The organism is Pseudonocardia xinjiangensis, assembly GCF_012911925.1.
Classification (GTDB): Bacteria; Actinomycetota; Actinomycetes; order Mycobacteriales; family Pseudonocardiaceae; genus Pseudonocardia; species Pseudonocardia xinjiangensis.
In genome coordinates, this window is record NZ_JAAXKY010000004.1 from 1 (window position 1) to 56764 (window position 56764).

General features: G+C 72.3%; 54 protein-coding genes and 1 pseudogene (1 of these 55 cut by a window edge). 27 read left to right on the forward strand and 28 right to left on the reverse strand.

All coding sequences use genetic code 11. From position 1 onward, the window contains the following. From HF577_RS02485 to HF577_RS02525, 9 genes are all read left to right on the forward strand, one after another. Positions 1-906, forward strand: a 906-nt coding sequence (locus tag HF577_RS02485; RefSeq protein WP_169394060.1) for a zinc-binding dehydrogenase, incomplete at its 5' end; no start/stop codon positions are given. A 23-nt stretch (positions 907-929) separates the two neighbouring features. Then, the gene (locus HF577_RS02490) at positions 930-1901 is read left to right on the forward strand and encodes an LLM class F420-dependent oxidoreductase (protein ID WP_169394152.1); all 972 of its coding nucleotides are present in this window, start codon (positions 930-932) and stop codon (positions 1899-1901) included. Further along, on the forward strand, positions 1898-3034 hold the full coding sequence (locus HF577_RS02495) for an NDMA-dependent alcohol dehydrogenase (RefSeq protein WP_169394061.1): 1137 nt from the start codon (positions 1898-1900) through the stop codon (positions 3032-3034). The genes HF577_RS02490 and HF577_RS02495 overlap by 4 nt, the downstream gene beginning before the upstream one ends. 47 nt (positions 3035-3081) lie before the next feature. Continuing rightward, complete coding sequence (locus tag HF577_RS02500) at positions 3082-4371, forward strand: phenylacetate--CoA ligase family protein (protein ID WP_169394062.1); 1290 nt, start codon at positions 3082-3084, stop codon at positions 4369-4371. 16 nt (positions 4372-4387) lie between these two features. After that, complete coding sequence (locus HF577_RS02505) at positions 4388-4939, forward strand: UGSC family (seleno)protein (RefSeq protein WP_169394063.1); 552 nt, start codon at positions 4388-4390, stop codon at positions 4937-4939. Continuing rightward, entirely contained in the window at positions 4936-6006 is a 1071-nt protein-coding gene (locus HF577_RS02510) for a hypothetical protein (protein ID WP_169394064.1), read from the forward strand. Before HF577_RS02505 ends, HF577_RS02510 begins: the two co-directional genes overlap by 4 nt. After that, positions 6003-6872, forward strand: a complete 870-nt coding sequence (locus HF577_RS02515) for an SDR family NAD(P)-dependent oxidoreductase (RefSeq protein ID WP_312858902.1) — start codon at positions 6003-6005, stop codon at positions 6870-6872. The genes HF577_RS02510 and HF577_RS02515 overlap by 4 nt, the downstream gene beginning before the upstream one ends. Further along, positions 6872-7978: a zinc-dependent alcohol dehydrogenase gene (locus HF577_RS02520; protein ID WP_169394065.1), complete on the forward strand. Its 1107-nt coding sequence runs from the start codon at positions 6872-6874 to the stop codon at positions 7976-7978. Before HF577_RS02515 ends, HF577_RS02520 begins: the two co-directional genes overlap by 1 nt. Before the next feature lie 8 nt (positions 7979-7986). Continuing rightward, a complete protein-coding gene (locus HF577_RS02525) occupies positions 7987-8994 on the forward strand; it encodes an amidohydrolase family protein (RefSeq protein WP_169394066.1) in 1008 nt (335 codons plus the stop codon). Positions 8995-9077: 83 nt separating this feature from the next. Here HF577_RS02525 and HF577_RS02530 read toward each other — a convergent pair whose 3' ends face one another. The 3 genes from HF577_RS02530 to HF577_RS02540 all read right to left on the reverse strand — a co-directional run bounded on the left by HF577_RS02530 (position 9078) and on the right by HF577_RS02540 (position 11889). Beyond that, positions 9078-9869 carry an IclR family transcriptional regulator gene (locus HF577_RS02530; RefSeq protein WP_211173702.1) on the reverse strand — a complete coding sequence of 264 codons (792 nt, stop codon included), beginning with the start codon at positions 9867-9869 and terminating at the stop codon, positions 9078-9080. Positions 9870-9934: 65 nt separating this feature from the next. Further along, on the reverse strand, positions 9935-10606 hold the full coding sequence (locus HF577_RS02535) for a response regulator (RefSeq protein ID WP_169394067.1): 672 nt from the start codon (positions 10604-10606) through the stop codon (positions 9935-9937). Continuing rightward, complete coding sequence (locus HF577_RS02540; protein WP_246265549.1) at positions 10606-11889, reverse strand: GAF domain-containing sensor histidine kinase; 1284 nt, start codon at positions 11887-11889, stop codon at positions 10606-10608. Before HF577_RS02540 ends, HF577_RS02535 begins: the two co-directional genes overlap by 1 nt. 270 nt (positions 11890-12159) lie before the next feature. Here HF577_RS02540 and HF577_RS02545 point away from each other — a divergent pair, with 270 nt between their 5' ends. From HF577_RS02545 to HF577_RS02575, 7 genes are all read left to right on the forward strand, one after another. Continuing rightward, complete coding sequence (locus HF577_RS02545; protein ID WP_312858903.1) at positions 12160-13905, forward strand: ABC transporter substrate-binding protein; 1746 nt, start codon at positions 12160-12162, stop codon at positions 13903-13905. After that, positions 13902-14915 carry an ABC transporter permease gene (locus HF577_RS02550; protein ID WP_312858904.1) on the forward strand — a complete coding sequence of 338 codons (1014 nt, stop codon included), beginning with the start codon at positions 13902-13904 and terminating at the stop codon, positions 14913-14915. Before HF577_RS02545 ends, HF577_RS02550 begins: the two co-directional genes overlap by 4 nt. Next, the gene (locus tag HF577_RS02555; RefSeq protein WP_169394068.1) at positions 14902-15774 is read left to right on the forward strand and encodes an ABC transporter permease; all 873 of its coding nucleotides are present in this window, start codon (positions 14902-14904) and stop codon (positions 15772-15774) included. Before HF577_RS02550 ends, HF577_RS02555 begins: the two co-directional genes overlap by 14 nt. After that, positions 15771-16877, forward strand: a complete 1107-nt coding sequence (locus HF577_RS02560; protein WP_169394069.1) for an ABC transporter ATP-binding protein — start codon at positions 15771-15773, stop codon at positions 16875-16877. Before HF577_RS02555 ends, HF577_RS02560 begins: the two co-directional genes overlap by 4 nt. Next, positions 16874-17893, forward strand: coding sequence for an ABC transporter ATP-binding protein (locus tag HF577_RS02565; RefSeq protein ID WP_169394070.1), 1020 nt, complete (start codon positions 16874-16876; stop codon positions 17891-17893). The genes HF577_RS02560 and HF577_RS02565 overlap by 4 nt, the downstream gene beginning before the upstream one ends. A gap of 205 nt (positions 17894-18098) precedes the next feature. Then, entirely contained in the window at positions 18099-18374 is a 276-nt protein-coding gene (locus HF577_RS02570; RefSeq protein WP_169394071.1) for a muconolactone Delta-isomerase family protein, read from the forward strand. Positions 18375-18415: 41 nt separating this feature from the next. Next, on the forward strand, positions 18416-20098 hold the full coding sequence (locus tag HF577_RS02575; RefSeq protein ID WP_312858905.1) for an ABC transporter substrate-binding protein: 1683 nt from the start codon (positions 18416-18418) through the stop codon (positions 20096-20098). A 16-nt stretch (positions 20099-20114) separates the two neighbouring features. On the opposite strand, the gene HF577_RS02580 is transcribed toward HF577_RS02575, so the two are convergent. Then, complete coding sequence (locus HF577_RS02580; RefSeq protein WP_169394072.1) at positions 20115-23450, reverse strand: SpoIIE family protein phosphatase; 3336 nt, start codon at positions 23448-23450, stop codon at positions 20115-20117. Between the two features lie 175 nt (positions 23451-23625). Here HF577_RS02580 and HF577_RS02585 point away from each other — a divergent pair, with 175 nt between their 5' ends. Then, positions 23626-24186: a hypothetical protein gene (locus HF577_RS02585; protein ID WP_312858906.1), complete on the forward strand. Its 561-nt coding sequence runs from the start codon at positions 23626-23628 to the stop codon at positions 24184-24186. 53 nt (positions 24187-24239) lie between these two features. Here HF577_RS02585 and HF577_RS02590 read toward each other — a convergent pair whose 3' ends face one another. Then, positions 24240-24398 carry a hypothetical protein gene (locus HF577_RS02590; protein WP_169394073.1) on the reverse strand — a complete coding sequence of 53 codons (159 nt, stop codon included), beginning with the start codon at positions 24396-24398 and terminating at the stop codon, positions 24240-24242. 161 nt (positions 24399-24559) lie between these two features. Between HF577_RS02590 and HF577_RS02595 the strand changes: the two genes are divergently transcribed. Then, the gene (locus tag HF577_RS02595) at positions 24560-26419 is read left to right on the forward strand and encodes a chloride channel protein (RefSeq protein ID WP_169394074.1); all 1860 of its coding nucleotides are present in this window, start codon (positions 24560-24562) and stop codon (positions 26417-26419) included. A 205-nt stretch (positions 26420-26624) separates the two neighbouring features. Here the strand turns inward: HF577_RS02595 and HF577_RS02600 are convergent, their stop codons facing one another. The 5 genes from HF577_RS02600 to HF577_RS02620 form a co-directional block, all read right to left on the reverse strand. Continuing rightward, positions 26625-27137 (reverse strand): MarR family winged helix-turn-helix transcriptional regulator, encoded by a 513-nt coding sequence (locus tag HF577_RS02600; RefSeq protein ID WP_169394075.1) that lies wholly within the window; start codon positions 27135-27137, stop codon positions 26625-26627. A 46-nt stretch (positions 27138-27183) separates the two neighbouring features. Continuing rightward, complete coding sequence (locus tag HF577_RS02605) at positions 27184-28701, reverse strand: xylulokinase (protein WP_312858907.1); 1518 nt, start codon at positions 28699-28701, stop codon at positions 27184-27186. Beyond that, positions 28688-29470 carry an indole-3-glycerol phosphate synthase TrpC gene (gene trpC, locus HF577_RS02610; protein ID WP_169394161.1) on the reverse strand — a complete coding sequence of 261 codons (783 nt, stop codon included), beginning with the start codon at positions 29468-29470 and terminating at the stop codon, positions 28688-28690. The genes HF577_RS02605 and trpC overlap by 14 nt, the downstream gene beginning before the upstream one ends. 111 nt (positions 29471-29581) lie before the next feature. Further along, positions 29582-30421 (reverse strand): oxidoreductase, encoded by an 840-nt coding sequence (locus HF577_RS02615; RefSeq protein WP_169394076.1) that lies wholly within the window; start codon positions 30419-30421, stop codon positions 29582-29584. Positions 30422-30668: 247 nt separating this feature from the next. Beyond that, positions 30669-30995, reverse strand: coding sequence for an AMP-binding protein (locus HF577_RS02620; protein WP_211173704.1), 327 nt, complete (start codon positions 30993-30995; stop codon positions 30669-30671). 301 nt (positions 30996-31296) lie between these two features. On the opposite strand from HF577_RS02620, the gene HF577_RS37305 reads away from it, so the two are divergent. From HF577_RS37305 to HF577_RS02650, 7 genes are all read left to right on the forward strand, one after another. Next, positions 31297-31692: a hypothetical protein gene (locus HF577_RS37305; RefSeq protein ID WP_211173705.1), complete on the forward strand. Its 396-nt coding sequence runs from the start codon at positions 31297-31299 to the stop codon at positions 31690-31692. Between the two features lie 125 nt (positions 31693-31817). After that, on the forward strand, positions 31818-32744 hold the full coding sequence (locus HF577_RS02630) for a LysR family transcriptional regulator (RefSeq protein ID WP_169394078.1): 927 nt from the start codon (positions 31818-31820) through the stop codon (positions 32742-32744). Between the two features lie 111 nt (positions 32745-32855). Beyond that, positions 32856-34235: an MmgE/PrpD family protein gene (locus HF577_RS02635; protein WP_169394079.1), complete on the forward strand. Its 1380-nt coding sequence runs from the start codon at positions 32856-32858 to the stop codon at positions 34233-34235. Beyond that, positions 34232-34939, forward strand: a complete 708-nt coding sequence (locus HF577_RS02640; RefSeq protein WP_169394080.1) for an MmgE/PrpD family protein — start codon at positions 34232-34234, stop codon at positions 34937-34939. Before HF577_RS02635 ends, HF577_RS02640 begins: the two co-directional genes overlap by 4 nt. A gap of 34 nt (positions 34940-34973) precedes the next feature. Beyond that, positions 34974-35576, forward strand: coding sequence for a hypothetical protein (locus HF577_RS37865; protein ID WP_246265614.1), 603 nt, complete (start codon positions 34974-34976; stop codon positions 35574-35576). Further along, complete coding sequence (locus tag HF577_RS02645) at positions 35465-36148, forward strand: serine hydrolase (RefSeq protein WP_246265568.1); 684 nt, start codon at positions 35465-35467, stop codon at positions 36146-36148. Before HF577_RS37865 ends, HF577_RS02645 begins: the two co-directional genes overlap by 112 nt. Further along, positions 36145-37512, forward strand: a complete 1368-nt coding sequence (locus tag HF577_RS02650; protein ID WP_169394082.1) for an MFS transporter — start codon at positions 36145-36147, stop codon at positions 37510-37512. The genes HF577_RS02645 and HF577_RS02650 overlap by 4 nt, the downstream gene beginning before the upstream one ends. 8 nt (positions 37513-37520) lie before the next feature. Here HF577_RS02650 and HF577_RS02655 read toward each other — a convergent pair whose 3' ends face one another. The 5 genes and pseudogenes from HF577_RS02655 to HF577_RS02675 form a co-directional block, all read right to left on the reverse strand. After that, positions 37521-37877 carry a hypothetical protein gene (locus HF577_RS02655; RefSeq protein WP_169394083.1) on the reverse strand — a complete coding sequence of 119 codons (357 nt, stop codon included), beginning with the start codon at positions 37875-37877 and terminating at the stop codon, positions 37521-37523. 64 nt (positions 37878-37941) lie between these two features. Continuing rightward, positions 37942-38664 (reverse strand): annotated as a pseudogene (locus HF577_RS02660) (cytochrome c oxidase assembly protein); the annotation flags it as partial. 34 nt (positions 38665-38698) lie between these two features. Further along, on the reverse strand, positions 38699-39154 hold the full coding sequence (locus tag HF577_RS02665; protein WP_312858908.1) for a DUF2243 domain-containing protein: 456 nt from the start codon (positions 39152-39154) through the stop codon (positions 38699-38701). A gap of 5 nt (positions 39155-39159) precedes the next feature. Next, positions 39160-40041: a manganese catalase family protein gene (locus tag HF577_RS02670; protein WP_169394085.1), complete on the reverse strand. Its 882-nt coding sequence runs from the start codon at positions 40039-40041 to the stop codon at positions 39160-39162. A gap of 291 nt (positions 40042-40332) precedes the next feature. Continuing rightward, positions 40333-41736, reverse strand: coding sequence for a DHA2 family efflux MFS transporter permease subunit (locus HF577_RS02675; RefSeq protein ID WP_169394163.1), 1404 nt, complete (start codon positions 41734-41736; stop codon positions 40333-40335). Between the two features lie 310 nt (positions 41737-42046). On the opposite strand from HF577_RS02675, the gene HF577_RS02680 reads away from it, so the two are divergent. After that, entirely contained in the window at positions 42047-42520 is a 474-nt protein-coding gene (locus tag HF577_RS02680; protein WP_211173706.1) for a GNAT family N-acetyltransferase, read from the forward strand. 13 nt (positions 42521-42533) lie between these two features. On the opposite strand, the gene katG is transcribed toward HF577_RS02680, so the two are convergent. From katG to HF577_RS02720, 8 genes are all read right to left on the reverse strand, one after another. After that, the gene (gene katG / locus HF577_RS02685; RefSeq protein ID WP_312858913.1) at positions 42534-44711 is read right to left on the reverse strand and encodes a catalase/peroxidase HPI; all 2178 of its coding nucleotides are present in this window, start codon (positions 44709-44711) and stop codon (positions 42534-42536) included. A 162-nt stretch (positions 44712-44873) separates the two neighbouring features. Beyond that, the gene (gene pqqE, locus HF577_RS02690; protein ID WP_169394087.1) at positions 44874-46001 is read right to left on the reverse strand and encodes a pyrroloquinoline quinone biosynthesis protein PqqE; all 1128 of its coding nucleotides are present in this window, start codon (positions 45999-46001) and stop codon (positions 44874-44876) included. Beyond that, a complete protein-coding gene (gene pqqD, locus HF577_RS02695) occupies positions 45994-46326 on the reverse strand; it encodes a pyrroloquinoline quinone biosynthesis peptide chaperone PqqD (RefSeq protein ID WP_169394088.1) in 333 nt (110 codons plus the stop codon). Before pqqD ends, pqqE begins: the two co-directional genes overlap by 8 nt. A 5-nt stretch (positions 46327-46331) precedes the next feature. Beyond that, positions 46332-47036: a pyrroloquinoline-quinone synthase PqqC gene (gene pqqC / locus HF577_RS02700; RefSeq protein ID WP_169394089.1), complete on the reverse strand. Its 705-nt coding sequence runs from the start codon at positions 47034-47036 to the stop codon at positions 46332-46334. Continuing rightward, positions 47033-47929 carry a pyrroloquinoline quinone biosynthesis protein PqqB gene (gene pqqB, locus HF577_RS02705; RefSeq protein ID WP_169394090.1) on the reverse strand — a complete coding sequence of 299 codons (897 nt, stop codon included), beginning with the start codon at positions 47927-47929 and terminating at the stop codon, positions 47033-47035. The genes pqqC and pqqB overlap by 4 nt, the downstream gene beginning before the upstream one ends. A gap of 118 nt (positions 47930-48047) precedes the next feature. Further along, positions 48048-48143, reverse strand: a complete 96-nt coding sequence (gene pqqA, locus HF577_RS02710; RefSeq protein WP_312858909.1) for a pyrroloquinoline quinone precursor peptide PqqA — start codon at positions 48141-48143, stop codon at positions 48048-48050. A gap of 46 nt (positions 48144-48189) precedes the next feature. Further along, complete coding sequence (locus HF577_RS02715; RefSeq protein ID WP_169394092.1) at positions 48190-49893, reverse strand: PQQ-dependent dehydrogenase, methanol/ethanol family; 1704 nt, start codon at positions 49891-49893, stop codon at positions 48190-48192. A gap of 13 nt (positions 49894-49906) precedes the next feature. Beyond that, positions 49907-50371 carry an MSMEG_3727 family PQQ-associated protein gene (locus tag HF577_RS02720; RefSeq protein WP_169394093.1) on the reverse strand — a complete coding sequence of 155 codons (465 nt, stop codon included), beginning with the start codon at positions 50369-50371 and terminating at the stop codon, positions 49907-49909. A gap of 768 nt (positions 50372-51139) precedes the next feature. On the opposite strand from HF577_RS02720, the gene HF577_RS02725 reads away from it, so the two are divergent. Then, entirely contained in the window at positions 51140-52231 is a 1092-nt protein-coding gene (locus tag HF577_RS02725) for an LLM class flavin-dependent oxidoreductase (protein ID WP_169394094.1), read from the forward strand. A gap of 5 nt (positions 52232-52236) precedes the next feature. On the opposite strand, the gene HF577_RS02730 is transcribed toward HF577_RS02725, so the two are convergent. The 5 genes in view from HF577_RS02730 to HF577_RS02750 are tightly spaced (at most 57 nt apart) and all read right to left on the reverse strand, a layout consistent with a single transcriptional unit that may run on beyond the window. Further along, the gene (locus HF577_RS02730; RefSeq protein ID WP_169394095.1) at positions 52237-53235 is read right to left on the reverse strand and encodes an LLM class flavin-dependent oxidoreductase; all 999 of its coding nucleotides are present in this window, start codon (positions 53233-53235) and stop codon (positions 52237-52239) included. Between the two features lie 57 nt (positions 53236-53292). Then, a complete protein-coding gene (locus tag HF577_RS02735; protein WP_169394096.1) occupies positions 53293-54546 on the reverse strand; it encodes an MFS transporter in 1254 nt (417 codons plus the stop codon). Between the two features lies 1 nt (position 54547). Continuing rightward, complete coding sequence (locus HF577_RS02740; protein WP_169394097.1) at positions 54548-55531, reverse strand: ABC transporter substrate-binding protein; 984 nt, start codon at positions 55529-55531, stop codon at positions 54548-54550. An 8-nt stretch (positions 55532-55539) separates the two neighbouring features. After that, positions 55540-56322: a GntR family transcriptional regulator gene (locus HF577_RS02745; RefSeq protein ID WP_169394098.1), complete on the reverse strand. Its 783-nt coding sequence runs from the start codon at positions 56320-56322 to the stop codon at positions 55540-55542. 4 nt (positions 56323-56326) lie between these two features. After that, positions 56327-56764: the 3' portion of a creatininase family protein gene (locus HF577_RS02750; RefSeq protein ID WP_211173707.1), read on the reverse strand. 399 nt of this gene lie beyond the right edge of the window; the window shows 438 of its 837 coding nt (coding positions 400-837); the start codon falls outside the window, past its right edge — the gene reads right to left on this strand; it ends in the stop codon at positions 56327-56329.

The window sequence follows — 56764 nt, forward strand, 5'->3', positions numbered from 1 at the left end:
GTCGAGGCGGTGGGGGAGGGGGTCACGCGCGTCGCGGTCGGCGACCACGTCGTGTGCGCCTTCATCCCGGCCTGCGGCACGTGCCGCTACTGCTCCACGGGCCGCCAGAACCTCTGTGACGCCGGGAAGAACGCCTCCACCGGCGAGTTCCCCGACGGGACCTTCCGGTTCCACCTCGACGGCGAGGACCTCGGCGGGATGTGCGTGCTGGGCACGTTCTCCCAGCACCTGGTCGTCTCGGAGTTCTCCTGCATCCCGATCCCCGACGACATCCCCTTCGACATCGCGGCGCTGGTGGGCTGCGGCGTGCCGACCGGCTGGGGGTCCGCGGTGCACGCGGCGGGCGTCCGGGCGGGCGAGACCGTGGTCATCTACGGCGCGGGTGGCGTGGGCAGCAACGCCGTGCAGGGCGCCCGCTACGCCGGGGCGAAGAACGTGGTGGTCGTCGACCCGGTGGCGTTCAAGCGGGACATGGCGAAGGTCTTCGGCGCCACGCACACCTTCGCCGACGCCGCAGCGGCGCACGAGTTCGTCGTGGAGACCACCTGGGGCGAGCTCGCCGACCACGCGATCATCACCGTCGGCGTGCTGCACGACGAGGTGATCGACCACGCCATCCAGGTGGTCGGCAAGTGCGGCCAGGTGACGATCACCGCGGTCGGCAACGGCTCGATCGACCACCACCCCGGCCCGCTCATCGGCTACCAGCGGCGCGTGCAGGGCGCGATCTTCGGCGGCTGCAACCCGCTCTTCGACGTCCCGCGGCTGCTCGGCCTCTACCGCTCCGGTGACCTCAAGCTCGACGAGCTGATCACCCGCCGGTACCGGCTCGAGGAGGTCAACCAGGGCTACCAGGACATGCTGGACGGCAAGAACGTCCGCGGCGTGCTCCTCATCGAGCACTGAGCGCCGTGGCCGACCACGATGGCGTGCGGCTGCGCGTGCTGATGGAGCCGCGCCACGGCGCGCGCTACGAGGAGATCCTGGCGCTGGCCCTGGCCACCGAGCAGGCGGGTTTCGACGCGTTCTTCCGCTCCGACCACCTGCTCGGGGTCGACCCGGCCGATCCCACGTTCCGTCCCACCGACTGCTGGACGACCCTCGCCGGCCTGGCGCGGGAGACGTCGCGCGTGCGGCTCGGGGCGCTGGTGGGCGCGGCGACGTTCCGCGTGCCCGGCCTGCTCGCCACGATCGTCGCCTCGGTCGACGAGATGAGCGGCGGGCGGGTGGAGCTCGGGCTGGGCACCGGGTGGTTCGCCAGGGAGCACGCGGCGTTCGGCATCCCGTTCCCGCCGACGGGCGAGCGGTTCGACCGGCTGGAGGAGCAGCTGGCGGTGATCACGGGCCTGTGGCGCACCCCGACGGGCGACGACGCCGGCTTCTCGTTCGACGGCGCGCACTACCGCCTCGAGGCCAACCGCACACCGCCACGGCCGCTGCAGGACCCGCACCCGCCGATCATCATCGGCGGCGCCGGGCCGCGGCGCACCCCGGCCATCGCGGCCCGCTACGCCGACGAGTTCAACGGCGCGCTGACGTTCGGGGACCGCACCGGGGTGCAGCTCGCGGAGCGGTTCGCGGGGTTCGCGCGGGCGTGCGAGGCGGTCGGCCGCGACCCGGGCGAGGCACGGCGCTCGGCCGTGCTGCCCGTCGCGTGCGGGTCGACGCCTGCCGAGGCGCAGCGCCGCGCGGAGGTGATGGGCTCGGAGCTGATGCGCTCGACGGCCGCGATCGGGTCGCCCACGGAGGTGACGGATCTGGTCGGGGCACTGGCCGAGGCCGGGGCGGACACGGTCTACCTGCACATCTACGACATCCACGACCTGGACCACATCGCCCTGATCGGCGCCGAGGTCCTCCCGCACGTCACGAGCACACCGGAGAGGACAGGCGCCCGATGACACCGAGCAACCAGGGCAGCATCACCACCCGCGCCGCGATCGCGCGGCAGCCCCACACCGGCTGGGAGCTCACCGAGCTGACCCTCGACGCCCCGAGGTCCCACGAGGTGCGGGTCCGCTTCCACGCCGCCGGGCTCTGCCACTCCGACGACCACATCACCCACGGCGACGCCCCGGTCCGGTTCCCGATCGTCGGTGGGCACGAGGGCGCCGGCGTGGTCGAGTCGGTGGGTCCGGACGTGCGCCGGGTGCAGCCGGGCGACCGGATCATCTGCTCCTACATCCCGGCCTGCGGCGGGTGCCGGCCGTGCTCCACCGGGCACCAGAACATGTGCGTGAAGGGCCTGAACGCCAGTACCGGGATGTTCCTGGACGGCACCTTCCGGTTCCACCACGGCGAGGAGGACCTGGGCGGGTTCTGCACGGTCGGCTCGTTCTCGCAGTACGCGGTGGTGTCGGAGTGGGCCTGCATCCCGCTGCCCGACGACATCCCGTTCGAGATCGGCGCGCTGGTCGGCTGCGGGGTGCCCACCGGCTGGGGCTCCGCCGTGTACGCCGCCGGCGTGCGCGCGGGGGACACCGTGGTGATCTACGGCGCGGGCGGAGTCGGCAGCAACGCCGTGCAGGGTGCGCGCTACGCGGGTGCGAAGAACGTGGTGGTCGTGGACCCGGTGGAGTTCAAGCGGGACATGGCGAAGGTCTTCGGCGCCACCCACACCTTCGCCGACGCCCGCGAGGCGCACGACTTCGTGGTCGAGACGACCTGGGGGCAGCTCGCCGACCACGCGATCTGCACGCCCGGTGTGCTGACCAGCGAGGTGGTCGACGCCGCGGTGCAGGTGGTCGGCAAGGCCGGGAAGGTGACGATCACCGCGGTCGGCAAGCTCGGGGAACGCGCCGTCAAGGTGCACGCCGGCTTCATGATCCTCTACCAGCGTCAGGTGCGCGGGGCGCTGTTCGGAGACTGCAACCCCCTCTACGACGTGCCGAAGCTGCTGGGGCTCTACCGGAGCGGTGATCTCAAGCTCGACGAGCTGATCACCCGCCGGTACCCGCTCGACGAGCTGAACGCGGCCTACCGCGACCTGGCCGACGGCAAGAACATCCGCGGCGTCCTGATCCACGAGCGCTGACGGTCGAGCGCCGAGGTCCACGAGCCCCGAGACCCGAGAGGAGCACCGTGGTCACACCGAGCTTCACCGCGCCCGAGGACCGCGAGACCGTCACCGAACTGCTGCGTGCCCAGCTCGAAGGGCTGCCCGCCCGGTCGCCGTTCTACGCCGACCTGTTCGGTACGCACGGGGTGTCGGCCGCGGCCTTCACGTCCCTGCACGACCTGGGCAAGTTCCCGTTCACCACCAAGCAGATGCTGCGCGACTCGCAGGCCGCCGCCCCGCCGCTGGGTCACCACGCCGGGGTGGACATGACCGAGGTCATCCGCGTGCACGCCTCCACCGGCACCACCGGGCGCCCCAGCTGGGTCGGGGTCACCCGGCGGGACGCGGCCGCGTGGACGGACATGGTGGCCCGCGCCTTCCGCACGATGGGCGCCACCCGCGAGGACGTGGTGCTGCACGCCGCGGGGCTCACCCTCTTCGTCGGCGGGCTGCCGATCCGCGACGCGCTGGAGCGGATCGGCGCCACCCTGGTGCCGATCGGCACCGGCGCCTCGGAGAAGGCGGTGCTCGCACTGGAGACCCTCGGGGTCACCGCGCTGCACTCCACGCCGTCCTACGCGCGCTACCTCGCCGAGCACCTGCGGGCCCACGGCCGCGACCCGAGGGAGTTCGGCCTGCGCAAGGTCTTCGTCGGCGGCGAGCCGGGCGGGGGAGAGCCTGCGTTCCGGGCGCACGTCGAGCAGGAGTGGGGCGCGCCGGTCACGGAGGGCCTCGGCAACGCCGACATGGCGCCGGTGCTGTTCGGCGAGGCGCCGGGCAGCGGCGGGATGCGGTTCACCGGCGGCCGGCACGTGCTGGTCGAGCTGGTCGACCCGGACAGCGGGGAACCCGTCGACGCCGAGCCGGGTGCCACCGGCGAGCTCGTCTACACGTCGGTCGACCGGGAGTGCTGCCCGCTGGTGCGCTTCCGCACCCGCGACCGCGTGGTCGTCACCGGGCTCTCCGGCAGCGGGGCGCCGCTGATCCGCTGCGTCGGGCGCACCGACGACATGCTGATCGTGCTCGGGGTGAACGTCTTCCCCTCCGCCGTGCGCGACCTCGTCCAGACGCTGCATCCCCGCACCACCGGCGCCGTGCAGATCGTGCTCCCGCGGCCGGGCCCCCGGGTCGAGCCGCCGCTTCTGGTGGAGGCCGAGTGGGGCGAGGACGCGAGCGACCACGAGCAGCTGGGCCGGGACATCGAGGCGCTGGTCCGGTCCCGGCTCTCGGTCCGCGCCGCGGTGACGCTGGTCCCGCCCGGGTCGATCGAGCGCTCCCAGATGAAGTCCCGCCTGACCCGCCCGGCGACCTGACAGAAGGAGCTCACGAGTGCCGAACGCGATCCTCGACCCCACCGGCCGGGCACCCGCACCCGAGGCCACCCCGGCGGCGGCCCCGCGGGCGGCCCGGCGTCCCGACCTCACCGGAGCGCGGGTGGGCCTGCTGGAGAACACCAAGCAGAACGCCGCGCTGCTGCTGCAGGAGGTCGCGACGCTGCTCGTGGCAGAGCACGGTGCCGCCGGCGTCGTGCTGATGCGCACCAAGCAGGCCTTCGCGCTGCCCGCGCCCGCCGAGCTGGTGGCCGAGTACGCGGACGCCTGCGACGTCGTGGTCACCGGCGTCGGTGACTGCGGCTCGTGCAGCGCGTCGGCCGTCGCCGACGGCGTGCTCCTCGAGGCCGCCGGCGTGCCGGCCGCCGTGATCTGCAGCGACGCGTTCGTCGCCACCGCCGACGCGATGGCGGCGTTGCGCGGGGCGCCCGGCTACCGCTACGTCACCACCGAGCACCCGGTGGCGGTGCTGACGCCGCAGCAGGTGCAGGAGCGGGCCGAGCACGTGGTGGCCGGGGTGGTCGCACTGCTGACGGAGGCGCGCCCGTGACGGAACCGGATCCCGACGCCGCGCAGGCCGCCATCGAGCACTGCTACGACCAGGGCTGGTCCGACGGCCTGCCGCTGGTCCCGGCGTCCCGCCCGCTGGTGGACCGCTTCCTCGCCACCGTCGACCGGCCGGCCGACGAGGTGATCGGCGTGCTCCCGCAGCTCGACCGCACGGTCACCGTGGAGCTGGCGGCGATCAACGCGGCCATGGCCGGCTGCCGCCCGGAGTACTTCCCGGTGGTGCTCGCCACCTGGGAGGCACTGGTGCGCGAGCGCTCCACCGGCGGCGGGGGCTGGCAGTCCACGAGCGGGCCCGCTCCGCTGATCGTGGTGAACGGCCCGGTGCGCGACGAGCTCGGCTTCAACCGCGCGGGCGGGGCGTTCGGTCCCGGGTTCCGGGCGAACGCGACGGTCGCGCGGGCGATCGGGCTGATCGTCCGCAACGTCTACGGGATCCACCCGCACGTGCTGGAGCAGGCCACCCAGGGGCTGCCAGGGCGATGGTCGATCTGCATCGCCGAGAACGAGGAGGAGAGCCCCTGGGAGCCGCTGTCGGCCGAGGGCGGGATCCCCGCCGGCACGTCCGCGGTGTCGGCGACCCTCCTGCGCACCTGCGAGTTCGTGGACAACCGGCACACCGGCAGCGCGGAGCAGCTGCTCACCGACTTCGCCGACACGATCTCCCGCACCGGCGCCTGGATCTTCCGGCACGCCTCGGTCGGCATCGTCTTCTGCCCGGAACACGCGCAGCTGCTCGCGGGCGCCGGTTTCGGCCGCGCGCAGGTGCGCACGTGGCTCGTCGAGCACTGCGGGCGCACCGTGAGCGACCTCGCCCGCGCGGGGAAGGACGGCCTCGGCGACAACGGGGTGCGGCACGCGAGCGGGGAGCGTCCCGAGGGGTTCGACCGGCTGCTGCCCTCGGCGGACCGGGAGAACCTGCTGATCGCCGTGGCCGGGGCGCGCAATGCCGGGATCTCGATGGTCGTGCGGCTGTTCTCGGGCTGGTCCGGAGCCGCGGTCCCGGTACCGGCGCGCGCGGCGGCGGCGCTGGAGGAGGTGCGCCCGTGACGGAGGATCCGCTCGCCGACCCCTTCGCCGACGCCGGACCGCTCCTGATGGCGGGCCGGACGGCACTCGTCACCGGGGCCGGGCAGAACGGCACGCTGCCCGGCGTCGGCTACGCGACCAGCCGGGTGCTCGCCGCGCAGGGGGCCAGGGTCGCGGTGCTCGACCGGGACGAGGCCGCGGCGGTCCGCACCGTCGAGCGGATCCGCGCCGCCGGCGGCACGGCACACGCGCTGGTCGCGGACGTCACCGACGACACCGCCTGCGCCAGGGCCGTCGCCGAGGTCGTGGAGCGCTTCGGGGTGCTCGACGCGCTGGTCAACAACGTCGCCGCCGGGGACAGGGCCGGTCTGTTCGAGGTGACCCCGCAGCGGTTCGACGAGCTGGTCGCGGTCAACCTGAAGTCGGCGTGGCAGGTCACCCGGCACGCCGTGCCCGTGCTGCCGCCGGGCAGCGCGATCGTCAACATCTCCTCGGTCGGCGTGCGGATGCGCGGGCCCGGGATGGTCTACAGCGTCGCCAAGGCCGGGCTGGAGAACCTCACCGACGGCGCGGCCAGCACGCTGGGGCCGCAGGGCATCCGGGTCAACTGCGTGCAGGTCGGCGCCATCTGGGGAGCCTTCGCCGCCGCCAACATGCCCGAGGAGATGCGCGAGCCGCGCCGGCAGGGCACGGCGCTGAAGACCGAGGGCACGGCATGGGACATCGCCCACGCCGCCGTCTTCCTGCTCAGCGACCGCGCCCGGTGGATCTCCGGGCACACGCTGACCGTCGACGGCGGGCCGCCGCACCGGTTCCCGCCCGGCCCGCCGATCACCGCCGTACCGGCCGCGGCGCCCGCCGGGGCGTCCGTGGGAAGGAGCAGTTGATGGCTGACACCGTCCGCGCGGCCGTGCAGGTCGCCCCGCGCACCATCGAGATCCGCGAGTTCCCCCGGCCGGTGATCGGCCCGGACGACGGGCTGCTGCGCGTGGAGGCCAACGGCATCTGCGGCAGCGACGTCGAGTCCTACCGTGGCCACCTGCGGATGGGCGGTGGCGGCCCGACCGTGCCGGGGCACGAGCCGCTCGGGATCATCGAGGAGATCGGCGAGCGGGCCGCGCAGCGCTGGGGCGTGCAGCCGGGTGACCGGGTCGCGCTCGAGGTGATCGTGCCGTGCCGCTCCTGCCACGACTGCCTCACCGGGCGCTACCAGGCCTGCCGCAACCGCCGCTACGGCCACGGGGTCACCGGCGTGGACGTGGCGCCGAGCCTGTGGGGCGGGCTCGCCGAGCACCTGTACCTCACGCCGGGCGCCGTGCTGCACAAGGTCGACAAGACGCTGCCGGCCGAGCTCGCGGTGATGTTCAACCCCCTCGGCGCGGGCGTCCGCTGGGCGCTGCACCTCGGCGGGGTCGGGATCGGCGACACCGTGCTCGTGCTCGGTGCGGGACAGCGGGGGATCGCCTCGGTGATCGCCGCGCGCGCGGCGGGCGCGGGCACCGTCATCGTCACCGGCCTGGAGGCCGACGCCCACAAGCTCGCCCTCGCCCGCGAGTTCGGCGCCGACCACACGATCGTCGTGGACGGGGACGCGGCGCAGGACGTCGTCGAGCGGGTCCGCGAGATCACCGACGGGGCGCTGGCCGACGTCGTGCTGGAGCTGACCCCGATGGCCACCGAGCCGGTGACGCACGCGCTGCAGGCGGTCAAGCACGGCGGGCAGGTCGTGCTCGCCGGGCTCAAGGGCGGGCGCGAGGTGCCGCTGCGCACCGACCTGATCATCAACAAGGCGATCAAGGTGGTCGGGGCCTATGGCGTCGACGCCCGCGGCTACGCGGAGGCGATCGCGATCATCGAGTCCCGCCGCTTCCCGCTGGAGAAGATGCACACCCACACGTTCGGGCTCGACGACACCGCGCTGGCCATGGAGACCCTCGCTGGTGAGGTGCCGGGCGAGGCGGCGGTGCACGTCTCGGTCCACCCCAACGGTTAGGCGCGAACATGCTGGTCGACGCCCACGCCCACCTGCTGCCCCGCGACTACCCGGCCGACGCCCCGGAGTGCTTCCCGCGGATGGAGCCGATCGACGGCGACACGGCGCGCACACTGCTGTTCGGGACGATGCGCTACCGCGCCCGTGACGTGTTCTTCGACGCGGAACGGCGCGTCGCGGCGCAGGACGCGTCCGGCGTCGACATGGAGGTGGTCTCGCCGATGCCGCCGCTGCTGCGCTACGACCTGCCCGCCGCCGACGGGCTCTCGCTCGCCCGGCACGTCAACGAGTTCACCGCCACGCTGAGCGGCGCGGCCCCGGAACGGCTGGTCGGGCTCGGCATGGTGCCCCTGCAGGACCCGGACACCGCCACGGCCGAGCTGGCGGCGATCCGGGACCAGGGCCTGCGTGGCGTGGAGATCGCCTCGAACGTGCTCGGCGCCTCGATCGGCGACGAGCGGTTCGTGCCGTTCTTCGCCGAGGCGCAGCGCCTGGACCTCGCGGTGTTCGTGCACGCCATGCCCGCCCGGACCGACCGGCTCCCGGCGTCGGCGATGGGGACCTACGTCGTCGGCGTCGAGGGTGCGCTGGCCGCCGCGTCGATGATCGCGGGCGGCACCGCGGGCAAGTGCCCCGACCTGCGCATCTCCTTCAGCCACGCGGCCGGGGGGTTCCCGCTGATGCTGCCGCGCGCCCAGTACTTCTGGGGCGGGACGTGGAACGAGGAGCCGGCCGTCCCCGAACGCGCCATCGCGCACGACGACGGCCCGTCCCCGATCGAGTACGCGCGCCGCTTCTACTACGACTCGCTGGTCTTCGACCGGCGCGCGATCCGCTACCTGATCGACCTGCTCGGGCCCGACCGGCTGCTGGTCGGCTCCGACTTCCCGGCCATGCCGCGCGAGGAACCGGCGGGCGCCACGCTGCGCGGGATGGACCTGCCGGCCGACGTCCTGGCCGCGATCACCGGGGAGAACGCCCTGCGCTGGCTCGGCCTCCCCACCCCGAGGGCTTAGGCTCCCTCCCGGGTTGCAGCAAAGCCACTTTCATGCAACCTCGTTGCGTCAAAGTGGCTTTGCTGCAACCCGGCGGGGGCGGTTCAGCCGGCCAGCGACGCCGAGATCGAGCGGGACGCCTCCGCCAGCACCGCGGCCAGCTCGCGCGGGCGCGCGTCGTCGGCCTCGACGACCACGGAGATGGCGGCGGCGACCTCACCGCGGCGGCCCAGGACCGGGACCGCCACCACGATGTCGGGCACGGTGATCTGGCCGCGGGCCACGGCCACCCCGGTCCGGCGGACCTGGGCGAGGCGCCTGCGCAGCTCCGCGGGATCGACGACGGTCAGGGGGCTGAACCGGGTGAGCGGCGAGCGCAGCACCTGTTCCTGCAGCTCGCGGTGGGCGTGGGCGAGCAGGACGAGGCCGGTGCCGGTGGCGTGCATCGGCCAGCGGTCCCCGACGTGGCTGTCCACCGGCTTGCGCACCCGCGCCCGAATCGCCTCGACGTAGACGACCTCGAGCCCGTCGCGCACGCCGAGGTGCACGTTGCCGTGGGTGGTCTGGTGCAGGTCCTCGAGATACGGGAAGGCGGCGTCGCGCAGCCCGAGTCCGCGGGGGGCGAGCGCGGAGAGCTCCAGCAGCCGCAGCCCCACGGCGTAGCGGCCGGAGTCGTCGCGCTCCAGCGCTCCCCAGGCCACCAGCTCGCGGACGAGCCGGTGGGTGGTCGGCAGGGTGAGTCCGGCGCGGCGGGAGATCGCGCTGAGCGTGAGCGTCCGGTGGGCGGGCCCGAACGCGTCGAGCACGGCGAGCACGCGTCCCGCGGCGGTCACCCGGCCGCCGCCGTCCCCGGCCCCGGGGGAGCGGGTGGGTCGAGGTCCCTCCGTCACGGTCATGTCGCACCTTCCCCAGGTCGCCACTGCAGGTCGCCACTGTGGACAGACGGAGCCGCGGGGCCGCGCTACCCGCTCGGCGGCGGGATGAGTCCTTCCCGGATGGCCACCAGCGCCGCCTGCGTGCGCGAGGAGAGCTGCAGCTTGGTGAGCACGTGGCTCACGTGGGTGCGGGCGGTGCGGTCGCTGATGAACAGCTCCGCGGCGATCTGGCGGTTGGACATCCCGCGGGCCACCAGGGTGAGCACCGTGCGCTCGCGCGCGGTGAGGGAGGCCAGCCCGGACGACGGGGAGACCAGCTGCCGCGTCAGCCGGCCGGCGACGGCGGGGTCGAGGTGCACCTCGCCGCGGGCGGCCGCGCGGATCGCGGCGGCCACCTCGTCGGGGTCGGCGTCCTTGAGCAGGTACCCCGCCGCGCCCGCCTGCAGCGCGGCGTAGACGCGCTCGACCTCACCGAAGCTCGTCAGCATCACGACGCGGACGTCCGGGTAGGAGTCGAGGATCGCCCCGATCGCGCTGATCCCGTCCATCTCGGGCATCAGCACGTCCATGAGCACCACCTGCGGGAGCCGGTTCTCCGCGGCGAGGCGCCGGAGCTGGACCAGCGCGTCCCGGCCGTTGACCGCCTCCGCGACGGCCTCGATGCCGTCGGCGCTCTCCAGGTAGGCGGCGAGCCCGCGACGCACGACGGCGTGGTCGTCGACGACGAGCACCCCGATCACGCCCGCCACGGACGTCATCACCGGGCACCTCCCGGCAGCGCGACGGGGATCATGACCTCGACCCGGCAACCGGGCGCGGTGTCCCGGATCTCCATGCGCCCTCCCCACCCGCGGGCCCTGGCCTGCATCGAGACGAGGCCGAGCGCCCCCTCGCGCGGGGGACGGCCGTCGAGGCCGGTGCCGTTGTCGGTGATCTCCACGAGCAGCTGGTCGCGGACCGCGTCACCGGCGCCGCCGATCCGGATGGCCACCTGTGTCGCGTGCGCGTGCTTCACCACGTTGTGCAGCGCCTCCTGGACGATCCGGTACAGGTCCTCCTGCAGCTCGGCGGGCAGCAGGTCGAGCCGCTCGGCCACCTCGACGTCGATGCACAGTCCCGACATCGACCGCACCGAGTCGGCGTGCGCCCGCACGGCGTCGGCGAGGCCGCGCTCCACCAGCTCGACGGGGTGCAGTTGGTGGACGAGGCTGCGCAGGTCGGCCAGCGCGTTCTGCGCGAGGCCGAGCAGCTCGTCGGCGACCGCCTGCACCCGCTCGGGGCTGCTCGTGCGGCCCGAGGCCACCTGGGAGCGCAGGGCCTTGGCCTGCATCCGCATCGAGAACACCTGCTGCACCACCGAGTCGTGCAGCTCGCGGGCGAGCCGGGCGCGCTCGGCGAGCTGGGCGTCGTGCCGCGACCGGGCGAGCAGGTCGGCGGAGTCGACGGCCATCGCGGCCTGGTCCGCCATCGCGTCGAGGAACTCCAGCGCGGCACCGCCGGGGTTCTCCCCGGGCTCGTAGAAGGCGTTCAGCACCCCGACGGCCCGGCCGCGGACGACGAGCGGGACGGCCACGAAGCAGTCCCACCGCGGCGCGCCCATGATCGCGTGCAGCGGTGCCCAGCTCGGGTCGCTGAGCACCGCGGCCTTGCGGTGGGCCACCACGATGCGCCGCCTGCTGCGGAAGGCCTCCACGAACATCAGGCGGGCGCCGAGGCGGCGGCACTCCTCCAGCCGGTCGGTGAAGTCCTCGGCGTCGGTGAACCCGGCCTTGCCCACCACGCGCATGGTGCCGCCCTCGACCCGCAGGATCTGCACGGCGGCGATGTGCTCGGCCTGGACGACCTCGCGGGCGACGACGTCGAGGGTGACGCTCAGCGAGCCGGCGTCCGCCACGCTGGACGCGGCACGGGCGATGGCCGCCAGCCGGCGTTGCCCCCGCCGGTCGTCCTCCGACCGCCCGGGGTGCAGTGGCTCGCCGCACATCGGACAGCCCGCGGGTTCGAGCCCACGCTCCGCTCCGTCCGCGACTGCCTGCTGCATCACGCCGACCCCTTCGTCGAAGCGCTCGCCCGCCACTCTGATCCAGTCTCACCAGCCGGGTCGGGCGTCACAAGACTCCCGGCCCGGTTCGCCCAGGTCGGCCGGGAACGGCAGGGCGACCCGCGACGGATGTCGTAGGCGGATCACGTCCCGCGTTGCGGTGTGCCGCCGGGAGGACGACGTCGTCGTCACCTGCTCGAACTTTGTCTTTCGCCGAGTGAAAGCCGTCTGCACGAGATCCGGTCCTCCCCGGACGCTGTGTCGGATGCAGTGAGCCCCATCACTCCGATCCGGCACCTCGACGCACCCACCCCGGCGCACCCCGACCGGCGGTGGCGGCCGCCCTGCCCCGACGACGACCGGGCAGGCGCGGCCCCGAAGGACGCAACGAAGCGGGAGGTCCACGTGAGACCCAATGCGCAGCGCCTGTCCCTCCTCCTGGCCGCACTGCTGGTGCTCGCCGCCTGCGGGGGCGGGGGCGGCACGGCAGGGGGCACCGCACAGCCGGCCGGCCCGCCCCAGCGCGGCGGGGAGCTGACCGTGCTCGAGAGCTCGTCCTTCGCCGGCGGCTGGCCGTCGGGCCTCGACCCGGCGACCAACACGACGGGCGGCGCCAACATCTCGCAGATGAGCGCGATCTACGGCGGCCTGTTCCTCCTCACGGCCAACGACGACGGCTCCGATCCGCGGGTCGTGCCGAACCAGGCGGAGGGCTACGAGCTGCTCGACGGAGGGCGCACCGTCAAGATCACGCTCCGCGACGGCATCCGCTTCAGCGACGGCACGCCGTTCGACGCCCAGGCCGTGGTCTTCAACCTGCAGCGGGCCCTGGCCTCGCCGTGCTCGTGCAAGCCGACCTGGCCGCTCGCCGACGGCGGCATCACCGCGCAGGACGCGCGGACCGTCGTGCTGACGTTCACCCGCCCCTACGCCGCCGTGATCAACTCGTTCCCGGTGGCGAACACCAACTGGATCGCCTCCCCCACCGCACTGCAGAAGATGGGCGAGGAGCAGTTCCGGATCAACCCGGTGGGCGCCGGCCCGTTCACGGTGGTGTCGAACCAGCTCAGCTCGCTGCTGGTGCTGCAGCGCAACCCCACCTACTTCAAGCCCGACCGCCCCTACCTGGACAAGCTCACCTTCCAGTCCATCGGCGGCGACCAGCCCGCGTACCAGGCGCTGCTGGCCGGGCAGGCGCAGGCCTACGAGGGGCTGAGCACCACACCGCTGCTGGAGCAGGCGCAGTCCAGCGGCCGGCTGACCGTGACGGTGCAGCCCCCGACCTCGCCGTACGTGATCCAGCTCAACACGAAGACCGCCCCGTTCGACGACAAGCGGGCGCGCGAGGCGATCTACCGGGCCACGGACTTCGACTCGATATCCAAGGGGCTGTTCCGCGGGCTCTACCCCGTGAGCCAGTCGTTCACGGGCCCCGGCGGTCTCTTCCACGAGCAGGCCGTGCCCGGCTACCCGACCTACGACCCCGAGCAGGCCAAGCAGCTCGTGAGCCGGCTCGGTGGCCTGACCGTGGAGCTCGGGACGCTGAACGGCTACGTGGCCCAGCAGGTGATGACGGCGCTGCAGACCCAGTGGCAGGCCGCGGGCATCACCGTCACCACCAAGAACTACGAGCTGTCGACGCTGGTCCAGCAGTTCAACTCGGGCCAGTGGCAGTCGATGCTGCAGACAGCGGGGGCGTGGGACCCCGCGTCGGGCGTCGGTGTCGGCTTCCGGTTCGGCTCGACCTCGCCGTTCAGCGGTGTGGCCGACCCGCAGCTCGACCAGCTGCTCGACGGGGCCGCCGCCACGGTCGACCCGGCAGGCCGCCAGCAGCTCTACAACGAGGCCGGGAAGTACATCAGCGACAACGCCTACGCCCCGTTCGGGCTGGCGTTCGCCGCCGCGAACATCGCGACACCGGGGGTGTACGGACCGGGCCTCACCACGAAGATCCCGCCGATCGTGGTGAACGCCGGCGTCATCTGGGACGAGGTCTGGCGGGTGCAGCAGCAGTGACGGCGTCGGTGGACGCCGGGCGGCACCGGGCGGGGCCGGCGTTCCTCACCTCGCCCGGGATGCGGCTGGTGGGCAAGCGGCTGCTGCTGGCGGTGCCGATCGTGCTCGGGGTCAGCATCCTGACCTTCTGGGTGCTCAACCTCATCCCCGGCAGCGCGGCCCAGCAGCTGCTGGGGCCCGAAGCCACCCCGGCGCAGGTGCGGGCCCTGGAGCTGGAGCTGGGCCTCGATCGGCCCGCGGTGCTGCGGTACCTGGACTGGCTCGGCGGGGCGGTCACGGGTGACCTCGGGCAGTCCCTGGTGAGCCGCCAGCCGGTGACCGACCTGCTGGGAGAGCGGCTGGCCGTCAGCGGCGAGCTGGTGGTGCTGGCGTTCGTCATCTCGCTGGGGCTCGCCGTCCCCACCGCGCTGCTGGCCGCGCACCGGCCCAACCGGCTGTTCGACCGGATCAGCATGGTCGTGAGCATCACCGGGCTGTCGGTGGCCAACTACGTGCTCGCCCTGCTGCTGGTGCTGGTGTTCGCGGTGCAGATGGCGGTGCTGCCGGCGATCGGGTTCGTCCCGCTGTCACAGGGGCTGGGGGAGAACCTGCGGTCGATGGCGCTGCCGGCGGCGGCGATCGCGTTCCCGCTCTACTGCTTCTACACGCGATTCCTGCGCGGCGACCTCGTCGACCAGCTGCAGGGGGAGGACTACGTCACCACGGCGCGGGCCAAGGGCATCGGGCCGTGGCAGGTGCTGGTGCGCCACGCGTTCCGCAACTCCGCGTTCGGGCTGATCACCGTGGTCGGCCTGAACCTCGGAAGCCTCATCGGGGGCACCGTGATCGTCGAACAGATCTTCGCCCTCCCGGGGATCGGGCAGCTGATGCTGCAGGCGATCAACACGCGCGACTTCGTGGTGGTGCAGGCCTGCGTGGTGGTGTTCGCGGTGGTCGCGGTGCTGGCCAACCTGCTCGCCGACCTGCTCTACGCCGTACTCGACCCGAGGATCCGCTATGGCAGTCGTTGACGCCGGGCCGGCGCTCGTCGAGCCCGCCACCGCACCGGCGAGGTCGCGGGGCTGGGTGGGCTCCCTCGCCGTCGCGGTGCCTGCCGGGGCGGTCGCACTGATCGCGCTGGCCTGCTTCGTGGGCCCGCTCGTCCTGCCCGTGCCGCCGCCGATCGGGGGCAGCGTGCTGGAGTCCTACCTCCCGGCGTTCTCCCCGGGGCATCTGCTCGGCACCGATCCGAACGGCAACGACATCCTCGCGCGGATCCTGTACGGCGGCCGGTCCTCGCTGATCGTGGCGGTGACGGTGAACCTGATCGGCCTGCTGGTCGGGGGCACGCTCGGGGCGCTGTCGGGCTTCGCCGGCGGCGTGGTGGACACCGTGATCATGCGGGTGCTGGACGTGCTGATCGCGTTCCCGTCGCTCGTGCTCACCCTCGCGGTGGCACAGAGCCTCGGCCCGAGCCAGACCAACACGATCCTGGCGCTGGCGTTCTTCAGCATCCCGGCGTTCGCGCGGATCTCCCGCGCCGCCACGCTGCGGCTGCGGGAGCTGCCGTTCATGGCGGCCGCCGGGCTCTGCGGCACGCCGGGATGGCGGATCCTGCTGCGCCACGTGGCGCCGAACATCGCGCCGCAGCTGATCACGTTCGGGATGCTCGGGATGGGCATCGTGATCGTGATCGAGGGGGCGCTGAGCTTCCTCGGCCTGGGCATCCCACCACCCGCCCCGAGCTGGGGGAACATGATCGCCCAAGGCCAGCAGAGCATCTCCGCCACGCCGATGCTGGTCGTCTGGCCCTCGGCGGTCCTGTTCGTCACGGTGCTCGCCTTCAACCTGCTCGGCGAGAGCCTCCGCGCGCGATGGAGCGGCCGATGAGAGCGCACGACGACGTACTGGCGGGTGCCGGCGGGGTTCAGGAAAGCCACTTTCCTGCCCTGAGCGGACCTGAAAGTGGCTTTCCTGAACTTCCCGCCGACGGCGAGACGCTCCTCGAGGTGCGGGACCTGCGGGTGCGGTTCTCCCGCCGCGGGCGCCACGTGCACGCCGTGAACGGGCTGTCCTACCGGCTCGAGGCGGGGCGGATGCTCGCGATCATCGGCGAGTCCGGGTCCGGGAAGAGCGTCAGCTCGCGGGCGTTGATGGGCCTGCTGCCGTCCACCGCGACGGTCACGGGGTCGGCCCGCTTCGCCGGCACGGAGTTGGTGGGGATGACGGAGGCGCAGATGCGCCGCCGCCGGGGCGCCGACATCGCGATGGTGTTCCAGGACCCGACCCGCTCGCTCAACCCGACGATGCGGATCGGCACGCAGGTGGTCGAGGCGGTGCGGGCGCACGCCGACCTGGACCGGCGCGCCGCGCGGCGCCGCGCCGTCGAGCTGCTGTCACTGGTGCGGATGCCGGTGCCGGAGCAGCGGTTCGGGGAGTACCCGCACCAGCTCTCCGGGGGCATGCGGCAGCGCGTGATGATCGCGATCGCGCTCGCGGGGGAACCGCGCCTGCTGATCGCCGACGAGGCCACCACCGCGCTGGACGTGACCACGCAGGCGCAGATCATGGAGCTGCTCGTCGAGCTGCAGCACCGCCTCGGCATGGCCGTGATCCTGATCAGCCACGATCTCGGGCTGGCCGCCAGCTACGCCCAGGACGTCCTCGTCATGTACGCCGGGCGGGGGGTGGAGCACGCGGCGGCGGAGACGTTGTTCGCGCACGTCCGGATGCCCTACACCCGCGCGCTGCTGGGGGCCATCCCGCTGCTGGAGCGCGAGCCCCACACGCTGCTGCCGGTGGTGCCCGGCCAGCCGCCCGACCTGTCCGCGCTGCCCGCGGGCTGCCCCTTCGCCCCGCGTTGCGCCTCCGCCGACGAGCAGTGCGCGGTGGACCCCCCGCTCACCGAGCACGAGCCGGGCCACCGGTGGGCGTGCTGGCACCCCGTTCCCGATGCGCCCGCGCCCGATGCAGCGAGCGGAGACCGGTCATGACGGCACTCGACGAGCGCCCGGTGCCGGGCGAGACCCTGCTGCAGGCCCGCGGCATCGTGCAGGAGTTCCCGGTCCGCGGCGCGGGAGGCATCAAGGGCGGGGTCGTGCACGCCGTCTCGGACGTCTCGTTCGACGTGCGGGCGGGGGAGACGCTCGGCGTGGTGGGGGAGACCGGCTCGGGCAAGTCGACCCTCGCCCGCTCGGTGATCCAGGCGCCCCGGCCGCAGGCGGGCGAGGTGCTCTTCCGCGGGACCGACCTGATGCGGCTGGGCCGCCGGGAGCTGGTGGCGGCCCGCAGGCACATGCAGATGGTGTTCCAGGACCCCTACGGCTCGCTGAACCCGCGGTGGCGGGTGGCGGAGCTGGTCGAGGAACCCCTCGTGGGCTACGGCGTGCGCGGGTCCGCGCAGCGGGAGGCGCGCGTGCGCGACCTGCTCGACCTGGTGGGGCTCGACCCGTCGGTGTACGGCAGGCGCAGGCCGCACGAGCTGTCGGGCGGCCAGTGCCAGCGGGTGGCGATCGCCCGCGCCATCGCGCTGCACCCTGCACTGGTGATCTGCGACGAGGCGGTGTCCTCGCTCGACGTGCTGATCCAGGCGCAGGTGCTCAACCTGTTCGAGCGGCTGCGCACCGAGCTGGGCCTGTCCTACCTGTTCATCTCCCACGACCTCGCGCTGGTCAAGCAGGTGAGCGACCGCGTGGCGGTGATGCATCTCGGGCAGCTCGCCGAGCTGGGGCCCGCGGAGGCGCTGTACCGGCGGCCGTTGCACCCCTACACGGCGGCGCTGCTCGACTCGATCCCCGGGCTCGACCCCCGGACGGGACGCGCGCGCCGCCCCCGTCCGCTCGCGGGCGAGCCGCCGTCGCCGCTCGCCCCGCCCAGCGGGTGCCGGTTCCGCACGCGCTGCCCGCTCGCCGTGCAGCGGTGCGCCGAGGAGGAGCCGGTGCTGCGGGAGCACGTGCCCGACCACCGCGTGGCCTGCCATTTCCCGCTGGACATCCCTCGGGAGCCGTGAGCGCGTCGCTCCCGGACCGGGACATTCGACGTACCCGGCGTGGGCGGGCCGGTCGGCCGGATGAGGTCATCGGCCCGGTTCGGCGCAGCGCCGCCCGCCCTAGCGTGAAGACCCGCGATCCCGCTGGTCGACGTCGACGTACGCGAGGAGGACCACCCGTGCCGCACGAGAACGCGCGCATGACGGCGCCGGTCGGGGGAGCGTGATGGAGTTCCTGGTGAGCGCCCGCAGCCTGCTGCCGCGGGACTTCCCCCCGGAGCGGCGGGCCGAGATGCGGACCCTCGAACGCGCCGTCGCGGGCCGCTGGCGCGCCGAGGGCATGCTGCAGCGCCTGTGGCGGGTGCCCGGGCGCACCGACTGGATCGGCCTCTTCACCGCCGCCGACTCCACGGTGCTGCACGACGCGCTCACGACGCTTCCGATGTGGCCGTGGCTGGACGTCACCGTGCAACCGCTGGCGACCCACCCGCAGGAACGGTGACCGCGGTGCGCCGCCTCGCAGAACCGAAGAGGGGAGCACGAGTGGACATCTCGATGCGGGGCACGGGCGCCCCCGGCACCAGGGACGGCGGGATCACCGCGGCCGGCAGGCCACGGACCAGGCTGTTCGCCGTCCTCGCGGCAGGGGTCTGCGCCGTGCTGCTCGCGGCCTGCGGCGCCGGGCCGGGGATCAACGCGGCAGGCGGTGACGGGGGCGGCATCCGCACCGTGAACCCCTACGGCGGTGACTTCACGGCGGAGGGGACCCCGAAACGGGGCGGCGTGCTCGTGATGGGGACCGACCGCGAGGTCACGGGTTTCGACCCGACCGTCCAGAACACCAACCAGGCGGCGCTGGCCGTCTACGACTCGCTCCTCAAGCTCACCCCGCAGGGCACGGCGCAGCCCTACATGGCCGAGTCGATGGAGAGCCCGGACGGCGGCCGGACGTGGCGGCTGGGCCTGCGCGACGGCGTGCGGTTCTCCGACGGGACCCCGCTGGACGCCCAGGCCGTGATCGTCAACGTGCAGCGCCACATCGACAAGGCCTCCTCGCCCGGCCACCGGTTCACCGAGCCGATCACGGCGATGACCGCGGTGGACCCGCTCACCGTCGAGTTCACGCTGCGCTCACCGTTCGGCCTGTTCCCGGTGGCGTTCGCCGGGAGCTTCACCACCGGCAGCCTCGGGCAGATCATGTCGCCCGCCGCCATCGCGCGGTACGGCGACCAGATCGCGAGCCACCCGGTCGGGGCCGGCCCCTTCGTGCTGAGCGACTGGGTGCGCGACTCGCGCATGGTCCTGACGCGCAACCCGGACTACTGGCAGTCCGGCATGCCCTACCTGGACGGCCTGGAGTTCCGTCCCCTGCCCGACACCGAGAGCCGGTTCGCGTCGCTGGAGAACTCCGACGTCGACCTGATCTTCGGCGGGTACCACACCGAGCTGCTGCGTGGCCTGACGAACCCGAACCTGAGCGTCTACTACGGCTCGGGCCACGGGGCGGAGTGGCTCTACTTCAACCACGACATCGCCCCGTTCGACGACCACCGGATGCGCGAGGCGGTCGTGCGCGGGATCGACCTCGACGCGCTCGCGGCCACCCAGTTCCGCGGGCAGATGGAGCGGGCCACCGGGTACTTCGGCGACGACAGCGCCTACCAGACTCCGGAGGCCGCGGCGGCCTGGCCGACGTTCGACGTCGAGCGGGCCAAGCAGCTGGTGGCCGAGTACGTGGCCGGGGGCGGCAGCGCGACCGTGGTCTACAAGACGACCAACGCGCCCAACCGCGTGGCGTTCGCCGAGTTCCTGCAGGCGCAGATGGCCGCGATCGGGATCACGCTGCAACCGCAGTTCTTCGACCTGGCCCAGTTCTCCTCGAGCGTGGTGCAGAGCCAGGACTTCCAGCTGGCCGGCATGGTCGGTGGCCCGGCGGACGCGCCCTACCCGTCCGCGCAGAACGTGCTGCGCACCGGCGGCAACCAGAACTACGGCGGCTACTCCAACCCGGAGGTCGACGCCCTGCTCGACACGGCGGCGGCGAGCACCGACGACGCCGAGCGGACGCGGCTGTACCAGCAGGTCCAGCTGGTCACCAACCGGGACATCTCGATGGCCTACTACAGCCGCGGCTACCTGTCGACGGTCGCGAGCCGGGAGGTGAAGGGCGTCGTGCGCTACCTGACCAGGGACATGTTCTTCGCCACCACCTGGCTCGACCGCTGACGGGAGGCGCGGGCCGCTACCGCAGCGCGGTGCCGTCCGGGCCGCTCACGGGGAGTTCGGTGGCCAGCCCGGTGAGCAGCAGCACCCGGGCAGCTGCCGAACCGGGGGTCAGGAGGATCGACAACCCGGGGCCGGCAGCGGCATGTGCCTCGGCGAGCAGCGCGACCCCGGCGCTGCTGAGGTAGCCGACACCGGTGAGGTCGACGACGAGCGGGCCGCCGATCCCGGCGGAGGTGAGCAGGGCGGGACCGACGATGTCGCGGCCGGCCAGGTCCAGGTCGCCGTGGACGGCGAGCACCCGCTCCCCGGCGGGCCCCTGCCGATGCTCGACGCTCGCCCCGACGGGAGCCCGGGTCCGGGAGCGGCTCCGCGCCGCGGTGCCGCCGGGCCGGCCGTCGGGCGCAGGCGCGGCAGCAGGGAGCCGGAAGCGCGCCTCGGTGCCGTCGGGACCGCGGTCGATCACGAACCCGTCGACGAGCTCGCCGATGACCCGTAGCCCGTGCCCACGGTGCCCGTTGTCGGTCGGGACGGGGCGCCAGCGGCCGTGGTCGCGCACCCGCACGTCGACGGCACCGTCGTCGGTGCGGGTGAGTGAGTAGTCGAACTCGCCGCCGCCGTCCGGGTAGGCGTGCTCGGCGGCGTTGGCGGCGGCCTCACCGACGGCCAGTTCGAGGTCCTCGGTGCTCTCCTCGGGCAGTCCGGCGGCGGCCGCCCAGTCGCTCACCTCTCTCCGGAGCGGGCTCATGCTGGTGGCGGCCGCGGGCAGCCGTCCGCGCAGTGGGGCGGGGACGGCGCGCACGACGAGCAGTGCCACGTCGTCGGCGGGCCCCGCCTCGTCGAGCACGGTCTCGACCAGCCCCGCGGCCAGGCCGTCGGGGCCGAGGTGACCGAGCTGCGCGGCGACGTGCAGGAGGCGGTCGAGCCCCTTGTCCACCACCTCGTGGCGGCGCTCGACGAGTCCGTCGGTGTAGAGGATCACCGACGATCCGGGCGCGACGGTGGTGGCGGCCTCCTGGTAGGGCGGGCGTCCGCGCAGACCCAGCACCGCACCGGCGCCGCCGTCGAGGAACCTCGCGTCGTCGCCGTCGACGAGCAGTACCGGCGGGTGCCCGGCCATGGCCCAGCGCAGCTCGCGGGTGGACCAGTCGAACGTGAGGCAGGCGCACGTGCTGCCGGTCGCCCCGCGGAGCCTGGCGGCGAACCGGTCGAGCCGTTCGAGGGCGGCGGCGGGGGAGCACCCGTCGAGCAGGTGGGTGGCCAGTGCGCTGCGCAGCTGTCCCATGACGGCGGCCGCACCCGGGCCGTGCCCCACGACGTCGCCGACGACCAGCGCGACGCGCGTGCCACCGAGGGGGAGCAGGTCGTACCAGTCCCCGCCGGACAGTGCGTGCTCGGCCGCGGGTGTGTAGTGCGCCGCGGCGGCGAGCCGGGCCAGCGCGGGCAGCTCGCGGGGGAGCAGACTGCGCTGCAGGACGTCGGCCACCTCGTGCTCGGCCTGGTGCAGGCGGGCGCGGTCGAGCGCCTGCGCGCACTGCCCGGCCACGGTGAGCACGGGGCCACGCTGGTCCGCGCCCAGCTCCGGGGTGGCGCCCTCCTCCGCGGCGAGCCACATGCCGACCACACCGACCACCCGGTTCGACAGCAGCAGCGGCACCGCGACCGGGGAGCCGCTCCACACCGCCCGGGCGCTGCGAACGGCCGCGGCCAGTGGATCGGTGGCGTCCAGGGTGACCGGCCGCAACGCGACCGCGGCAGGCCCCCGCGCGGCGATCGGCTCCAGGCGCGGCCCTTCCCGCAGCATCAGGACCGCGGACTCCGCTCCGAGCCCGGCGGCGTGGTCGAGCACCACATCGGCGACCTCGGCGGGGGTGGTGGCCCCCGACAGGGCGGCGACGATGTCGCTGAGCTCCTCGGCGGCTCTGCGGGCCACCCGCTCGGCCTGCAGCAGGCCGGCACGGTGCAGGGCCTGGGCGCACTGCTCGACGAGGGACTCGGCGCTGGCCCGCTCCGTGGCACCGAGCGGGTGCTGCGCGGGCAGCGCCATGGCCACCACACCCAGCGACCGTCCGGCGGCGAGCAGCGGTAGGCACACCAGCCCGTCGATGCCGTGGCGCGCCAGTTCCTTCCGCAGGTGCGGGTCGTGGCCTGCCCAGGAGTCGTCCGTGTCCAGCCAGACCGAGCGGCCGGCGGCGGCTCCGGTGACCGGATCCGCGGCGTCGGGAGGCAGCTCGCTCCAGGTCCGGACGATCTCGGTGGGCCAGCCCTCCACGGCAAGGGCCTGCAGGTCGCCCGCCTCGCCCCGCCTCCACACCGCCACCGAGCGGGCGCCCAGCAACCGTCGGAGCTGGTCGACGGTGGCCACGCCGACCTGCGCGGGGGTCGCGGCGGCGGACAGGGCGGCGGTGGCCTGCTGGAGCAGCTGCAGCTGCCGGTTGGCCTCCTGCTCGCGCCGCAACAGCCGCTCCCGTTCGGCCTCGGCGCGCCGTCGCTGCGTGATGTCGCGGCCGATGGCCTGCACACGGCCGTGCCCGGCGGAGCGCATGCTCAGCTCGACCGGCACGGTGCTGCCGTCACGACGGCGCAGCTCCCACACCTCGGTGACGGACGCGCCGTCGGCCAGCGCCGTGAGCAGCCGGTTCAGCCGGGGGATGTCCTCGGGCCGCACGATGTCCTCGGCCCCCAGCATCAGGTGCTCCTCGCGGGAGTAGCCCAGCAGCGCGCAGGCCGCCGGGTTGACGTCGAGGTAGCGGCGGTCGCCGTCGGCGAGCCAGATCGCGTCGGTGGCCCGCTCGACGAGGAGCCGGAACTGTTCCTCGCTCTCCCGCACCGCCGCGATGGCGTGTGCGCGCTGCAACGACTCCCAGCACCGCCCGGCGACCGTGGTGACCAGGTCGATCTCGGCTGCCGTCCACACCCGGGGGGTCCGCTGGTGCACCGCCATCGCGGCGACGAACCGGCCCGCCTTGTGCAGCGGGACGCAGATCACCGCCACGATGCCCGTGCGGTGGTAGATGCCGCGCTGCTCGGGCAGCACGCGCGGATCGGTCTCCGCGTCGGCCAGGACGTACGGGACACCCTCACGCATGCAGCGGAGCGTGTCGGCGCTGAAGTCCGACATCGCCATCCGGCCGGTCAGCTCGGGCAGCCCGCGGGCGTAGCTGCCGGTCATCGTGAAGTGGTCCTCGTCGGCCTCGGCCTCGGCGTAGGCGCTGCGGTCGACCTGCATGTGCTCGCCGAGGAGCTGCGCGACCGTCGCCATGACCTCGTCGGGGTCCTGCAGCGGCTGCAGAGCCCGCTCCAGCTCGGCGAGGAAGCGGTCGCGCGACGCGAGCGGCCGCCCCACCTGGTCCACCGGCGGGATCGTACCGGCCGGGCGGCATCGCGCTCTGTGAAGCGAGGTCCCCCACCCCCGTGTCCGGCACGTCACCGCCGCGGCTCATGCCGTGCGGGGGATGCGGGGGCCCTACCGGAATCGCCACGGTTACCGGAATCGCCACCGGGAGTGCCGGAGCGAGGGAGGTGGCGCGGTGTCGGACGATCACGACGACCTGCGGGCGCACGCGCCCTCCGCCGCGTGGATCGTGCGGGCCGCCGAGCTGCACCGTGACCGGTGGGAGGACGAGCAGGAGCTCGCGAACGCCATCCACGGCACGGTGGTCGGCGCCGCCGTGATGGTGGCGGCGAGCCTGCACGGGTCGCTGGGCGAGATCCTCGTGACGGTCCTGGTCACCCTGCTCGTGTACTGGGTGGCCGAGCGGTACGCCCACCTGCTCGCCGCCGGCGTCCGGGGCCGGCGGACGGGGTGGAAGGAGACCCGGGCCGCGATCGCCCGCGTGGTGCGTGAGGGCTGGCCCATGGTCGAGGCGGCCTACCTGCCCCTCGTGGTCCTCGTCGTGACCTATCTGATCACCGCGCGGCTGACGGTGGCGGTGGTCGCGTCACTCGGCATGTCGACCCTGCTGCTCGTCGCACTCGGGTACCTCGCGGCCCGGCGGGCGGGTGCCACCGGCGGCGGGGCACTGGGGTGGGCAGCCCTGAGCGGGGTGCTCGGCCTCGCCACCGTGAGCCTGAAGCTGTTCCTGCACTGACGTCCGCTGTGGGCCCTGACCGAGCGGCCGGCGGCCGGATGGCGGGGGTCAGCTCAGTGCACCGACCCGCTGCGCCGACGCAGAGCACCGAAACCGGCGGTGGCCACGAAAAGGACGATTCCCACGATGGCGAGCCAGAACAGCGACTTCACGATGAATCCGACAATGACGACGATCACCCAGAGGATGAGAAGTCCGATGACGAGGCCCATGAGGAACTCCTTTGTGCGCCCGAGGTGCCGTTACTGGGCGCCTGCATGACAAGAGCCGTACCCGGCCGCCCGGTGCGCGAATCCCGAGAAAAGCGGGGCTGTGCAGTGATTGTGCTAACGCAATGATTGCGCAACCGCCGAGGTGATGGCTCCATGGGTCCATGGAGCACGGCGTCGGAGCGGGGCAGGACGGCACTGCGGGCACGCGGGGGAGACCGGCGCATCTCGGTGACTTCACCCTGACCCGGCGGGTGCTGGTGACGGTCGCCTGGGCGGTGCCCGTCGGCGCGCTCGGCGCGGTCGCGGCGTGGCTGCTCCTGCGGCTCATCGGGCTGATCACGAACCTCGTCTTCTACGGACGCGTCGAGACGGACCTCGTGGCGCCGGGAGCCGTGCCGCACCCGGCGTGGCTGATCCTCACCGCTCCGGTGGTCGGCGGCCTGGTGATCGGCCTGATGGCCCGGTTCGGGTCGGAGAAGATCCGCGGGCACGGCATGCCGGAGGCGATCGAGGCCATCGTGCTGCGCCGCAGCCGGGTGGCGCCGCGCGTCGCGGTGCTGAAGCCCGTGTCCGCCGCTGTGAGCATCGGCAGCGGCGGCCCGTTCGGCGCCGAGGGCCCGATCATCATGACCGGCGGGGCCATCGGCTCGATCGTCGCCCAGCACCTGCACCTGTCCGCTGACGAGCGCAAGGCCCTGATGGTCTCGGGTGCGGCCGCAGGAATGGCCGCGACGTTCAACGCGCCGCTGGCGTCGGTGCTCCTGGCCGTGGAGCTGCTGCTGTTCGAGTGGCGGCCCCGCAGCTTCGTGCCCGTCGTGACCGCCGTCGCGGTGGCGACGATCGTCAGGGCCCCGCTGCTGGGGGCCGGTCCGATCTTCCCGGTCACCGCCTCCGGCATGGTGGCGACGCCCGTCGTCGACCTGCTGTCCGTCGTGGCCGGGGTGATCGGCGGCCTGCTGGCGGTGGTGCTGACGGCGCTGGTCTACCTGTCCGAGGACGCGTTCGGACGGCTGCCGATCCACTGGATGTGGTGGCCGGCGATCGGTGGCCTCGTGATCGGGATCGGCGGCCTGATCCAGCCCCGGGCGCTCGGTGTCGGCTACGACGTGATCGACGAGCTGCTCACGGGCCGGGCGACGCTGACGCTCATCATCGGCGTGCTCACGGTCAAGGCCCTGATCTGGGGGCTGTCACTGGGCTCGGGCACGTCGGGCGGCGTGCTGGCCCCGATCTTCATGATCGGGGCGGCGATCGGCGCGCTGGAGGGCCACGTCTTCCCCACCTCGGCACCCGGGCTGTGGGCGGTGATCGGACTGGCCGCCGTCGTGGGTGGCGTGATGCGGAGCCCGTTGACCGGTGTGGTGTTCGCCCTCGAGCTCACCCGGGCCTGGCCCGCGCTGCTGCCGCTGCTGATCGCGTCCGCGTCCGCGTACCTCGTGTCGGCGCTGGTCCTGCGCCGCTCGGTGCTGACCGAGCGGATCGCCCGCCGTGGCTACCACGTGTCCCGCGAGTACGACGTCGATCCGCTGGAGGTCCTGTTCACCGACGAGGTGATGCACCTGCGTCCGGTCACGCTGCACCGGTCCGACCCGCTGCCGATCACCGCCGCGGTGCTGGACGCCGTGGTCCCGCGCCGCACCCCGCCCGACCAGCCGGCGGCCCGGCGCTTCCCGCTGCAGCGGCTGTTCCCCGTGCTCGACGACGAGGGCCGGCTCGTGGGCGTCGCGCCCCGGCAGGCGCTGGTCGCACCGGAGCCGGGCGCGTGCACGGTGGGCGAGGTGACCATCGGTGACCCGGTGATCGTGCGCGCCGACGACACCCTCCGCACGGTCGCCTCCCGGTTCGCCGCCGCGGCCGTGAGCGCCGCACCCGTCGTCGCCCGTGACGACCCGGACCGGCTACTCGGCCTGGTCACCGTCGAGCAACTCCTCGACGGCAGGTTGCGCGACTTCGCCGAGGAGCACCACCGGGAGCGCCCGTTGCGACTGCGGGGCCGCCGGGCCCGGGACGTCGTGGTCTGACCCGACCCTGACGCCACCCTGGCGCCTCTGCCGCGTCATGGACACATGTCGCGGCATCAGGCCGCCCTGGAACAGCGACATGTGACCACGACGCTGTCATCCTGGCCGCCCGCAGCAGGAAACGGGCGACTCGCGCGTGCGGAACGGGCGACTCGTGGGCGTGGAACGGGCGACTCGCGGGGCCGCGCGGCTGCGAGCGGCGCGGTCACTCCTCCGGCGCGTCGGCCGAGGTCGTCCAGCCCAGCGCCCACACGTCGGCCGCGGGCACCTCGCCGCCCGCGGCGGCGAACGACGCCAGCACGGGGGCCAGCGCCCGCCGCTGCTCTCCCGGCATCCGCCCGAGGATCTCGGCGATCGCGGCCCGCCGGTCGTCCATCACCCGGTCGACGAGCTCGCGGCCGGCGTCGGTGAGCTCGAGCGCGAGGTTGCGCCGGTCGTCCGGGTCGTCGCGGCGGTCGAGCAGCCCGGCGGTGACCAGGCGGTCACAGGCGCGCGTGGCGTTCGAGGGGTGCACGCCGAGCGCCCGCGCCACCGCACCGAGGTTCACCGGCCCGGTGCTGGCCACCATCACCAGCACCCGGAACTGCGGGAGCGTGATCCGGCCGTCGAGGCCGGCGATCGACCGCGCGCTCAACGCGACGAGGACGCGGGTCGCGGCCATCGCGGCCTCGACCTCGTCGGCCTGCACACCCGGTCCCTTCGTCGTCCCTCGCGCCATGCACGTCAGTGTGCCCCGGCGGCCCAGGGCCGCCGGATCCTCGTGGTCACCCTGCCGCGCGCCAGGCGCCGAGCGCTGCGTGGATCTCGGCGAGCGCCCGGTGGGAGGCCGTGTAGACCTCGTACAGCGGGCCCAACCGCTGCGAGCTCGCCGGGACCGGCTCGACGACCCGGTCGGTCCCGGCCACGGCGTCGGCCGCGGTCTCGATGTCGGGGTGGATCCCGGCGCCCACCGCGCCGAGCAGGGCGGCGCCCAGAACCGCGGTGTCGTGCACGCGCAGCCGCCGGACGGGCCGGCCGAGCACGTCGGCGTGGATCTGGACCCACAGGTCGCTGCGCGCTCCGCCCCCGGCGAGCACGACCTGCTCCAGGGGCATGTCGCACGCCTCCTCCACCCCGGTCAGCACCTGGCGTGCCGACATCGCGACGCCTTCGAGGACGGCGCGTGACATCTCCTCGCGGGTCGTGGCCGAGCCCAGCCCGAGGAAGCTGCCCCGGACCTCGGCATCCCACAGCGGGGCCCGCTCGCCCATCAGGTGCGGGGTGAAGACCACCCCGGACGACCCGGCCGACGCCGCCGCGGCCTGTGCCGCCACCGCGTCGACGGGGAGGCCGCAGGCCTCGCTCCACCAGCGCAACGCATCGCCTGCCGCCTGGGTCGGCCCGGCGTGGACGAAGATCCCGCCCCGGGGTGGGAACGTGGCGATCCCCCGGGTGGGGACGGCCCGCGTCGACGCACCTGCGGCCACCAGCGACGTGCCCACCGTGATCATGGCCCGGCCGGGCCGGGTGGTCCCAGTGCCGTAGACGTCGCCGAAGGTGTCGCTCGTCCCGACGACCACGACCGCGGGCCCGACCCCCGGTCCGGGATCGGTCACCTCACCCAGCGGGGCGGTGGGATCGGCGATGGGCGGGAGGCGCTGCTCCAGCCCGTCGACGAGGTCGACCGCCTCGGGCAGGTAGCGGGTTCCGGTGCGGTCGGCGAGCCGCACCGCGGCCCGGCCGTCGGTGCGGACCTGTCCGGTGAGCCTCGCCGCGACGAAGTCCTTCGGGCTGAGGATCCACCGGGTCCGGGCCCACTCCCGGGGAGCCTCCCGGGCGAACCAGAGGGCCCGGGCCGCGGTGAACGACGCGTCGAGCGTGATGGGCGCGCCCCAGAGCCGGACCTTCTCCTCGGGGGTGAACCGCGCGTCGAGCCCGGCGGCGATCGCGCTGCAGCGCTGGTCCTGCCAGATGATGGCGGGCGTGAGTGGTTGCAGGTTCTCGTCGACGACGACGTGGGTGTTGACCTGGCTCACGATCCCGATCGAGCGGACCGCGTGCTCCGCCGGCAGCCCGGCCACCACGGCGTCGATCCCGCGGATGCAGTGGTTCCACCAGTCCACGGGGTCCTGCTCGGCCCATCCCGGCCGGGGCCGGGAGATCGTGCTGCCGACCCGGTGCTGCCCGAGCACCGCGCCGGTGGGGGTGAACGCGGCGACCTTGACCGAGGTGGTGCCGATGTCGATACCGAGGATCACGTCCCCGGCACCGGTGCCCGGTGAGAGCAGGTCAGCCGGCCGCACTGATGAACTCGCCGACGGCGGAGCGCGGGTCGCCGGAGCGCACCAGCGCCTCGCCGACCAGCACGACGTCGGCTCCCCAGCTGCGGTACTCGGCGACGTGGGCCGCCTCGGCGACGCCCGACTCGGCCACGCGCACCGCTCCATCGGGCACGAGTGGCGCCAGCTTGGCGAACACCCCGCGGTCCACCGCCAGCGTGGTGAGGTCGCGGGCGTTGATCCCGATGACCTCGGCGCCGACCTGCGCGGCCCGTGCGAGCTCCTCCTCGGTGTGCACCTCGACCAGCGGGGTGAGCCCCAGCTCGAGAGCCACCCCCAGCAGGTCCTCGAGCAGGCCGCCCGGGAGCGAGACCACCATGAGCAGGGCGAGGTCGGCGCCCCAGGCCCGCGCCTCCCACAGCTGGTAGGGGGTGACGATGAAGTCCTTCCGCAGCACCGGGATGTCGACCGCCGCCCGTACGCCTGCCAGGTCGTCGAGCGAGCCGCCGAACCGCCGTCGTTCGGTGAGCACGCTGATCGCCGACGCGCCACCGGCGGCGTACTCGGCGGCGAGGGACGCCGGGTCCGGAATGTCGGCGAGCGCGCCCTTGCTCGGGCTGCTGCGCTTCACCTCGGCGATGATGGAAACGGCCGGCGAACGGAACGAGGGCACGGGATCCAGGGCAGGTGCCACATCCGAGACACGTGCTTTCAGGTCGGCCAGCGACACCTGCTGCTGGCGCTGTCCGAGATCTTCCAGGACACCGTCGACAATCCCGTCAAGAACGCTCACCATTCACCCCTCCCGCGCGGATTCTCCACGACGTGTCAATCCAGAGTAGTGATCCCATGAGCGGGCAGTGAGCGGGTTTCGTCACAGCGTGGAATTGCCGGAACGCGCGGTTTACCGGCTTGGCTCGAAGGCGGTGGAGAGTGCGACCTCGCGCCAGGTGTCGAGCTCGGTACGGATCGCGTCGAGCCGCGCCTCCACCCGCTCCACGCAGTCGGCGCCGAGCTGGAGCCGGACGGGTTGCTCGGGCGCCTCTGCGACGTCCACGATCACCGTGGCGGCCTTGGCCGGGTCGCCCACCTGCTGGTGGTTGCGGGAGTCCGTCGACTCGCGGACCTGCCCCGCGGTGTCGGCGTAGTCGTCGATCACGGTCCGGGCGATGTGCAGGCTGCTGCCGTCGAGGAAGTCGGTGCGGAACGTCCCCGGCTCGACGATCGTGACCTGCACCCCGAGCGGAGCCAGCTCCCGGCGCATCGCCTCGGAGATGCCCTCGACCGCGTACTTGGTGCCCCCGTAGATGCCCCAGCCCTGGCCGACGGCGATGCCGCCGACGGAGCTGAGGTTGAACACCCGCCCGGAGCGCTGCCGCCGCATGATCGGCAGTACCGCACGCGTGACGGCGAGCAGCCCGAACACGTTGGTGTCGAAGACGGCCCGGACCTCCTCGTCGCCGGCCTCCTCGACGGCGCCGAGCAGCCCCCGGCCGGCGTTGTTGACCAGCACGTCGATGCGACCGAACCGCTCCACCGCGGCCTCGGCCGCCGACCGGGCCTGCTCCTGGTCGGTGACGTCCAGGGGCGCGACCAGCAGCGCGTCACCGGCGTCGGGGAAGGCGTCGTGCACCGTCTGCGGGTTGCGGGCGGTCGCGACGGCCTGGTGCCCGCGGGCCAGCGCCTCCCGGACGATGTGGGCGCCGAAGCCCTTGGAGGCTCCGGTCACGAACCACACACTCATCGGTCCTCCTCAGGGCCACCGATAATGAACTGAACGATCAGTTCAGTTTAGCGAGACGGTCGTGACCCGGCAAGGGGCGTGGGCGCGGTGCGCCGGTCAGGAGACGGGGCGTTCCCGGCCCGGACGGTGGCAAGGAGTCGACGAACTCGGCGCTGCGGGGAACCTTGTAGCCGGCGAGGCGCTCCCAGTGGCCGAGCATCTGGCTGCCCCCGCGGGCGACGATCTGGCCGGAGACGCCGCGCGGGACCTACAGCACGCGGCGCAGGCTCGACATGTCCGCTCGTGCGGCCTCGGGGGAGTCGACGAGCATCTGGAGCATCGTGGGCACGAGCACCACATCGGTGACGCGGCGCCGCTCGACCGCCCGGGCCATCGCCGCGGCGTCGAAGCGGGACGGGAACACATGGGTGCCGCCGGAAACGGCCCATCGGGTGTTGACGGGAACGACGGCGGCGCCCGCCCAGCGGGCGGCGAGCATGAGCTCGTGGTAGGTGTCCGAATCGGCGGAGAGGGTGGCGACGCGGTCCTCGGGCTGAACGCCGAGCCCGCGCAGGACGGCGGCCAGTCGGGCCACTCGACCCGCCCCTCTGCTTCGAACCCGCCTGCTGTCCGACGACGCTACCAGGGGGTTGGCGAGGAAAGGTTCAAACAGGCCTTGTCTCGATAATGCGCACTGCTGCGGACGGGGTGCGTGCCCCGCCGTTATCTATTCAGCCCGGTCGGCTGGGGCGGCAGAAGGCATGAAAATAGCGGAAACAGCTATATGACCTTCGTCATGTCCGGCCTGTGAACCGGCCCCGAGAAAGGCTCGTGTTGTCAGTACATCGCCCGACCGGAACGCGGTGGATCCACCGGAGTAAATGAGAGGGAATGATATGCATCGTTTCTCGGTTCGACGGATTCTGGGTGCCGGAGTCGCCGGTTCCGCAGTTGCGCTGGCGCTGACTCTCGGCGGGGCCGTCCCCGGGACGGCGTCGGCCGCGCCCGCTGCCGCCGCTCACCCGGATGCCGCTTCCGCGGCGCTGGCCGGCCCGTTCAGTCTTGCTCCCGGGGAAACGCAGACGCAGATTCCCACGTTCATTCTCGGCAAGAAGACCCACGTGGTTGTCAACTGCACGGTCGCGGGGAACATCGAGCTGCATGCCGGCGGCTCGCTGGCCGAGACCGACCAGTGCAACGTGGGGAACAACGAGTTCGACCGCAACTTCGCGGGTGTCTTCCTGGCCGTGAAGAACGACACCTCCGGGAACCTCACCGTGACGACGCACTAGGCGCGCCCGTCCCCTCTCGTGGTCTATGGCGAGAGGGGACGAAGCGTTCGTGGCGGGGCACCGCCCTCGAACCCGACCGCGGCGCGGACATCGAGAATCTCGTGGCGGAGTCCGATACTTCGACGGTGGACGAGTCGCGCATCAGCGAGATCACCTTCGCGGATCTGGAGATGTTCCTGAGCTTCGCCGAACGGGAGCACTTCGGGCGTACGGCCGCGGACCTGGGTGTCAGTGTCGCCACCGTCCAACGCGGCGTCCGCGGCCTCGAGCAGAAGCTCGGCGTCGCGCTGATCGAGCAGGCGGGCCGTCAGGTCCGGATGCTGAACGCGGGACACGTGCTCGTCCGGGAGGCGCACGCGGTGCTGCGGGCCCGTCTGGAGGCCGTGGACACCACGCGGGCCGAGTCCGGGCAACCGCAGCGGCTCCTGCGGATCGCGCACACCTACTCCCTCGGGCTCGGCTTCGTCCCCCGGGTGCTGGCCGAGCTCCTGCAGCAACAGGCCGGCCTGCGGTTCCTCTGCCGGCAGAGCTCGGCGACGGACGTGGTGTCGGCGCTGCTGCGGGGCGACGCCGACGTCGGGTTCACCTCGATCTCACCGACGGAGACCGACATCGTGGTGGAGCCGCTCTTCACCGAGTCGCTGCTCCTGGCGGTCCCGGTCGGCGATCCGCTCGCCGAGCGGACCGAGGTGTCGTTGCACGAGGTGCGCGACCGGATGTTCATCGCGATGGAGATCGGGGCCAGCAGCCGCACCCACATGATCAACGCGTGTGCCCGGGCGGGGTTCGTGCCCCGGATCACGATCCAGGGCAGCGACCTGTTCGTCGTCGAGTCGATGGTGGGGGCCGGGATCGGCGTCTCGGTGGTGCCCGCGGGGATGAACGACCACCACCACCCCCAGGTCGCCCGGCTCCGGATCCACGATCCCGCTTCGGTCGAACGCACCGTCTTCCTCGCCTACCAGCGGGCGACGGCGCTGCACGCGAGCGTCGGCGCGCTCGCCCGCATCGCGCGGGAGCACGGTCGCCGGCCTCCCGGGCCACTGCGCTGACTGTGAGGAGGTAGTACCCGGGCTGTCCCTGACCGTCCATTGCGCTGAGTGCAACGGTTCCGGCCGGGGATGGCGTTGTTCCCCGGTCCCACCGTTCCTAGCGTCGGCCGCATGTCTCCCGCAGTGACCGTCGGTACGCCGACATCGGAGTTCTGTGCACAACTCCTGACCGCGGGTGCGACGCCGTTGCCGCCTCGGGTCGCCCGGGCGGCCCGGCGCAGCTTGCTGAACGTTCTCGGCACCGCCGTCGGCGCGGCCCGGACCCCGGCGATCGACGTGCTGCTGGCCACGGCCCGGGAGCAGGACGGCGCGGGGGCGGTGGCCGTCGTCGGCCGGGCCGAGACCGTGGACTGGTACTGGGGTGCGCTGCTCGCGGGCACCGCGGCCCATCTCGACGACTTCGACGACACCCACCTCGCCACGGTGATCCACCCCGGCGCCGCGGTCCTCGCGACGCTGCTGTCGCTGGCACCGGAGCTCGAGGTGGACGGGGAGCGCTACCTCACCGCGTTCGCGCTGGGCTGCGAGTCGCAGCTGCGCATCGGGAACGCCGTGTCCCCCAGCCACTACGACCGGGGCTGGCACATCACCGGCACCTGTGGCGTCTTCGGCACTGCCGTGGCCGCGTCGCTGCTGCTGGGGCTGACCGCCGAGCAGATGGAGCACGCGCTCGCGATCGTGTCGACGATGGTTCTCGGGCACCGGGAGGGGTTCGGCTCCATGACCAAGCCCTTCCACCCGGGCAAGGCGGCCGTCAACGGCGTGCTGGCCGCCCGGCTGGCCGCCGCCGGCGTGCGCGGGATCGACGACCCCCTCGGCGACGGGGGAGTGCTCCCGGTGTTCGCCGACGTCGTCGACCGCCGCGAGCTCGGCGGCAGCTTCGAACGGGACTGGGAGCTGGAGCGCAACGCCTTCAAGCCCTACCCGTGCGGGATCGTGGCGCACCCGACGATCGACGCGGCCGTGGCGGCGTCCGGCCAGATGGACGACCCCGCCGCGATCGAGTCGGTGGAGATCACCTGCCACCCGCTGGTGCCGGAGCTGATGGGGCACCGGCAGCCACGCGACGGGTTGCAGGCCCGCTTCAGCGCCTACCACGCCGCCGCCGTCGGCCTGCTCGACGGCCAGGTCGGACTGGTGCAGTTCGGCGACGACCGTGCCGTGGCTCCCGACGTGGAGCGGCTACGCGGCCTCATCACCCTGCTCCCCACCGCCGACTGCGCGCGCGACGAAGCGACGATCCGGATCGAGCGTGCCGGTCGCGATGCGGTCACCGTCCACATCCCCCATGCCCGGGGAAGCCTCGACCGGCCACTGACCGACGACGAGCTCTTCGACAAGGTCGACCGGCTCGCCGGACCGGTTCTCGGGCCGGGAGCAGCACGCCGGATCAGCGCTGCCGTCGAGGCGCTGGCCGACGCCCCGGGGTTCGACGAGCTGGTGGCCGCGATCCGGCCGACCAGCACCACTGAAGGAGAGGCGAACCGTTGATCACCACCTCCGAGGTCGTGGACTTCGTCCGGGACACCACCCCGCCGCCCACGGCGCTCGACCGGGCCCTCGTGGAGCTCGGCCGGTTCCGCCGCGCTGCCCGCCGCGGCGCCGACACCCCGCTGGTCGCAACACTGAAGCAGGTCGCGGTGCGTCCGGGCAGCCTGCTCTGGAGCGCGTGGATCGACGGCACCGCCGCGGCGGCCGTCGACGGGCGACCGGCGTGGGTCGCGGTGTGTGCCGCGGCCAACGCGCTGGCCGTCGACGACGGCGGGGCCATCGAGGCCGTCGCCATCGGCTACGAGGTCGCCGACCGGGTCCGCGCGGATCTCGGCGTCGCGCACACCGAGGCCGGCTGGTCCGTGCAGTGCACGGCAGGGGCCATCGGCGCCGCGGCCGCGGCGGGCCGGGCACTCGGGCTGGACGTGGGACACGTCCACCACCTGATCGGTCTCTGTGCGACGCAGGCAGCGGGCCTCGCCGCCGCAGCCGACACCGACACCGGTCCGCTGCAGATCGGGAAGGCCGCGAGCAACGCGGTGGAGGCCGCGTTGCTGAGCCGCAACGGGTTCACCTCCGCCGCCCAGCCGCTCGAGGGCCGCCGCGGCCTCTTCGCGCTGATGTCCGTCCCGCCCGCTGCGGCGGAACGCAACGGAACGGCGGCGGACGCCCGGTTGGGTGCGGCGTGGAGCAGCCCGGGCTGAGCCCCGCCTGCCGGGGACGACGAGGTTCCACACGATGACGGAGGGACGGCGGGTGAGCGTCGACGGGGTCGCACAGCGACGGCGAAACGCCCTCGGCCTCTGCACCAAGGAGCTGTGCTCGGCGCTGTTCGTGTCGGGACGCGCCGCTCCTGACGTCCTCGACCACGACCTGACCGTGCTGTGCACCACGTTCGCCGGGGGTGTCCTCGACCCGGCCGAGATCTCGTTCGACGTCGACCACCGGCGGGGGGCGGTGGTCGGCACGCTCCCGGACGGCAGCAGCAGGCGTGCGGTCGCCTCCGGGGACAAGGGAGCGGCGCTCGTCGAGGACCGCAGGCACGACCTTCCCGGCCGCCCGCTGTGGGCCGGTGACCTGAGCCCGCGGGAGTGGCCGCACGGCGACGGCTTCCGCCCGGACCCGCGCCACGCGCCGCTCCACGACGGGGTGCGGGCCCATCTCACGACCACCGGCGCCCCTCCCGGGCGGACATCCGCCTGCTCGACCTGCTGGGGCTGCAGAGCGGTCTGTCGACGGGGCGCCGGGAGGACGGGTCGGACGAGATGCTCACCGACGCCGACGACTACTTCGCGCCGTACTTCCGGCCGGTCTCCGTGGCCGCGATGGTGTCCGGCGTAGGCAGCGCGTGGTCGGCGGGGAAGACGTTCTCCTACAAGAGCATCGACCACCTCGCGGTGTCGCTCGCCCTGCGCGAGACCGTCGGTGCCGACGTGCACGCCGTCCTCAGCGCCACCGTGCTGCCCGCGCTCGGGCTGCGGCACTCCGTGCTGGAGACCGACGCCGAGGGGGTCCCGCTGCTGTGCGGGGCCTGGTACACGACGCCGGGTGACCTGGCGCGGATCGGCGCGCTGCTGCTCGGCCGCGGAGAGCTCGGCGGGAGACGGGTGCTGCCCGAGGCGTGGATCGACACGATGCTCACCGAGTCGGACGCCTCCTGCGCAGGACCCACCGAAGGGCCGTCGGCCCTGCGTCACCCCTACGGCGCCTCGGTGTGGCTCAACCGTGACGGGCACGTCCCCGCCGCGCCCCGCGAGATGTCCTACGCGCTCGGCAGCCTGGGACAGGCGGTGTTCGTCCTGCCGGAGCACGACCTCGTGATCGCCCGGACCGGTCTCGAACCCACCCCGGACCACGGCGCCCTGATCACCGCGGTGCTCACCGCGCTGCCCCTCTGCGAGGTGTCCCGATGACCGTGACAGCGAGGCTCGACCGGCTTCCGTGGTCGGGCTACCAGCGTCGGGTGGCCGGCGTGCTGGCCCTCTGCTTCGCCTTCGAGCTCGCCGACATCAACACCTTCGCCTACGCCGCGCCCGCTCTGCGTAGCTCCCTCGGCATCAGCGTCCGCGAGGTCTCGGTCATCACCTCCGCCGGGTTCTTCGGGATGTTCCTCGGCGCCGCGGTCGGGGGACGGCTGGCCGAACGGTTCGGCCGTCGCCGGTCGCTGCAGGTCTCCGTGGCGTGGTTCTCGGTCTTCTCGCTGCTGAACGCGGCCGCGTTCGACGCTGCCACGCTGTTCCTGACGCGGATCGCCACCGGCATCGGGCTGGGGGCGATGACGGTCATCGCGATCACCTACCTGGCCGAGCTGGCACCGGCCGCGCAGCGCGGCAGGCTCCAGTCGATCACGCTCGCCGTCGGCCTGCTGGGCATCCCGGCGATGTCGTTCTTCGCCCGCGGGGTCATCGGTCTCGGCCCGGACGCCTGGCGGCTGGTGTTCGTCTTCGGCGGGCTCGGGCTGCTGCCGTTCCTGCTGATCACGCGGCTGCCGGAGTCGCCTCCGTGGTTGCTCGCGCACGGGCGCGCCGCCGAGGCGGAGCGGGTGGTCGAGGCGATCGAGACCGAGGTGGGGCGGCGGCACACCCTGGCTCCGGTGGTCGAACCGGAGCCGGCCGGACCCACCGGCCGGGCGAGCGTGCGCGCCCTGTTCCGGGGAGCGCTCGCCAGGCGGACGATCATGCTGATGCTGGTGTGGACGTTCCTCACCCTCAGCTACTACGGGTTCGCCTCCTTCGCGCCGACCCTCCTGCAGGACCACGGGTTCACCGTCACCGCCAGCGTCGGGTACTCGGCCTTCACCACACTCGGCGCGGTGCCCGGCGCGCTGCTGGCCTGGCCGGTCGCCGACCGCTTCGGCCTGCGCGGACCGGTGGCCCTGTTCGGCCTCGTGTTCGCGGCCTGCGGCCTCGCCTACGGCCTGACCTTCCAGCCCGCGGCGATCATCGTGTTCGGCATCCTCGTCGCGGCGCTGAACCAGACGCTGGTGGCGCTGATGTACTCCTACACGCCCCGGCTGTTCCCGATCGACGTCCGCGCCACGGGCACCGGGTTCTGCTACGGCGTCGGCCGGGTGCTGAACGCGCTGGGGCCCCTGGTCGTGGGGCAGATCTATCTCTCGTTCGGTTACGTGCCGGTCTTCGTCTTCATCGGGGCCTGCGGCGCGATGATCACGGTCTCGGTCCTGCTGCTGGCGCCCACCAAGCGCCGCATCGAGGCCTACGGCGACACCGACGCCCGGCTGCCTGCCGGGCCCGCCCACCCGGCCACGGCGACCTGAGCCCGGCGCTACTCGGACAGGCCCGGCAGGTCGAGCACGTGCCCCCGGGTCCATGTCGACCCGCAGCGCGGGCACCGGTAGTCGCCGTGGAGCCGCCCCTCGGCCACCACGGCAGCGTGCGGCGCGGGCGTCGGAAGCTGCCCGCAGCACTCCACACAGGCGTCGGCATAGGGCAGAGCAGCAGCCATCGCACCCACCAGGTCGAGCCACCGCTCCTGCCCCAGTGCGCCGTCCTCACGGCGGATCGCCCGCTCCAGCGCGTCGAGTGCCCTGCTCGCCTCGACGTACTCGGGGAGCTGGGCGATCGACGCGTGGTCGAAACAGGTGACGCCCGTGGGGTTGTCGGCGGTGATGCGCGGGGTCATGAAGCTAGGCCTCCAGGCAGGAACGACGGGTGCATCTGGTCTTTCCGTTGCTGTGCCCGTGGCGTTACTGTCTGTCGCCGACTGGTTCATCCAGAGCAGCAGTCTGCGCCGGATGCCCGCACCCCCGGGAGCGCTCCCGGCCGTCCCTGGCCAGCCATTCCCGGCCGAGCAGGACGAAGAGAGCGATCTCGATCGGAGCCCCCGCGTAGTACATGACCTGGGCCGCGGTCATCGCCTGATCAGCAGCGACACCCGCGGGAGGGTCGGCGTACACGAGCTTGGCGAGAACGTTGTGCGCCGCGACGGCGAGCACGAGCACCGCGGCCCGGACGGCGAGCCCGGCCCGGTGGGGGGCAGGGTCCGGGCCGACGAGCGAGAAGGTGACCAGGAGGCCGGCGAGCAGCACGTGCGCGTGCACGACCAGGTGCAGGAGCGGCTGCTGCATGCTCGCCTCGTACAGACCGGTCCGGTAGAGCACGTACAGGCCCCCGACCGAGAGCGTCGCCGCGACGACGGGGTGGGTCAGCACCACGAACGGGCGGGACCGGAGCAGCCGCGTGAGCGTGCGCGCCCACTCTGCCGGGAGGGCCCGCAACGCCAGTGTCACCGGCGCGGCCGACACGATCAGCAGCGGGGCCGCCATACCCGACAGCACGTGCCCGACCATGTGGAAACGGAAGTCGGTGGCCGCCCGGTCCGCGAGCGGGCCGGCCAGCGGGGCCGTCGCGACGGCCACCCCGATCAGGAACAGCACGGTCCGGCCGACCGGCCACTGCCTGCCGCGCCGCCCAGCCCGACGGTCGTGTGGCCGTGATGGCCCGTCATGCGCCGGCCGCCGCGCCGCGCGCCGTCCGCTGTGTCGTGACGATCAGGACGAGGCCGATGACGAGCAGGATCGCGGCGACGACGTTCCAGGTCAGGTCGTAGGGGACGAGGTCGACCGCGTAGCGGATCTGGTGCAGTCCGAGGACCTTGTGCTGGACGAGACCGTCGTAGAGCTGGAAGAACCCGGCGCCCGTCAGCAGCCCGGCCCAGAAGCGCCGTGACCAGAACGCCCGGTCACGGCGCAACGAGCTGACGAGCACGAGGCCGGCGACGGTGGCGAACCAGCTGAACGCGTGGAACAGGCCGTCCGACACGAGCCCGACCTCGGGGGTCGCCCGGTCGTAGAAGTGGTGCCAGTGCAGGATCTGGTGGAACACCACCTCGTCGACGAACGCGACCAGCCCGAGGCCGAGCAGGAGCCCGGCGGCGAGGTTACGGCCCGGCCGGGCCACCCTGGTCACTCCTTGTTGAGCTTGTCCTGCACCATGCCCGCGGTCTTCTCGATGCTGTTCGGCAGTTCGGTCGTGCCGTAGAACCGCGAGTCGGCGTGGGTGGGTGGCGGCATCGGGGCCGTGGTGGTCGGCCCGTCGTGGTAGGTGAACTCGCCCTTGCCGTCGGGGCTCGGTCCGCTGGCCCAGCTGCCCTCGGCGGCGGTCTTGCCGTCGCTGAAGTTCAGGTACTGGTAGGAGACCTGCTGGTACTCCTTGCTCTGCGGGAAGTTGCTCGGTGTGGGCATGAGCTCGTAGCCCTCCTCCTGCAGTTCCCGCGCGGCCGCAGCCCACTGGTTCTGGTGCATCGTGTCGCGCGCGATGAGGAAGGACAGCAGGTCGCGCACGCCGTGGTCGTCGGTCATGTGGTACATCCGGGCGGCCTGGGTGCGGCCCTGCATCTCGGCATTGGCGTTGGCGGTGAAGTCGGCCAGGAGGTTGCCGCTGGCCGTGATGTAGGAGCCCTGCCACGGGTTGCCGTTGCTGTCGACCGGCCGCGCGCCCGCGCCCGCCACGATCGCGTGCTGGACGTCCATGCCGCCCACGATGGCCGCCACGGTCGGGTCGTCCTGCAGTGCCTTGCCGGTGACTCCGACCGGGGCCTTCTCGAGCAGCTGCGCGATCATCGTCGCGAGCATCTCCACGTGCCCGATCTCCTCGGCCGCAATACCGAACACGAGGTCGCGGTACTTTCCGGGGATGTGCATGTTCCAGCCCTGGAACATGTACTGCAACGCGACGGTGATCTCCCCGTACTGGCCGCCGAGGAGCTCCTGCAGCTTGCGGGCGAACACGGCGTCGGGCTGGTCAGGGGTGGCTTTGAACTGCAGTTCCTGGCGATGGAAGAACATCGTGCTCCCTCTGGGGATGGCTCGGACCACACTCGTACGGGCCGTGGGTGCCCGGCCGTGGCGCGGCAAAACAGGCATTGGGGAAGAGATCTGGGATCCCTCGATCGGTCGTACCGATCGAGGTTCATGACCTCGTCCGTTCCCAGGCGGCCCCGAGGTGGTCCTTCAGCTGGATTTCCTCCGGGGTGCATCGTCAGCGCGGAGCCACGCTCGCGGGCGTGAAGCGGGCCGGACCGCGACGACCGAGGGGTGTCAGTGCGCCCTGATCCCGCTGTGGTCCCTCGCCCGTGATCAGGATGCGGCCGAGGTGGCCGGTGTGGGGGGCGGTTCCATGGCCGACGAGGGCCGCCCCACCAGGAACGACAGGCCGACCACGACGATCGAGATGACCGCTGCGACAAGGAACGCCGCGTGGGTGCCGACGGCGTCGATCGCTCCGGTCGGATCCGCGGACCCGAGCGTCATCACGGTGATGAACAAAGCCGTGCCGGCTGCGCCGGCCACCTGCTGCAGGGTGGTGACGATCGCGCTGCCGTGGGAGTAGAGCTCGCCGGGCAGCGATCCCAACGCGTCGGTCATGAGGGGGGTGAACATCAGCGACAGTCCGACCGTGAGCACCACGTGGATGGCGATGATCATCCACAGCTGCGATTCCGCGCCGAGCGTGGTGAACAGCCACAGGGCGACGCACAGCACCATCGCGCCCGGTACGACGAGCGGGCGTGCGCCGAACCGGTCGAAGAGCCGCCCGACCACCGGTCCCAGCAGCCCCATGACCAGGCCGCCCGGAAGCAGCGCCAGACCGGTGGCGAGAGTGGTGGCCCCGAGCACGCCCTGCAGGTAGAGCGGCAGCAGGATGAGCGCGCCGAACAGCGCCATCATGCTGATCATGACGAGGATGATCGCCACGACGAACGGGCGGTGGGAGAAGGGGCGCAGGTCGAGCAGGGCCCGGTTGTCAGCTTGCAGCCGGAGCTGGCGCGCCACGAAGACGACCAGCGCGATCGCCCCGATCACGATCGGGATCGCCGGCGTGAGCCTCGCTTCGCCGCGCATGGCGTCGCCGATGCTGCTGAACCCGTAGAGCAGGCCGCTGAACGCCACGGCCGAGATCAGGGCCGAAGCCACGTCGAGGGGCACCCGGCGGGTGTCGGCCGGAATCCGCAAGAGGGCGGCGCCGATGGCAAGGGCGATCGCCGCGATGGGGAGCACGATCCAGAACATCCAGCGCCACCCGAGCGCGCCCAGGATCAACCCGGACACAGTAGGACCGATCGCCGGGGCGACCGCGATGACGATCGTGATGGTGCCCATCGTGCGGCCTCGTCGATCGGCCGGCACCAGTCTCATCACCGTGGTGATCAGCAACGGCACCATGACGGCGGTGCCCGTGGCCTGCACGACCCGGCCGATCAGGAGCACCGGGAAACCTGGGGCGAGCGCTGCGATCAGGATGCCCGTGGTGAACAGCGACATCGCCGCGAGGTAGATCGACCGCGGCGGGAATCGCTGCAGCAGGTATCCGGTGGTCGGGATGACCACGGCCATCGTGAGGAGGAAGCCGCTGGTGAGCCACTGCGCGGTGCTCGCGCCGATCTCGAGGTCGGCCATGAGCGCCGGCAGCGCCACGCTCATGATCGTCTCGTTGAGGATCATGGCGAACGCCGATCCCACCAGCAGTGCGATCACGACCATGGCGCCCGGCGGCGGATCGGCGGACTCCGCTGTCGACAGCGCCGTCGCGTCCGTGGACGCGGCCGCTCCGCCCGTCGAGCCATGTTCTTCGGCAGTCACACTTTCTCCGTTCACGTCGGTTCCCCCCGGCCGCCCGCATCCCCTGGTGGCGGTACCGCTGAGAATAGAACTGTCAGCGATCGGACCGTCGCGGTGTGTACCTGGTTCGGGGAGTCGGCGCGCCAAGCCCTGCAGCAGCACAACGTAGAGTTCGCGGCACCCGCAGTCATCTCGATAACGCACTCCGCTGCCGGATACGGGAGGTCGCGGCATGACGTCCTCAGGCGTGCACCTGCGGGAGATCACCGACGACAACCGCGACATCGTCTGCGCGCTGCGGGTCCGAGGTGACCAGGAGCAGTTCGTCGCCTCGGTGGCCACCTCGCTCGACGACGCGGCCGACGAGCCCGAGGAGAATCCCTGGTACCGGGCCGCATATTGCGATGGCGAGCCGGTCGGCTTCGTGATGCTCTCGTGGAACGTTCCGGACGATCGTTCCGGAGTCGGGAAGTACTACCTGTGGCGGCTGCTCATCGACGAGCGCCACCAGGGGCGCGGGATCGGCCAGGAGGTGCTGACGCAGATCGTCGACCTGGTTCGAGCCGACGGCGCCACCGAGCTGTACACCAGTTACGAGCCGGGCGAGGGCGAACCGTGGCCCTTCTACCAGCGGTTCGGTTTCGAGCCCACGGGCGAGGTCGACGACGGCGAGATCGTCCTGCGGCTCACGCTGTCCGCTCGGTGAGCGCGGGGGTGGATCAGGTGAGGTCGTACCGGTCGAGGTTCATGACCTTGTCCCACGCGGCCACGAAGTCCGTGACGAACTTCTCCCGCGCGTCGTCGCACGCGTAGACCTCCGCGACGGCCCGCAGCTCGGAGTTCGAGCCGAAGACGAGGTCGACGCGACTGCCGGTCCACCTGATCTCGCCGGTGGCGCGGTCGCGGCCCTCGAAGGTCTCCGCGGCCTTGGACGTCGGCGTCCATTCCGTGCCCATGTCGAGCAGGTTCACGAAGAAGTCGTTGGTCAGCGTCCCGGGAGCCGAGGTGAAGACGCCCAGCGGGGACCGCGCGGAGTTCGCGCCCAGCACCCGCAGGCCACCCACGAGGACGGTCATCTCGGGCGCGCTCAGGGTCAGCAGGTTCGCGCGGTCGACCAGCAGGTACTCCGCGGGTAGCCGGTTGCCCTTTCCGCGGTGGTTGCGGAACCCGTCCGCGTCCGGCTCGAGCGCGGAGAAGGACTCCACGTCGGTCTGCTCCTGCGAGCAGTCCATGCGTCCCGGGGTGAACGGGACCCGGACGTCGTGGCCTGCGGCCTCGGTCGCCTGCTCGACGGCGGCGCACCCGCCGAGCACGATCAGGTCGGCGAGCGAGATCTTCGGGCCCCCGGTCCGGGCGCCGTTGAACTCCTCCTGGATCCCTTCCAGAGTGCGCAGCACCTGCGCCAGCTCGTCGGGGTCGTTGACCTGCCAGCCCCGCTGCGGCTCGAGGCGGATGCGTGCCCCGTTCGCCCCACCGCGCTTGTCGCTGCCGCGGAACGTCGAGGCCGACGCCCACGCGGTGGAGACGAGCTGGGCGACCGTCAGCCCGGAGGCGAGGATCCGGCTCTTGAGTACGGCGATGTCCTCGTCCCCGACCAGCTCGTGGTCCACGGCGGGGATCGGGTCCTGCCAGATCAGCTGCTCCCGGGGGACCAGCGGACCGAGGTAGCGCTGGATCGGCCCCATGTCGAGGTGCGTCAGCTTGAACCAGACCCGGGCGAACGCGTCCGCCAGCTGGTCCGGGTTCTCCAGGAAGCGCCGCGCGATCGGTTCGTAGACCGGGTCGAACCGCAGCGCGAGGTCCGTGGTCAGGACCGTCGGGGCGTGTGTCGTCGACGGGTCGTGGGCGTCGGGCACGGTGCCGGCCCCGCCGCCGTCCCTCGGAATCCACTGCCACAGACCGGCGGGGCTCAGCTCCACGTCCCACTCGAAGCCGAAGAGGGTCTCGAGGAAGCTGTTGTCCCACGTCGTCGGGGTGGGTGTCCACGTGCCGTCGAGCCCGCTGGTGATGGTGGCGGCGCCCGTCCCGGTGCCGTACGTGCACTTCCACCCCAGGCCCTGCTCCTCGATGCCGGCGCCCTCGGGTTCGGGGCCGAGGTAGCGCTCCGGGTCGGCCGCGCCGTGGGTCTTGCCGAACGTGTGGCCGCCCGCGATGAGCGCGACGGTCTCCTCGTCGTTCATCCCCATGCGCCGGAACGTCTGGCGGATGTCCCGGGCCGACGTGTAGGGGTCGGGGACCGTGTTCGGGCCCTCCGGGTTGACGTAGATGAGGCCCATCTGGGCGGCGGCCAGCGGCTTCGCCAGATCCCGGACGCCGGTGTGGCGCTCGTCGCCGAGCCAGGCGCGCTCGGGGCCCCAGTAGACGTCCTCGTCGGGCTCCCAGACGTCCGCCCGGCCGCCGGCGAAGCCGAAGGTCGTGAAGCCCATCGACTCCAGGGCGCGGTTGCCCGCGAAGACCATCAGGTCGGCCCACGAGATCTTGCGGCCGTACTTCTGCTTCACCGGCCACAGCAGCCGGCGCGCCTTGTCGAGGTTGCGGTTGTCGGGCCAGCTGTTCAGCGGCGCGAAGCGCTGCATGCCGGCGCCCGCGCCGCCCCGCCCGTCGTGGCTGCGGTAGGTCCCGGCGCAGTGCCACACCATCCGGATCACGAGCGGCCCGTAGTGGCCGAAGTCGGCGGGCCACCACTCCTGCGAGGTCGTCAGCACCTCGTCGATGTCGCCGGCGAGGGCATCGAGGTCAAGGGTCCGGAACTCTGTGGCGTAGTCGAAGTCCTCGCCCAAGGGGTTGGCCGCGGCCGGGTGCTTCCGGAGGATCCTCAGATCGAGCTGGTCGGGCCACCAGCCACGGTTGCTCCCGCTCCCGGGCGGCCGACCGTCAGCAGCGGCCGAGGCGTGGATGCCGAGGCCCACGCTCTTGTCGTATGTCTTGTACACGTCTGCCATGGTGGAGAACCGCCCTTGGTCCATCCCTGACACCGACGGCATGCGCGCGGCGGCTGCGTCGGTCGTCCTGTCTCGTCAGTCGTTCCCCGGGTGGGTCACTGACCGGCATTCACCACCCTAAATACCCTGCGGCGCCGCGTCATGTCGTTCACGGTCTCCTCCACGAACCCCGTGCGGGCGCGGGACCAGCGGAAGGTCCCCGGCCCGCGAGTCCGCGTTGGCGGCCTCGACGGCCCGGGCGACCAGGTCGTGGTCGGGCGAGAGGTGGCAGACCGGGTCGGTACGGGCGGCGTCGCCGGTGAGCTGGAAGGCCTGGCAGCGGCACCCGCCGAAGTCCAGCTCCCGCCGGTCGCAGCTGCGGCAGGGATCCGGCATCCAGTCCGTTCCCCGGAACGCGGTCATCACCGGCGACTCGGCCCAGATCCGCTCCAGCGGGTCCTCGCGCACGTTGGCCCGCGGCAACGGCAGGGACTGGGCAGCAGGACAGGGCAGCACGTCGCCGTTCGGCGTCACGGTCAGCTGCCGGGAGGCCCAGCCGCCCATGCAGGGCTTCGGGTAGCGGCTGTAGTAGTCGGGGATGACGTAGATGACGTCCATGAGGTCGCGCAACCGGTCGCGGGCGGCCCGCACGACGAGCTCGGCCGCTTCGAGCTGCTCCCGGCTCGGCAGCAGCGCGTCGCGGTTGCGCCAGGCCCAGCCGTAGTACTGGGTGTTGGCCAGCTCCACCCGGTCGGCGCCCATCTCCTCGGCCAGCCGCAGCACGTCGGCGACGCGGTCGATGTTCTGCCGGTGCAGCACCACGTTCATGGTGAGCGGCCAGCCCAGCTCCTTGACCACGCCCATGGCCTCGATCTTGCGCCGGAAGGACGGGGTGCCGGCGATCCGGTCGGACACCGCCGGCTCGTCGGCCTGGATGCTGACCTGCACGTGGTCCAGGCCGGCGGCCAGCAGCTGCTCGGCCTTCTGCCTCGAGAGGCCGAGTGCGCTGGTCACGAGGTTGGAGTAGAGGCCCAGATCATGGGCGGTTGCCACGATCTCCACCAGGTCGCGCCGCAGCAGCGGTTCGCCGCCGGACAGGTGGCACTGCAGGACCCCCAGGTCACGGGCCTCCACCAGCACCCGTCGCCACTCGTCCGTGGTCAGCTCGTCGGAGTAGTCGGCCATGTTCAGCGGGTTGGAGCAGTACGCGCAGGCCAGCGGGCAGCGGTAGGTGAGCTCGGCCAGCAACCCGAAGGGGCTATCCATCGGTGTTCTCCCCACTCCGGGGAAGCTCCACGCAGCGCCGGGCGACGAGCTGGGTCAGGTACCGCCGCACCTCCTCGTCGGGGACGGTCCGGTACCGCGCGCCCAGCTCGGCCACGATCTCGGCCACGGTGCGCCGCCCGTCGCACAGCTCGAGGATGCCGGCGCCGGTGGCGTTGAGCACCACCACCGTCTCGGGGAGCAGCAGGATGGGCTTCTGCCGGGTCGGGCAGAAACCGAGCCGGACGTGGCGCGCCAACCGCGGCCGGTCCGAGCCGGACACCCCGACGCGGGGTCGGGCCGCGGTTCCGGCTCGGGTCGGCTCCATGGCGATCACTCCGGGTAGGCCTGGTCGATGGCGTCCATCAGGCTCCACAGGACGTCGCACTTGAACGACAGCGCGTCGACGGCACGCGCCTGGGACTCGGCGGACAGGCAGTGCTCGGTGACCACCTCCATGGCGTGCTCGCAGTCGCGCGGGGCCTGCTCGAGGCGGGCGCGGAAGTAGGCGAGACCCTCGGGGTCGATCCACGGGTACCACCGCTCGAACGCGGCCAGCCGTTCCGCCATCAGGTCCGGGGCGAACAGCTCGGTGAGCGAGGACGCCACCGCCTCTACCCACGGGCGGGTCCGGGTGAAGTTCACGTAGGCGTCGACCGCGAACCGCACCCCGGGGACCAGGTGCCGGTGGTCGCGGATCTCCTCGCGGGTCAGCCCGGCGGCCTCGCCAAGGCGTAGCCACGCCTCGATGCCACCTTCGCCTGCCGCGGTGCCGTCGTGGTCGACGATCCGGCGGATCCAGCGGCGGCGGACGTCGACGTCGGGGCAGTTGGAGAGGATCGCCGCGTCCTTGCGGGGGATGTTCTCCTGGTAGTAGAAGCGGTTGGCCACCCAGCCCTGGAGCTGCCGGGGGCTCAGCAGGCCGGCGTTCATCCGGACGTGGAACGGGTGCTGGTCGTGGTAGCGCCGCGAGTGCGCCCGCAGCGTCTCGACGAAGTCGTCGGCGCCGGCTCTCGTCGTTCCGGTCGTTGTCGTCACGGGCCCTGTACCTCGATCTCGAGGCCGTCCATGGCCACCTGCATACCGCTGTCCTCCACAATGCGCCGCTCGGGCGCGTCCTCCAGCAGGATCGGGTTGGTGTTGTTCATGTGCACGAAGATCGTCCGCCGCACGCCGAGCGACGGGAGCTGCGCCAGGCTGCCGTCCGGGCCGTCGATGGGCAGGTGGCCCATCTCCCGGGACGTCTTGCCGGCCAGGCCGAGCCGCATCAGCTCGTCGTCGCGCCAGCAGGTGCCGTCGATCAGCAGGCAGTCGCAGCCCGCGATCTCCGATCGGAGCGCGGGCGTCAGGGACTGCACCCCCGGCAGGTACACCAGCGTGCCCCCGCTGCGGTCGTCGGTGAGCCGGTAGCCCACGACGCGGCCGTCGTCCACCCCGGTCCCGAAGCGGGCCCGCTTGGTGGTGGGCACGTCGAACGCCCGGCAGGACAGCCCGTCGGCCAGAACGAAGCCGGCGCCGGGGACCACCGTCCGCCACTCGACCGGGCAGTAGCGCTCGAGCGTGCGCAGGATCCCCGAGCCGTCGGACAGTGTCTTGTGCACCGCGGGGGTGGCGTACAGCCGCACGGCGCCGGCCTCGCGCAGCAGGAGCAGGCCCAGCGTGTGGTCCAGCTCGGCGTCGGTGAGCAGCACCCCCTCCAGCGGCGTCTCCCGCCGGCCGTGCGGGTGCAGGCCGGGGAAGGCCTCGATCTGGGCGCGGATGTCCGGCGAGGCGTTGACGACGAACCACCGGTTGCCGTCGGCGCTCACCGCGACCGACGACTGCGTGCGCGGTGGGGCGGCCCCGGAGCGGACGGCGGCACACACCGGGCAGCCACAGTTCCACTGCGGAGAACCACCCCCCGCCGCCGAGCCCAGCACCCGCAGCAACACCCTCGGCACTCCATCTGTGGTCGGTCCGAGCCGGTGGAGGGGCGCCGCACCGAGGTCCGGCGCCGCCCCACGTCCCGCCCAGGAGCGCGCTGAACGACCGGAGTCGTTCAGCACCCTCCTAGTCCTCCATCTGAGCGATGTACATGGTCACCTCGGGTGCGACGCCGATCTCCTCGAACTCCGGCGTCTCCCACACAGCGAGCTGAGACTCCACGGATTCACCTCCTCTCGGCTGATTCCGGCAGGTTCCCGTCATAACGCTATGACGATTCCTCCGGCAGCGCGAAGGCGATCAAGGCGCTTCCGTGACCCGCACCGAGCATTCCGGGGAGGAATCCCTCGGCCCAGCCGCCCCAACCGACCGGCACGGCGACGTACTGCTTGCCGTCGACGCTGAAGGTGGTCGGACTGCTGTGGTGGCCGCTGCCGCACTGGAACTGCCACAACTGCTCCCCGGTGCTGGCGTCGAGCGCGACGAACTCACCGGAGGGCTTCCCGGCGAACACCAGGTCGCCGCCCGTGGCCAGCACGGACGCGCACATCGGAAGATCGTTGCGGTAGCGCCACTTCTCCTCGCCGTCGGCATCGAACGCGCTGATGGACCCCGCCATGTCATCGATGTCCACCTGAACGCCCGCGCCCCAGTACGGGATGCTTTCCTTGAACTCCCGGCGGCGGCGGGTGGCCGTTGCGCCGGTGTCCTGGACCGGGACGTAGAAGAGCTCGGTCCTCGGGCTGTAGGCCGCGTGCGTCCATTCCTTGGCGCCGGCCGGGCCCGGGTAGAAGTGGACCGGGTCCCCCTCCTTCTCGGGGTACACCTTCGCCGTCACCTGGCCGTCCCGCGTGATCGCTCCCCAGGTGATGCGGTCCACGAAGGGGGTGATCTGGACCAGTTCGCCGTTCGTGCGATCGACGACGAAGAAGTAGCCGTTCTTGTCGAAGTGGCCGAGCAGCTTGCGCCCCTTCGACTCGAACAGGATGCACTCCGCGATGCTGTCGTAGTCCCACAGGTCGTGCGGGGTGCACTGGTAGTGCCACTGGATCTGGCCACTGTCCGCGTCGACGGCGACGATGCTGTCGGTGTAGAGGTTGTCGCCCTCGCGGACCTCGCCGTCGAAGTCGGGCGCCGGGTTGCCGGTGCCCCAGTACAGCAGGTTGGTCTCCGGGTCGAAGGTGCCGGTGAGCCAGCAGTTCGCACCACCACGCGCCCAGGCCTCACCGTCGGCGGGCCAGGTCTCCGAGCCGGGCTCCCCGGGCTTGGGCACCATGTAGCAGCGCCAGCGGTGCTCCCCGCTCTCGACGTCGAACGCGTCGAGGTGACCGCGTACGCCGAACTCCCCGCCCGAACTCCCGACGATGACCATGTCCTTCACGACCAGCGGCGCGCACGTGGCGCTCTCCCCGGCTCGCACGTCCCCGTAGGTCTTGTCCCAGACCCGCTTGCCGTTGGTGGCGTCGAGCGCGATCACGTGCGCGTTCGCCGTGACGAAGAAGACCTTGCCCTGCGCCACCGCGACGCCACGGTTCACGTTCCCGCAGCACAGTGAGACGTCGTAGGGGATCGCGTGCTTGTACCGCCAGATCTCCACGCCCGTCTTGGCGTCGAGGGCCCATACCCAGCCGTCCCAGCCGGCGACGAACATGACTCCGTCGACGACGATCGGGGCGGCCTCGAACGAGTAGGTCGACGCACCCGCGATCATGCCGGTCGTGCCGGCCTGGAAGATCCACGCGGGGCGGAGATGCTTGACGTTCTCCGTGTTGATCTGGTCCAGCGGGCTGAACCGCTGCCCGTTGTAGGTGCCGTAGTAGGTGAGCCAGTTGTGGGGCTCCGAGGCGGCGTTGCGGATGCGCTCGTAGGTGACGTCGGCGACCACCGGCGGCGCGACCTCCGCCCCTGGGGTCTTGTAGTTCAGCGTTGCCTGGTTGACTGCCTCACCCGCGTCGACGTATTCGACGGTCATGTCCTGCTCCTTTTTACGGTCGCGGCTGTTCGGGGCGGTCGAGGCGGGCCTCCGGCGGAACTTCCCCCAGCACGACGATCGCGCCGGTCAGTCCCCGTCCCTCGTCGTTGCCCGTGGGTGAGCTGAACCAGTAGTAGCCCGGGCCGTCAAGGTTGAGGGTCGCCCGTCCGCGTGAATGGTTCACCAACCAGATGAATTTCCTGTCGCCATTGTTCGGCAACAGCGCGCAGTGCGTGTTCAGGTCGTCGTTGATGAGCTCGAGCTCGAGATCACCTCCGTGTGGCAGGACCAGAACCGACGGATCCCAGCACAGTTCGTCAGGGTTGATCCGAATTGTGGCCTGCATGGTGCCATTGGCTCGCTCGGTTGCCTGGCCGACGTTTCCGGTGGCCAACAATCGACCGATGGTCGCCCTGTTCTGTTCTTTCAATCCGAGCTTGTCGAGCAGATCGGATCGATCCCCAGCAGTGGTTGTCATACCCCTCACCTTCCGGAGCGCCCTAATTCAAATTGTGAACGCTATCACAGCGGTATATAGCGGTCAAGCCCCCGAAGGTCCTTCAATTTGATTAACCGTGCGGCGTTTCCGCGACCTGTGGGCGGGGTACGCGCGGCGCAATGATCAAATAGCGATCTGGCGGTTTGATCAATTACCTGCGGAGCGATTCGATCAATTTCCAGGGCCGTGATCTGATCCATTTCGCCCACTGCGCCGGGCGAGGGTGTGGCAGGTGGAGGACGGTCGCTGTCGGCCGTACGCCGAGCCGCTCGACGAGGCGGAGGATGCCGCGCACGTGCTGCTCGGCCGGGTTCGCTCCGGGTGGGTGGGTGGCGGTCCGAGCCGGCGACCGGGCACGCCCGCCCGGCGCCGGGTCCCGTGTCCGCAGGTTCGTCGGAGCGACTTCCGGTGCCCGGGTCGCGAAAGATCGCAGGAATTCCCCCGGTGCGCCCAGCCGTCGGGCGAGCCGCTCGACCGAGCCTCCTCCAATAGTGCGCAGAATAGTCCGGCGACCCAGCCGTGCGTGACTCTCGACACTGGCCGCCAACGGTCTCCGGACGGCCCGGCGGCGCCTCCCGCGAAGGACTACTCTCGATAGCGCGGCTCTTTCCGGCCCACTCGAACGGATCCTTTTCTCGCCCCGCAGGAGTTCCATTGTCCGTACGCGATCGCGGCCGTCTCGTCGTGCCGCCCCAGCCCCAGGACTTCCCTGGAAGTCCACTCAGTCGGGCGTGGCGGCAGCCGCTGATGCTGGGCCTGTTCCTCCCGCTGCAGACCGGCGGATGGTCGCAGTCGACGCTGCCGCGCGGCACCGACTGGACCTTCGCCTACAACCTGGAGCTCACGCGCCGGGCGGAGGAGTGGGGGTTCGACATCGCGTTCGGCCTCTCGCAGTGGCTGCCCATGGGCGGTTTCGGGGGAGAGACCGGGTACCGGGAGAACTTCCTCGACCCCTTCGTCTCCGCGGTCGCGCTGGCCTCGGCCACCCGGTCGATCCTGCTCCTGGGCACCGTGCACGTCCTCTACGGCCCGTGGCACCCGCTGCATCTGGCCAAGTTCCTCGCCACCGCCGACCACATCTCCGGCGGCCGCTTCGGGGCCAACATCGTCACCGGGTACGCGGGCAACGAACCGGCCATGTTCGGCATGACCCGTCCCGAGCACGACAAGCGTTACGCCATGGCCGACGAGTTCGCCGCCATCTGCGAGGACCTGTGGGCCGGTGCCGACAACCTGACCTTCCACGGTGAGCACTGGTCACTGGAGGAGGCCTACGTGTCTCCGCGGCCCGCGTTCGGCCGGCCGATCCTGGTGTCGGCGAGTGGCTCGCCCGCCGGGTTCTCCTACGCGGCAAAGCACTCCGACATCGTCTTCGTCTCGAGCCCGGCCGGTGAGGACTTCGACACGGCGATCGCCGCGATGCCCGCCCATGTCCGGAGCGTGAAGGACGCGGCACGGGCCGAGGGCCGTGAGGTCCGGGTCGTGATCAACCCGACCATCGTCACCGCACCCACCCGGGACGCCGCCGAGGCCCGGTACCGGGCCATCTCCGACCACGCGGATCTCGAGTCGATCCGGAACTTCACCGGGCGCCATGCCGGGGGCGACAGCCGGTCCTGGCTGGAGCACAGCGCGCGGGGCCGCGCGGTCGGGGGCCACCTGCACGTGGTGGGCTCGCCAGCGGATGTGGCCGACAAGCTGGCCCGGCTGCACGAGTCGGGGATCGACGGGGTCCAGATCACCTTCTACGACTACGTGCCCGAGCTGGAGTTCTTCGGCCAGGAGGTGCTCCCCCTGCTGGAGAAGGCCGGGCTGCGGGTGCCCCGAGAGGCACCCTGACCCGGTCAGCCGGTGGCCTCCGCCAGCCGCGGCCCGATGATCTTGGCGAACGCCTCGACGTCGGTCTGCGGCAGGTCGTAACCGCTCTCGGCGGTGTGCGACGGGAAGAAGAACACCCTGCGCACGCCGGACTCCTCGTGTGCGCGCAGCAGCCGGTCCGCGCAGTACTCCGGCGGCCCGAACAGCCCGAACGCCTCGGACACCCGCTCGGCGAGCTGCGGGGAGAGCGAGCCGGGCTCGTGGTCCTCGGGGATGTCGATCCCCGCCGCGCGCAACCAGCGCAGGTTCGCCACGCTCGGGTAGTTCAGGAACGGCTGCCCGGGCCGGAAGTACCGGCGCGGCCACTCCCGGGCGGTCTCGAAGTCCTCGATCGCCGTGGGCACGATGAAGATCTCCTCCACCGACTCGACCGGACGTCCGGCCCGGGCCGCGCCCGCGCGCACGTGCTGCCGGGCCGCCTCGATCCCGTCGGGGTGCAGGCCGACCATCATCACCACCCCGTCGGCCACCTCCCCGGCGAGCTCCAGCATCTTCGGGCCAGCGGCCAGGATGAAGATCTTCGGCGCGGGCGCCGCCACGTTGTTCATGCGCAGCTCCTGGCCGTCCACCACGGCGGGGCGCCCGGCCAGCAGCTGCCGCAGAGCGGTCACCACCTCGCCGAGCTGCTGGCGCCGGGCCTGCGGCTTGCCCGCCTTCTCGACGGACAGGAACCCGGGCGCGAGGGTCAGCAGGATCCGGCCCGGCGCGATCTCCGCGAGCGAGTTGGCGGTCGCGCCCAGCACGAGCGGGTGCCGGGTGACCGGGTTGGTGGTGGCCGGGTACAGCGTCAGCCGGTGGGTGGCGGCGGCAGCCAGCGTGAGCGCCACGTAGACGTCGCGGCCCGAGTGGTGGTGGTCGTGCACACCGACGCCGTGGAAGCCGGCGTCCTCGCAGGACCGGATGAAGTCCATCAGCTCCGGCAGCGGGCGGCCGACCGGAACGCGGATGTCGACCTCGATTGCCATCGTTCTCCTACTCGTACTGCTGGCTCGAACTGGTGGGTGGGGCGGGACGGGCTGCGGTCAGCCGGGCAGTGGATCGCCCTTGGTCTCGGGGAGGAAGAACACCGCGATCATGCCGATCAGGTAGATCGGCGCGAAGATCGCCGCGGCACGGCCGAAGCCGCCGAGTGCCGTGGCGAGGGTGCCGGTCAGCACCGCACCCACCATTGCGATGTAGCGCGAGCCGCTGAACACCATGCTGATCGCCGTCGCGCGGTGCGCGGTGGAGAACAGCTCGGGGGTGTGCACGGTGTACCAGCTGTAGACGCCGCCGGTGAGGAAGCCCGCCACCAGCTGCAGCCACGTCGCGGCCACGGCGCCGTGCACGGCGAGGAACACGATCGGCACGATCACCAGGCAGCCCACGAAGTAGGCCTGGATCGTGGCCTTGCGGCCCCAGGACTCCGCGAGGAAGCCGAAGGCGATGCAGCCGGCGATCTCGCCCGCGTTGTAGAGCGCCGCCGCCCAGCCGGTGAAGAACGCCACCCGGCCCGGGTCGTGCACGAGGCCTCCCACGAAGCTCGGGAGGTACGAGCTCACGGCCCACCAGCCGCCGGTGATCGCGATCGACACCACGAGCGCGCCCAGGAAGTTGCGCCGCACGCCGGGCCGGAGCAGGTCGGCGATCGAGGTGGCCGAACGCCGGGTGGCCGACCAGAGCGCCGACTCCGGGATGTGCTTGCGGACCAGCAGCACGAGCAGCAGCGGCAGGATGCCGAAGAGGTACATCCAGCGCCACGACAGCTGCAGCGTCGAGCCGAGCAGCACCCACAGCGCCGACACCAGCAACCCGCCGAGCGAGAAGCCGCTCTGCAGCAGGCCCGCACCCTTGGCGCGCCACCGCTGCGGCCACACCTCCTGCAGCAGCGAGGTGCCCACGCCCCACTCGGCCCCGATGCCGACGCCGGTGAGGAACCGGGCGATGCCGAAGATCCACCAGTTGCCGGCCAGCGCGGACAGCGCGGTGAACACGCTGTAGACCACCACCGCGACGATCATGGTGCGGCGGCGGCCGAGGCGGTCGCCGACCATCCCGCCGAGGATCCCGCCGGTGGCCCACCCCGCGAGCGTGATCGCCACCAGGTAGCCCTGGTAGGCGGGGAGGTTGTGCAGCTGGTCGACCGGCAGCAGCTCGGTGAGCGTGGGCCGGGCGGTGATCAGCAGGACGAACGTGTCGTAGCCGTCGGCCACCCAGAACACCAGGGTGAGCGCGAGGATGCCCCACGCGCGGCGGTCGAGCCTGGTCGCCGGCTCCGCGAGCAACGGTGCGGTCATGTCAGATCCGTGAGTCGGCGCGGGTGGCGGGGGCGAACAGCTCGGTCATGTCCGGTGGCGCGGCGACGAGGCCCTGCTCCGCGAGGTACCCGGCGAAGGTGTCGAGTGCCGTCCGGTTCGCGTCGAGCCCGTAGGGCCACGGGTCGGCGCCGAACACCTCCTGCTGACGCTCCAGGGCGTCGAGCAGGAACGGCATGGTGTAGCGCAGCGCGGGCTTGTCCGCCGCGCCGGAGAGGGCGAAGCGTTTGGCCTCGGTGAACGCCTTGTACAGGCTGCGGGCCACCCAGGGGTGCGCCCGGTCCACGTCCGCCCTGACCACGAGCATGTGCATGATCGGGAAGATTCCGGTTCGGGTGTAGTACTCCACCTCGCGCGCCGCGTAGTCGGGCCACAGCCGCCGCACCTGGTCCCCGCTGCGGAACACCGAGGGCACGCGAGGGGCCATCAGCGCGTCGATCGAGCCGTCGAGCAGGGCCTGCGACAGCGTGTTCCCGACGTGCTCGATGCGCACCCAGTCGGGCAGCTCCAGCGCCTGGCGCTCGACGCGTCCCGGCTCCTCCAGCCCGCCGGTGCACCAGACGATGCCGGTGGTGTCCACGTCGAAGTCGTGGTGCAGCAGTGCCCTGGCCCACACCGCGGCCGTCATCTGGTACTCGGGCACGCCGATCCGCTTCCCGGCCAGGTCGCGGGCGTCGGTGATGTCGGAGTCCTTGCGGACGTACAGCGTGGAGTGCCGGAAGCTGCGGGACAGGAACACCGGCACACCGACGAAACGGTCGTCACCGCGCGCGTGGGCGATGGCGTAGCTGGACAGCGACATCTCGGCGGCGTCGAACTCGGCGTTGCCGAGCATCCGCCAGAAACACTCCTCGGGCTCCAGCGTGATGAGGTTCAGGTCGATGCCCTCGGGCCGGACCCGGCCGTCGGCCAGCGGCCAGGTCCGGTCGTAGTCGCCACAGGCGAGCGTCAGGGGAACGCGCGTCATGGTCTTCCTCATTCGTCCAGGTAGGTGCGGATCACCGAGAACCGGAGGTACTCGTCGTTGATGTGCGCCACGGTCACGGCGACGGGCTGCTCGTCGTCGCGGATGTGGGTGTGCCGCAGCCGCAGCAGCGGCTGGGTGGCGGGGATGTGCAGGGTCTGCACCAGCGCGGGGGAGGGCAGCACCGGCCGCACCTCGGCCACGGAGTAGCAGACCGGTGGCCCGAGGTGGGTCTCCACGAACTCGAAGGTGGACCGCCCGGCGTCGCGCTGTTCCGGGTTCTCGCCGAGCAGCGCGGCCGGGACGAGATCCACGCTGTGCACGGCCGGCTCGCCGCCCGCGTCGAAGACCCGTTCGATCTGCAGAGCCGGCGTTCCGGCGGTGAGCTCCAGAGCGGTGGCGTCGTCCGCGCCCAGCTCGACGACGCGCTGGTCCACGATCCGCACCGACGGTTCGTGGCCTGCCCGGCCGAGCAGGTCGACGAAGGCGCCCGCCTCGGCGAGGTTGGCCCCGACGCCGAGCGCGTAGCGGTTGATGAAGGTGCCCCGCCCGTGCAGGCGGCGGATGCGGCCCTCCTGCTGCAGCGCCTGCAGCGCCGACCGCAGGGTCGCCCTGCTCACGCCGAGCGCGGTGGAGAGCTCGGCCTCGGACGGCAGCCGCAGCGTCCCCTTCGCGCCGAGGCGGATCACCACCTCGCGCAGCTGGTCCCGCACCTGGCGGTAGCAGTCGGTGGTGACGGTCTCGAGCTGCAGCACGTCGGCCAGAGCGCTGTCCGTGGTCTTCCTGATGGCCATCAGGTCACCCGTCCGACCGCTCGCCGATCGGTCCGTGGTAGCCGCGGAGCCACTCCACCAGCTCGGCGAGCCTGCCGACGATGTGGTCGTGGTAACGCTTGCCCTTCTCGTCGGACAGGCCGAGCGAGGAGCTGAAGCTGCCGGACGGGGTGAAGACGCGCTGCTCGTCGCCCGACCAGATGATCTCGACGCCGTCCGGGGCGGGGCCGAACAGGTCGTTGCCGACGAACCCGCCGAAGACCTCCTCGAAGTCCACGGAGGCGTCGGTCAGCCGGTCGGTGCGGATCTTGCCGGGATAGCGGTAGTGCACGTGCGAGAGCTCCAGCTCACCGGCGTGGTGCTCGTTGGTCTCCTTGATCGTCGGAGCGCTGGAGCGGGCCAGGTGCAGCGGGTCGGCGACGGCGAAGAGCACCTGCGGGAGCTCCTCGTCGTGCAGCACGCG

Bases quoted from the DNA above. Each gene is read 5' to 3' on its own strand.
- HF577_RS02495 (WP_169394061.1), top strand. From the start codon at position 1,898: ATGACACCGAGCAACCAGGGCAGCATCACCACCCGCGCCGCGATCGCG.
- HF577_RS02520 (WP_169394065.1), top strand. From the start codon at position 6,872: ATGGCTGACACCGTCCGCGCGGCCGTGCAGGTCGCCCCGCGCACCATC.
- HF577_RS02525 (WP_169394066.1), top strand. From the start codon at position 7,987: ATGCTGGTCGACGCCCACGCCCACCTGCTGCCCCGCGACTACCCGGCC.
- HF577_RS02530 (WP_211173702.1), bottom strand. From the start codon at position 9,869: ATGACCGTGACGGAGGGACCTCGACCCACCCGCTCCCCCGGGGCCGGG.
- HF577_RS02535 (WP_169394067.1), bottom strand. From the start codon at position 10,606: ATGACGTCCGTGGCGGGCGTGATCGGGGTGCTCGTCGTCGACGACCAC.
- HF577_RS02540 (WP_246265549.1), bottom strand. From the start codon at position 11,889: ATGCAGCAGGCAGTCGCGGACGGAGCGGAGCGTGGGCTCGAACCCGCG.
- HF577_RS02555 (WP_169394068.1), top strand. From the start codon at position 14,902: ATGGCAGTCGTTGACGCCGGGCCGGCGCTCGTCGAGCCCGCCACCGCA.
- HF577_RS02560 (WP_169394069.1), top strand. From the start codon at position 15,771: ATGAGAGCGCACGACGACGTACTGGCGGGTGCCGGCGGGGTTCAGGAA.
- HF577_RS02565 (WP_169394070.1), top strand. From the start codon at position 16,874: ATGACGGCACTCGACGAGCGCCCGGTGCCGGGCGAGACCCTGCTGCAG.
- HF577_RS02570 (WP_169394071.1), top strand. From the start codon at position 18,099: ATGGAGTTCCTGGTGAGCGCCCGCAGCCTGCTGCCGCGGGACTTCCCC.
- HF577_RS02590 (WP_169394073.1), bottom strand. From the start codon at position 24,398: ATGGGCCTCGTCATCGGACTTCTCATCCTCTGGGTGATCGTCGTCATT.
- HF577_RS02595 (WP_169394074.1), top strand. From the start codon at position 24,560: ATGGAGCACGGCGTCGGAGCGGGGCAGGACGGCACTGCGGGCACGCGG.
- HF577_RS02600 (WP_169394075.1), bottom strand. From the start codon at position 27,137: ATGGCGCGAGGGACGACGAAGGGACCGGGTGTGCAGGCCGACGAGGTC.
- HF577_RS02615 (WP_169394076.1), bottom strand. From the start codon at position 30,421: ATGAGTGTGTGGTTCGTGACCGGAGCCTCCAAGGGCTTCGGCGCCCAC.
- HF577_RS37305 (WP_211173705.1), top strand. From the start codon at position 31,297: ATGCATCGTTTCTCGGTTCGACGGATTCTGGGTGCCGGAGTCGCCGGT.
- HF577_RS02635 (WP_169394079.1), top strand. From the start codon at position 32,856: ATGTCTCCCGCAGTGACCGTCGGTACGCCGACATCGGAGTTCTGTGCA.
- HF577_RS37865 (WP_246265614.1), top strand. From the start codon at position 34,974: ATGACGGAGGGACGGCGGGTGAGCGTCGACGGGGTCGCACAGCGACGG.
- HF577_RS02650 (WP_169394082.1), top strand. From the start codon at position 36,145: ATGACCGTGACAGCGAGGCTCGACCGGCTTCCGTGGTCGGGCTACCAG.
- HF577_RS02655 (WP_169394083.1), bottom strand. From the start codon at position 37,877: ATGACCCCGCGCATCACCGCCGACAACCCCACGGGCGTCACCTGTTTC.
- HF577_RS02670 (WP_169394085.1), bottom strand. From the start codon at position 40,041: ATGTTCTTCCATCGCCAGGAACTGCAGTTCAAAGCCACCCCTGACCAG.
- HF577_RS02675 (WP_169394163.1), bottom strand. From the start codon at position 41,736: ATGGTCGTGATCGCACTGCTGGTGGGATCGGCGTTCGCCATGATCCTC.
- HF577_RS02680 (WP_211173706.1), top strand. From the start codon at position 42,047: ATGACGTCCTCAGGCGTGCACCTGCGGGAGATCACCGACGACAACCGC.
- pqqE (WP_169394087.1), bottom strand. From the start codon at position 46,001: ATGGATAGCCCCTTCGGGTTGCTGGCCGAGCTCACCTACCGCTGCCCG.
- pqqD (WP_169394088.1), bottom strand. From the start codon at position 46,326: ATGGAGCCGACCCGAGCCGGAACCGCGGCCCGACCCCGCGTCGGGGTG.
- HF577_RS02715 (WP_169394092.1), bottom strand. From the start codon at position 49,893: ATGACCGTCGAATACGTCGACGCGGGTGAGGCAGTCAACCAGGCAACG.
- HF577_RS02720 (WP_169394093.1), bottom strand. From the start codon at position 50,371: ATGACAACCACTGCTGGGGATCGATCCGATCTGCTCGACAAGCTCGGA.
- HF577_RS02725 (WP_169394094.1), top strand. From the start codon at position 51,140: ATGCTGGGCCTGTTCCTCCCGCTGCAGACCGGCGGATGGTCGCAGTCG.
- HF577_RS02730 (WP_169394095.1), bottom strand. From the start codon at position 53,235: ATGGCAATCGAGGTCGACATCCGCGTTCCGGTCGGCCGCCCGCTGCCG.
- HF577_RS02735 (WP_169394096.1), bottom strand. From the start codon at position 54,546: ATGACCGCACCGTTGCTCGCGGAGCCGGCGACCAGGCTCGACCGCCGC.
- HF577_RS02740 (WP_169394097.1), bottom strand. From the start codon at position 55,531: ATGACGCGCGTTCCCCTGACGCTCGCCTGTGGCGACTACGACCGGACC.
- HF577_RS02745 (WP_169394098.1), bottom strand. From the start codon at position 56,322: ATGGCCATCAGGAAGACCACGGACAGCGCTCTGGCCGACGTGCTGCAG.